The 51,088-nt window shown below is 34.2% G+C and carries 55 protein-coding genes and 1 riboswitch; of the genes, 6 read left to right on the forward strand and 49 right to left on the reverse strand.

What is annotated here, in order from left to right:
* Positions 1–238: 238 nt before the first annotated feature.
* Together BMZ04_RS22965 and BMZ04_RS19915 are read right to left on the reverse strand one after the other, a co-directional pair.
* Positions 239–373: a hypothetical protein gene (locus BMZ04_RS22965; protein ID WP_255368030.1), complete on the reverse strand. Its 135-nt coding sequence runs from the start codon at positions 371–373 to the stop codon at positions 239–241.
* Positions 374–1,222, reverse strand: a complete 849-nt coding sequence (locus tag BMZ04_RS19915; protein WP_255368031.1) for an MBL fold metallo-hydrolase — start codon at positions 1,220–1,222, stop codon at positions 374–376. It lies immediately after the preceding gene.
* A gap of 161 nt (positions 1,223–1,383) precedes the next feature.
* Between BMZ04_RS19915 and BMZ04_RS19920 the strand changes: the two genes are divergently transcribed.
* Positions 1,384–2,619 carry an MFS transporter gene (locus BMZ04_RS19920; RefSeq protein ID WP_177184519.1) on the forward strand — a complete coding sequence of 412 codons (1,236 nt, stop codon included), beginning with the start codon at positions 1,384–1,386 and terminating at the stop codon, positions 2,617–2,619.
* Positions 2,620–3,206: 587 nt separating this feature from the next.
* Here the strand turns inward: BMZ04_RS19920 and BMZ04_RS19925 are convergent.
* From BMZ04_RS19925 to BMZ04_RS19935, 3 genes are all read right to left on the reverse strand, one after another.
* Positions 3,207–3,833 carry a class I SAM-dependent methyltransferase gene (locus BMZ04_RS19925; RefSeq protein ID WP_093276608.1) on the reverse strand — a complete coding sequence of 209 codons (627 nt, stop codon included), beginning with the start codon at positions 3,831–3,833 and terminating at the stop codon, positions 3,207–3,209.
* A gap of 88 nt (positions 3,834–3,921) precedes the next feature.
* The gene (locus tag BMZ04_RS19930; protein WP_093276611.1) at positions 3,922–4,176 is read right to left on the reverse strand and encodes an alpha/beta hydrolase; all 255 of its coding nucleotides are present in this window, start codon (positions 4,174–4,176) and stop codon (positions 3,922–3,924) included.
* 93 nt (positions 4,177–4,269) lie between these two features.
* On the reverse strand, positions 4,270–5,418 hold the full coding sequence (locus BMZ04_RS19935) for an MFS transporter (protein WP_143128328.1): 1,149 nt from the start codon (positions 5,416–5,418) through the stop codon (positions 4,270–4,272).
* Positions 5,419–5,577: 159 nt separating this feature from the next.
* On the opposite strand from BMZ04_RS19935, the gene BMZ04_RS19940 reads away from it, so the two are divergent.
* Positions 5,578–6,468, forward strand: a complete 891-nt coding sequence (locus tag BMZ04_RS19940; protein ID WP_177184520.1) for a LysR family transcriptional regulator — start codon at positions 5,578–5,580, stop codon at positions 6,466–6,468.
* Positions 6,469–6,948: 480 nt separating this feature from the next.
* On the opposite strand, the gene BMZ04_RS19945 is transcribed toward BMZ04_RS19940, so the two are convergent.
* From BMZ04_RS19945 to BMZ04_RS19960, 4 genes are all read right to left on the reverse strand, one after another.
* Positions 6,949–7,677, reverse strand: coding sequence for an alpha/beta hydrolase (locus tag BMZ04_RS19945; RefSeq protein WP_255368032.1), 729 nt, complete (start codon positions 7,675–7,677; stop codon positions 6,949–6,951).
* A 219-nt stretch (positions 7,678–7,896) separates the two neighbouring features.
* Positions 7,897–8,238 carry a DMT family transporter gene (locus tag BMZ04_RS19950; protein ID WP_369802698.1) on the reverse strand — a complete coding sequence of 114 codons (342 nt, stop codon included), beginning with the start codon at positions 8,236–8,238 and terminating at the stop codon, positions 7,897–7,899.
* Positions 8,239–8,456: 218 nt separating this feature from the next.
* A complete protein-coding gene (locus BMZ04_RS19955; protein ID WP_093276627.1) occupies positions 8,457–9,395 on the reverse strand; it encodes a DMT family transporter in 939 nt (312 codons plus the stop codon).
* Between the two features lie 38 nt (positions 9,396–9,433).
* The gene (locus BMZ04_RS19960; RefSeq protein ID WP_093276631.1) at positions 9,434–10,459 is read right to left on the reverse strand and encodes a branched-chain amino acid aminotransferase; all 1,026 of its coding nucleotides are present in this window, start codon (positions 10,457–10,459) and stop codon (positions 9,434–9,436) included.
* 281 nt (positions 10,460–10,740) lie between these two features.
* On the opposite strand from BMZ04_RS19960, the gene BMZ04_RS19965 reads away from it, so the two are divergent.
* A complete protein-coding gene (locus BMZ04_RS19965; RefSeq protein ID WP_093276635.1) occupies positions 10,741–12,225 on the forward strand; it encodes a MocR-like pyridoxine biosynthesis transcription factor PdxR in 1,485 nt (494 codons plus the stop codon).
* 640 nt (positions 12,226–12,865) lie between these two features.
* Here the strand turns inward: BMZ04_RS19965 and BMZ04_RS19970 are convergent.
* The 13 genes from BMZ04_RS19970 to pyrH all read right to left on the reverse strand — a co-directional run bounded on the left by BMZ04_RS19970 (position 12,866) and on the right by pyrH (position 24,645).
* On the reverse strand, positions 12,866–13,669 hold the full coding sequence (locus BMZ04_RS19970; RefSeq protein WP_093276637.1) for an alpha/beta fold hydrolase: 804 nt from the start codon (positions 13,667–13,669) through the stop codon (positions 12,866–12,868).
* A gap of 290 nt (positions 13,670–13,959) precedes the next feature.
* Positions 13,960–14,616 carry a Type 1 glutamine amidotransferase-like domain-containing protein gene (locus BMZ04_RS19975; protein WP_093276641.1) on the reverse strand — a complete coding sequence of 219 codons (657 nt, stop codon included), beginning with the start codon at positions 14,614–14,616 and terminating at the stop codon, positions 13,960–13,962.
* A 195-nt stretch (positions 14,617–14,811) separates the two neighbouring features.
* Positions 14,812–15,228: a hypothetical protein gene (locus tag BMZ04_RS19980; protein ID WP_093276645.1), complete on the reverse strand. Its 417-nt coding sequence runs from the start codon at positions 15,226–15,228 to the stop codon at positions 14,812–14,814.
* Between the two features lie 153 nt (positions 15,229–15,381).
* Entirely contained in the window at positions 15,382–15,819 is a 438-nt protein-coding gene (locus BMZ04_RS19985; RefSeq protein WP_093276648.1) for a DUF4279 domain-containing protein, read from the reverse strand.
* A gap of 369 nt (positions 15,820–16,188) precedes the next feature.
* Entirely contained in the window at positions 16,189–16,578 is a 390-nt protein-coding gene (locus tag BMZ04_RS19990) for a hypothetical protein (RefSeq protein ID WP_093276655.1), read from the reverse strand.
* Between the two features lie 434 nt (positions 16,579–17,012).
* Entirely contained in the window at positions 17,013–18,269 is a 1,257-nt protein-coding gene (locus BMZ04_RS19995) for a nucleoside permease (RefSeq protein WP_093276660.1), read from the reverse strand.
* Between the two features lie 50 nt (positions 18,270–18,319).
* A complete protein-coding gene (locus BMZ04_RS20000) occupies positions 18,320–19,255 on the reverse strand; it encodes a nucleoside hydrolase (protein ID WP_093276665.1) in 936 nt (311 codons plus the stop codon).
* Between the two features lie 243 nt (positions 19,256–19,498).
* Positions 19,499–19,600, reverse strand: a riboswitch (purine riboswitch).
* Positions 19,601–20,217: 617 nt separating this feature from the next.
* On the reverse strand, positions 20,218–20,808 hold the full coding sequence (locus BMZ04_RS20005; RefSeq protein WP_093276669.1) for a hypothetical protein: 591 nt from the start codon (positions 20,806–20,808) through the stop codon (positions 20,218–20,220).
* 276 nt (positions 20,809–21,084) lie between these two features.
* Positions 21,085–21,387 (reverse strand): hypothetical protein, encoded by a 303-nt coding sequence (locus BMZ04_RS20010; protein WP_093276674.1) that lies wholly within the window; start codon positions 21,385–21,387, stop codon positions 21,085–21,087.
* A 144-nt stretch (positions 21,388–21,531) separates the two neighbouring features.
* Entirely contained in the window at positions 21,532–21,984 is a 453-nt protein-coding gene (locus BMZ04_RS20015; protein WP_093276678.1) for a hypothetical protein, read from the reverse strand.
* A 125-nt stretch (positions 21,985–22,109) separates the two neighbouring features.
* Complete coding sequence (locus tag BMZ04_RS20020) at positions 22,110–22,796, reverse strand: hypothetical protein (protein ID WP_093276683.1); 687 nt, start codon at positions 22,794–22,796, stop codon at positions 22,110–22,112.
* 156 nt (positions 22,797–22,952) lie between these two features.
* Positions 22,953–23,864: an aminoglycoside phosphotransferase family protein gene (locus BMZ04_RS20025; RefSeq protein ID WP_177184521.1), complete on the reverse strand. Its 912-nt coding sequence runs from the start codon at positions 23,862–23,864 to the stop codon at positions 22,953–22,955.
* Positions 23,865–23,904: 40 nt separating this feature from the next.
* Positions 23,905–24,645 carry a UMP kinase gene (gene pyrH / locus BMZ04_RS20030; protein ID WP_093276692.1) on the reverse strand — a complete coding sequence of 247 codons (741 nt, stop codon included), beginning with the start codon at positions 24,643–24,645 and terminating at the stop codon, positions 23,905–23,907.
* A gap of 555 nt (positions 24,646–25,200) precedes the next feature.
* On the opposite strand from pyrH, the gene BMZ04_RS20035 reads away from it, so the two are divergent.
* Positions 25,201–25,647, forward strand: a complete 447-nt coding sequence (locus BMZ04_RS20035; protein WP_093276700.1) for a helix-turn-helix domain-containing protein — start codon at positions 25,201–25,203, stop codon at positions 25,645–25,647.
* A 354-nt stretch (positions 25,648–26,001) separates the two neighbouring features.
* On the opposite strand, the gene BMZ04_RS20040 is transcribed toward BMZ04_RS20035, so the two are convergent.
* The 6 genes from BMZ04_RS20040 to BMZ04_RS20065 all read right to left on the reverse strand — a co-directional run bounded on the left by BMZ04_RS20040 (position 26,002) and on the right by BMZ04_RS20065 (position 31,177).
* Positions 26,002–26,634, reverse strand: a complete 633-nt coding sequence (locus BMZ04_RS20040) for a type 1 glutamine amidotransferase family protein (protein WP_093276704.1) — start codon at positions 26,632–26,634, stop codon at positions 26,002–26,004.
* Between the two features lie 75 nt (positions 26,635–26,709).
* The gene (locus tag BMZ04_RS20045; protein WP_093276709.1) at positions 26,710–27,672 is read right to left on the reverse strand and encodes a helix-turn-helix transcriptional regulator; all 963 of its coding nucleotides are present in this window, start codon (positions 27,670–27,672) and stop codon (positions 26,710–26,712) included.
* A gap of 568 nt (positions 27,673–28,240) precedes the next feature.
* Positions 28,241–28,987, reverse strand: coding sequence for a hypothetical protein (locus tag BMZ04_RS20050; protein WP_093276714.1), 747 nt, complete (start codon positions 28,985–28,987; stop codon positions 28,241–28,243).
* A gap of 156 nt (positions 28,988–29,143) precedes the next feature.
* Positions 29,144–29,473, reverse strand: coding sequence for a GrpB family protein (locus tag BMZ04_RS22970; protein ID WP_255368034.1), 330 nt, complete (start codon positions 29,471–29,473; stop codon positions 29,144–29,146).
* Between the two features lie 371 nt (positions 29,474–29,844).
* Positions 29,845–30,648 (reverse strand): alpha/beta fold hydrolase, encoded by an 804-nt coding sequence (locus BMZ04_RS20060; protein WP_093276719.1) that lies wholly within the window; start codon positions 30,646–30,648, stop codon positions 29,845–29,847.
* A gap of 184 nt (positions 30,649–30,832) precedes the next feature.
* Positions 30,833–31,177, reverse strand: coding sequence for a DUF6176 family protein (locus BMZ04_RS20065; protein ID WP_093276724.1), 345 nt, complete (start codon positions 31,175–31,177; stop codon positions 30,833–30,835).
* 148 nt (positions 31,178–31,325) lie between these two features.
* Between BMZ04_RS20065 and xerA the strand changes: the two genes are divergently transcribed.
* Positions 31,326–32,165 carry a site-specific tyrosine recombinase/integron integrase gene (gene xerA / locus BMZ04_RS20070; RefSeq protein ID WP_093276729.1) on the forward strand — a complete coding sequence of 280 codons (840 nt, stop codon included), beginning with the start codon at positions 31,326–31,328 and terminating at the stop codon, positions 32,163–32,165.
* Between the two features lie 93 nt (positions 32,166–32,258).
* Here xerA and BMZ04_RS22975 read toward each other — a convergent pair whose 3' ends face one another.
* From BMZ04_RS22975 to BMZ04_RS22980, 9 genes are all read right to left on the reverse strand, one after another.
* Positions 32,259–33,185 (reverse strand): hypothetical protein, encoded by a 927-nt coding sequence (locus BMZ04_RS22975; protein WP_255368035.1) that lies wholly within the window; start codon positions 33,183–33,185, stop codon positions 32,259–32,261.
* Positions 33,186–33,326: 141 nt separating this feature from the next.
* Positions 33,327–33,572: a hypothetical protein gene (locus BMZ04_RS20080; protein WP_093276733.1), complete on the reverse strand. Its 246-nt coding sequence runs from the start codon at positions 33,570–33,572 to the stop codon at positions 33,327–33,329.
* A 164-nt stretch (positions 33,573–33,736) separates the two neighbouring features.
* Positions 33,737–34,024: a hypothetical protein gene (locus tag BMZ04_RS20085; RefSeq protein ID WP_093276837.1), complete on the reverse strand. Its 288-nt coding sequence runs from the start codon at positions 34,022–34,024 to the stop codon at positions 33,737–33,739.
* Between the two features lie 1,310 nt (positions 34,025–35,334).
* Positions 35,335–35,547, reverse strand: coding sequence for a DUF896 domain-containing protein (locus BMZ04_RS20090; RefSeq protein ID WP_093276740.1), 213 nt, complete (start codon positions 35,545–35,547; stop codon positions 35,335–35,337).
* Positions 35,548–35,783: 236 nt separating this feature from the next.
* Entirely contained in the window at positions 35,784–37,103 is a 1,320-nt protein-coding gene (locus tag BMZ04_RS20095) for an NtaA/DmoA family FMN-dependent monooxygenase (RefSeq protein WP_093276744.1), read from the reverse strand.
* Between the two features lie 33 nt (positions 37,104–37,136).
* Positions 37,137–38,174, reverse strand: coding sequence for an LLM class flavin-dependent oxidoreductase (locus BMZ04_RS20100; protein WP_093276747.1), 1,038 nt, complete (start codon positions 38,172–38,174; stop codon positions 37,137–37,139).
* A gap of 120 nt (positions 38,175–38,294) precedes the next feature.
* Positions 38,295–38,711 carry a MarR family winged helix-turn-helix transcriptional regulator gene (locus BMZ04_RS20105; RefSeq protein ID WP_093276754.1) on the reverse strand — a complete coding sequence of 139 codons (417 nt, stop codon included), beginning with the start codon at positions 38,709–38,711 and terminating at the stop codon, positions 38,295–38,297.
* 965 nt (positions 38,712–39,676) lie between these two features.
* On the reverse strand, positions 39,677–39,844 hold the full coding sequence (locus tag BMZ04_RS22525; RefSeq protein WP_166462496.1) for a hypothetical protein: 168 nt from the start codon (positions 39,842–39,844) through the stop codon (positions 39,677–39,679).
* Between the two features lie 35 nt (positions 39,845–39,879).
* Positions 39,880–40,002, reverse strand: coding sequence for a hypothetical protein (locus BMZ04_RS22980; RefSeq protein ID WP_255368036.1), 123 nt, complete (start codon positions 40,000–40,002; stop codon positions 39,880–39,882).
* A gap of 546 nt (positions 40,003–40,548) precedes the next feature.
* Between BMZ04_RS22980 and BMZ04_RS20120 the strand changes: the two genes are divergently transcribed.
* The gene (locus BMZ04_RS20120; protein WP_143128330.1) at positions 40,549–41,043 is read left to right on the forward strand and encodes a transposase; all 495 of its coding nucleotides are present in this window, start codon (positions 40,549–40,551) and stop codon (positions 41,041–41,043) included.
* Positions 41,044–41,230: 187 nt separating this feature from the next.
* Here BMZ04_RS20120 and BMZ04_RS20125 read toward each other — a convergent pair whose 3' ends face one another.
* The 12 genes from BMZ04_RS20125 to BMZ04_RS20185 form a co-directional block, all read right to left on the reverse strand.
* The gene (locus BMZ04_RS20125; RefSeq protein ID WP_093276775.1) at positions 41,231–42,685 is read right to left on the reverse strand and encodes a beta propeller repeat protein; all 1,455 of its coding nucleotides are present in this window, start codon (positions 42,683–42,685) and stop codon (positions 41,231–41,233) included.
* Positions 42,686–42,991: 306 nt separating this feature from the next.
* Positions 42,992–43,408 carry an acyltransferase family protein gene (locus tag BMZ04_RS20130; protein WP_255368037.1) on the reverse strand — a complete coding sequence of 139 codons (417 nt, stop codon included), beginning with the start codon at positions 43,406–43,408 and terminating at the stop codon, positions 42,992–42,994.
* Between the two features lie 35 nt (positions 43,409–43,443).
* The gene (locus BMZ04_RS20135) at positions 43,444–44,151 is read right to left on the reverse strand and encodes an acyltransferase family protein (protein WP_093276785.1); all 708 of its coding nucleotides are present in this window, start codon (positions 44,149–44,151) and stop codon (positions 43,444–43,446) included.
* A 231-nt stretch (positions 44,152–44,382) separates the two neighbouring features.
* Positions 44,383–44,829 carry an NUDIX hydrolase gene (locus BMZ04_RS20140; RefSeq protein ID WP_093276788.1) on the reverse strand — a complete coding sequence of 149 codons (447 nt, stop codon included), beginning with the start codon at positions 44,827–44,829 and terminating at the stop codon, positions 44,383–44,385.
* 139 nt (positions 44,830–44,968) lie between these two features.
* Complete coding sequence (locus tag BMZ04_RS20145) at positions 44,969–45,343, reverse strand: hypothetical protein (protein WP_093276791.1); 375 nt, start codon at positions 45,341–45,343, stop codon at positions 44,969–44,971.
* Between the two features lie 144 nt (positions 45,344–45,487).
* Positions 45,488–45,787 carry a hypothetical protein gene (locus BMZ04_RS20150; RefSeq protein ID WP_093276794.1) on the reverse strand — a complete coding sequence of 100 codons (300 nt, stop codon included), beginning with the start codon at positions 45,785–45,787 and terminating at the stop codon, positions 45,488–45,490.
* A gap of 98 nt (positions 45,788–45,885) precedes the next feature.
* On the reverse strand, positions 45,886–46,785 hold the full coding sequence (locus BMZ04_RS20155) for a hypothetical protein (protein WP_093276797.1): 900 nt from the start codon (positions 46,783–46,785) through the stop codon (positions 45,886–45,888).
* 450 nt (positions 46,786–47,235) lie between these two features.
* Positions 47,236–47,790: a hypothetical protein gene (locus tag BMZ04_RS20165; RefSeq protein ID WP_255368038.1), complete on the reverse strand. Its 555-nt coding sequence runs from the start codon at positions 47,788–47,790 to the stop codon at positions 47,236–47,238.
* A gap of 58 nt (positions 47,791–47,848) precedes the next feature.
* Positions 47,849–48,541, reverse strand: coding sequence for a hypothetical protein (locus tag BMZ04_RS20170; protein ID WP_093276805.1), 693 nt, complete (start codon positions 48,539–48,541; stop codon positions 47,849–47,851).
* Positions 48,542–48,673: 132 nt separating this feature from the next.
* Positions 48,674–49,345, reverse strand: coding sequence for a hypothetical protein (locus BMZ04_RS20175; protein WP_093276809.1), 672 nt, complete (start codon positions 49,343–49,345; stop codon positions 48,674–48,676).
* A gap of 142 nt (positions 49,346–49,487) precedes the next feature.
* On the reverse strand, positions 49,488–50,141 hold the full coding sequence (locus tag BMZ04_RS20180; RefSeq protein WP_093276814.1) for an HAD family hydrolase: 654 nt from the start codon (positions 50,139–50,141) through the stop codon (positions 49,488–49,490).
* 202 nt (positions 50,142–50,343) lie between these two features.
* On the reverse strand, positions 50,344–50,628 hold the full coding sequence (locus BMZ04_RS20185) for a hypothetical protein (RefSeq protein WP_093276824.1): 285 nt from the start codon (positions 50,626–50,628) through the stop codon (positions 50,344–50,346).
* Between the last annotated feature and the right edge of the window lie 460 nt (positions 50,629–51,088).

The following is a 51,088-nucleotide window of genomic DNA, read 5'->3' on the forward strand; positions in this document are numbered from 1 at the left end:
CCTTTTTTTAAAAAAGCAATTTCTGAGTCTCTTTTGTTATGCCATTTTATAGATTTTAATCGTTTTTTAATTTTCATGGGAGTTTAATAAGAAAAGGAACGCTTATTCAACAATCGCGCCCTTTTATGGAATAACTATAAAATTATATCAAGGGGATTTAAGCTATTTAATGAAAGACATCACTTCTTCAAAAAGCGATTCCTACTCTTTTCCTAGCGTTAATAATTCGATGTAATGTTTATACGAGAAAATCTTGAGGTTTCCAATCTTTCGGCTTAATGTTTTTATTTACCCATTCTTTTTCTGGTGCTTTGAACGGAGTAAGGGCGACTAAATGATTATTGTGCCAGCTTGCTGCTCCTGAAGAAATCATTTAGTCAAGTAGGATCGGAATAAATTCTTCTGGCTGAAGTTGGAAAGAGTAACGTGCAAAATCTTGAAACCAGCCACATTGTAATAGGTAGTGATTAATTTCTTCCTTTGCTAATCCATTTTTCATGATTAATGTGAATGCAAAAATCCTCTTGCAAGCATGCCATGAAACCTTATCTGGACTTTTGACCCACTTATCGAACCGATTCCTTGCCGAATCTATAGAACTAAGTGGATCGTCTATTTGAGGTCCATGTCCAGAATAAGCCTTCCTGATTCGGAGCCTAGCCAATCGATCCAAACTTTCAATTGAGCGTTGTATAGAGGCTACACCTTCTCGGAAGTTATTTAACCATTCGATATCATTTTTATGAAATAAATCTCCGCAAATTAATATCTCTTTACCAGGTTCATAGAGAGAAATATGTCCTAACGTATGCCCAGGTGTGTGTAACACTTTTAATGTTCCGCTTCCCGTAGAAATCTCATCATTATCTGAAAGCTTTCTATCTACTCGAAAAGGTTCAACAGGTTGATCTAACCATTCAGAACTACAAGCTTCCGAATCACAAGAATTAATTAAATCGGCCTCCCATTTATGAGCAGCAATCGTAACCCCATAATTTTTTTGAAAATGAAAATTGCCACCAACATGGTCACTATGATAGTGCGTATTTACAATAAGGTGTAATTCTTCTGGTGAGACACCTGCTTCTCTAATTAATTGCTCAGTTTCCTCTGCATCACTTCCAAAGCCTGTATCAATTAGGATAGGAAACTCATCCTTAATAAGAATCATATTTGCACTTGGAAACTTCCTATCAAAAAAGATAATACTAGATTCTCCCATAAACTATTTCCCCCTTAAAATAAAAGTTGAGCGAGCGCTCAGTTAATATCATATTGCCGAAAATTCTGATACAATAAATAAAAATGAATATTATAAATTTTCTATAACCTGGAGGTGGATGTGATATAAAAAATATTCATAAAGGTTGGTTCATCTTAATTTTGATTACATTGTGTAATTTGGCATCTCTTGGTTTTGGACGCTTTTCCCTTGGTGCGATCCTTCCATTTATGAAAAATGGTCTAGAGTTAAATTACCAACAAACCGGATTTTTAGCGTCTTCTCTCTTTTTAGGCTACCTCATTGCTGTGTTAGTCGCAGGTCATTTTGTTCTACGATTCAATGCAAAAAAAGTAATTGTTTTTTCATTATTTCTTGTTTCAACAGGAATGGTCTTAACTGCCAGTGCTGATTCCTTTTATATCGCCTTTATCGGATGCTTCATTATCGGTGTAGCAACAGGTGGAATCTATGTTCCTTCTTTAGGTCTACTTGGTCAATGGTTTACTAATAAAAGTAAAGGAATGGCAATGGGGATAGCGATGGCTGGCTCTGGAATCGGAATGGTTTTTAGCGGAGTTACAGTTCCTGTATTAATTGCCCAAACGGGAATGAACGGGTGGAAAATTAGCTGGTACATCCTTGCTATTCTCGTTCTAATCATTACTGTTTCCAATCTCATATTTTTAAAGAATAAACCAGAAGATTTAGGGCTTAAAGCAATTTCAAAAGGACAGGATTCTATATTAATTCAAGAATTACGTAACGCAAATTTAGATACAAATGTATACCGTAGTAAAACAATGTGGTATCTAGGCTTCATCTATTCTACTTACGGTATCAGTTATTTAGTTTTTTCTACTTTTCTCGTAGACTATCTTATTGCTGATGTAGGGTTAACGAATTCATCAGCAGGTACTTTTTTTGCGATTGCGGGAATTACTAGTATTATTAGTGGCTTCATTTGGGGAAGTCTTTCTGATCGAATTGGACGTTTGGTTACTTTAATGATTGTATTCTTTATTCAAAGTATTCTTCTTCTCACTTTTAGTTTATCAAGTAACAGCACTCTCATCCTTTTGGCTACAGCTTTGTACGGTATCACGCTTTGGGCAGTTCCGACGATTATCAATGCCAGTGTAAGTGATTATATTCATCCGAAATTTATCACTATTGGAATGGGATTTGTAACCATATTTGTAGGCATCGGGCAATTAGTTTCCCCAGCAATTACTGGCTATCTGATTGAATACTCCAATTCCTATTTTACTGCATTCCTTTTTTCTAGTATCATCGCATTATTCGGTGCGCTCGGTTGTATAAGACTTTTACTTAATAGTCGGAAACGTGCGGAACTATCTGAGTTGGAAATGCCATTGAAGAGCATTGACACATAATTGTGTATAGAGATTCCGAGGTCAAAACGCAGATATTATAGGCTAAGGAATTTTCTGGATATAAAAATGCGATTTTCCCTATGCTAAGGTGAAATCGCTTCTTTAGTTCCTGTTTCATTAAAATTTGTTAGTTTAAGTAAAACTGTTTTCAACAATTTCAATATGCGTTAATCCACTCATCAGTATATTTGATGGTACTGCTATGTATATAGTACTCACACAATTTGTTTTTGTTTAATGGGTTTGCTTAGCAGATTCGCTTTTCAAAGAATAAAATGATATTTAATTCACCATAGTAATAAAAGAGTAATAAAAGCATTGGATCATTTTGAACTGCCCCGTAAAAGTTAGACACTAATCTAATTTTTTACGGGGCAGTTCACTTTTTGGAAAAACAGCTTTTTATACCAAAGGTGTTATTCCATTATATGGCCCGATTGTTGAACTAAAGTTAAACAGCACTCTTCCACTAACCTGCTGCTTTAGTTCAATAAGAAAAAGGCTTTACTCCTTCTTGAAGTAAAGCACCCGTTAGCTGAAGCAACTTCTCTTCTACTACACATTATAGTCAAACTGCATAATATCTCTTATGATTTTTTGAAATCTAGTCTAATGAATTTTTTACCGTTAGGAAGAGCATACTCTTTGGTTTTAATACAACTAAATTTTTCATTAGAAAATAGTTTAACTATTTTTTGGGCATCAGCATCATGTGAAATTGAGAGTAATGGATCAAAGGCTGATGTGTAGTCTGATTGACTTACAAAGCCGTTAGCTTGTTTTTTTTGAATAGTACAGGATACAATTTCTACTTGATTTCTGTTCTGATTTATTAGGGAAACAAATGTCGCACCCCCGACATACTCAATAATTAAATTTGCAATTAGTAAATCTGTTTTCGGTAATGTAAATGTGCTATCCCTAATATCACATTGCAATAGCTCAAGAGTATTACCCATATAGGAATATCTGTTTTGACAAACATCTAAGTAATCTTTATTTATGTCAAAACCATATATTTTTTTTGTTGTTGGTAAATCAATCTGGTCTAGTCCATTTCCACCAGCAACCCCAAGGATACCAACAATTTCATGTCCATAACTTTCTAATTGCTCTTTTGTTATTTGATTTAAAGTCTGTAATTGAAATACAGCATCAGACTTCATGTGGTTTTCATATGTTTCAAGGCTAATCTCTTGCCACGGATTGTTCAAAATTCCATCTCCTTGTAATATAAATTTTTACTTCGCAATATTCGCCAAATGAGAAATAAAATCTTCACTTCTTTTATTCTACTAATCGTTAGTTGAATAAGATAGAGACGCTTATTAAACAATCGCGCCAGATTGTTCCAGTCAATTGGATTAGTAGAAATAATTGTACAGGAGATAAACCATGACCGTCATAAACAGGGGCAAAACATGAGAAACCATTTTTATTTATGAATTTCCCTAGTTGTCTTACATCACGAGTATTACTCGTAAAAGAGTGTAATAATAAGACAGCTTTTTTCCCTCCTTTTAGAAAAAAGGGTTTGGGCTTAACTATTCTCTTCATCGTCTTCCCACCTTCAAATCTCATTTTTCATTTTTCATTTTTTTTAAACATAGATACCAGTTAATATAGTAATTTCATGAATTTTTTATTATTTTAATTATCCCTTAATTCCAAGTCTTGTTTTCCAAATTTACGTAAGAGAAACACCATAAGAATTAATAAACCACTTACTACAAAGATGAATCTTGACCAACCAAAGAATAAAAATAAATAACCACTTAGCCACCCAATAATGCTTGAGCCTAAATAATAGAAGATAGAATATACCGAATTCGCTTCTGTCTTATGGGTGGATGGAGCTTTGTTTGCAATCCAATTACTTGCTATGGTATTACTTGCAAAAATTCCAAATGCAAAAATAATTAGACCGGTAATTACTAACCAAAGAATATTTGTAGTAGTAAGAACTGCACCAGTTGCCATGATCAGTAAAGCAACTCGATATAATGATATAGCAAAGAACTTATCAAGTAACCTACCAAATATAAGTGAGCTAACCACACCTGATAATGTTGCTAAATATAATATCCCTATTACTGTTTGATTTAATGACAATGGAGGTTCCGTGAGTGGATAAGAAATATAGTTAAGTACTGAAGTATAAATGCCAATTGTAAAAAAGCATGAAGCATAGATACTACGAATCTTATTGTCTAAAAAACTAGCAATAAAACCATTCTTTAAATGAATTAACGAATAAGGTCTTTTCATAAAGTTAGTTGATCGAGGTAGCATTATCCAAAAAAGTAGGCTTGCTATTAGGCTAGCCCCTCCTATGATGACTGCTACAGTGTTTAAGTCAGAATGTTCGACCAGTAAACTACTGATTAATCTTGCTAAAACACCACCAAGTGCTGTTCCCGCAACATAAATTCCTACAACCTTACCAAACCTTTCTCTTTCCACTTCTTCTTTTAAATACGTAATAACCGAAGCTAAGAACCCCGATATACAAACTCCTATTAAAAACCTCATAAACAATAACCAATAAAAATGGTCTATAGCCATACTAAACATATTGAATAAAGAGGTCAGCAAAAGAGATAACACCATTGTATTTTTTCGCCCTAAATTATTGGAGATAAAAGGAGCTAATAAAAGGGCGAAAGCTAATGATATTGTAGTAATGGAAAGAACCAAACTAGCTGATGCAGGGGACTGATTAAACCTTTCAGAAAAAAGCATAATGAGTGGCTGCACCCAATATAGACTACTGTAAATAATAAATGCCCCTAAGATCATGGATGTTAATATACGATAAAACTTGTGTTTCTTACCGGTACACACTAAGTTATCACTCCTTAAAACGTTACTAATTATAATTTAACACTCAAAGTTCATACATTCTAATATATAATAAGTATAAAGTTAATGATTTTTTGTTATAAGGAGCCGATTAGAATGGAATGGCAATATATAAAATATTTTCTTACAGTAGCTGGATATGAGCATATGACAAAATCTGCAAAAGAACTTAATATAACTCAACCTGCGTTAAGCCGCTCTATCTCAAAACTTGAAGAAGAATTAGGCGTGGAATTATTTATTCGAGAAAACAAACGTATAAAGCTAAATCGCTATGGTCACATGTTCAAAGAACGAGCTTTAAAAATACAGACTGAAATGAGATTAGCGCAGAAAGAAATAGATGAAAGGCTTAATCCCGATTTTGGAGAAATATCTATTGGTTTTTTTCATACGCTCGGAATCGATAAGCTACCAAAGTTACTAGCAAATTTTAAAGAAAAATATCCTAAGACTACATTTAAACTGACACAAGCAAACAAAAAAAGCTTAATTAATATGATTTATGATGATAAAATTGATTTTTGTTTTACAACAATTACAGGTGATGAAGTAAAGAAAAATTATTCCTGTCATCATTTATGGGATGAGAAGCTTTATTTAACAGTTTCAAAGCAACACAAGTTTGCCTCAAGACAATTAATTGAAATAGATGAGCTTGTTGATGAAGAATTTGTTGTTTTGAAAGAAGGATATGGACTTAGAACAATTACGGATAAAATATTTAAGCAAGCGTCGCTAACACCAAAAGTTAGTTTTGAAGGAGAAGAAATTGACACTATAGCAGGGTTAGTTTCAGCCAATTTAGGGATATCCTTTTTACCAAAACTACAAGGAAACCAGATTGTAGAACAAATTGAAATTACAGATCCAGTATGCCAAAGAACAATAGGAATTATTTGGAACGAAAACGCATTGATTTCTCCTATTACAAAGAAATTCTTTGAGCATGTCATTAATTATTTCAGTAGAAATGAGAGTAACTAAATTGGATTGTTCAATAAATAAAATTTTCAATACTTTGAGATTTATACTCTATGGAAATAAGAGTGGTTTATAAAAATTTGACCCTTTTTAATAAGCCTCTTATTCAACTATCCGTTAGTTTAAGTGTAAAATTTCACAATGTATCACAGAAATCTTCTTGATGTTTTGAACTCAAACAAGACCATCGAAATGATGGTCTGTTTAACTAAAGCAACCGTTAGTTGAGGAAGGAAAAAGAGAACCTTATTAAACAATCGCACCCTTTAATTGAATAACTAAAGCATGACCTCTGTCCTAAAATCACTTAGTTTCTCTTTCACCACGCTACCTGTTAGCCATCCATGAATCAAAAATTCACCACCACAGAGAATGAAAGATAATTACGATCGTTCATCGAAGTTGAAGAGTACAGAGATAGTAAAGTAGTTTAAATTATTACGATTTCCTTCCAACAAATGAATTATAGCAAGGGTATTTAATTTATTTAATAAAAGACATTACTTCTTCAAAAAGTGATTCCTTATCTTTTCCTAGAGTCATTAAATGTGTGGAGTTTGGAAAAGCCTTTATTTTCTTGTCATTTGAAGATACATTTTCAAATACAAAACCTGCACTCTTTTCATATAAGGAGTCGTCCTTATTACCATAATAGATTTCCACTGGTGCTGTAATGTGAGAAACATTATCCATTGTATGATGAATAAACTCCTGGAACGTCTTAAATGAATGTAGAGGCATTTCTTGAAAAGGCAACAATTCCTTTGCAATCATTTCAGATGTTTTTCCTTCTAGCTGCTTATATGCTTTTGCATAATCAATAAGTCGCTGTTTTAACCGTTCTGGCGTACGATCTTTTGGGACGGACATAACAATAAGTCGTTCAATCTGCTCTTCCTGTGCTAATTTTAACGAGAAAATCCCACCTACTGATAATCCAATAAGAGAAATCTTTTTATACCCGCGTTGTTGTAGAAAATAGTACGCCTCTTGTATATTTTTCCACCAATCATTTATAGTAGTATTTAGTAGAGCTTCTGGTTTTATCCCATGTCCCTTATATAATGGGACATAACACGTACAACCAATATGCTGGTTTAGATATTCTGCTAATTTTTTCATATCACGTGTATGACTTGTGTAAGAATGTAATAATAATATCGCTGTTTCATTCCCCTCTAGAAAAAGTTCTTTCGCTGGTCGAATAATCATTTCATCACCCCTAAATTTTCTATTATTAGTTATCTTATACTAAATTGTAAAGCAACAATAATATTAGATTGCCAATTGACACTAATAGGAATGGCCTCTAAAGCTCCTTGTTCATAAGGTTGCTGTAATTTTTGTACTGCTTGAATCATAGTAACTAAATACTCCCTTAACAATGAATTTATTATGTAAAACAAAAACGATTTGTTTTTCCACTCGTCTTTATGCTTTATTAAATAAATAAATTGCCACAAACATTAATGCAAGTGCAATGAGTTTAGTATTATTCAACGGATATGTAGCCCCACCAAAAAGTCCAAAATGGTCAATAATTGCACCAGCTACAATTTGACCGATGACAACCGCCATAAATGTTGAGGCAACACCTATCAGATTTACAGAAAAAATATTAATGACAATAAATAATGCCCCTAATATTCCTCCTATTAATTGCCATTTAGGAACACTTAATACATATAGAAAATTACCTTTTCCGAAAAAGAACGCCAAAAAGAATAACGCAAGCGCCCCAACTGTGAAGGAAACAGTAGCTCCCTCTAACACGCCAACTTTCTTACTAAAGATAGCATTTATTTGACTTTGTATAGCAAGAGCCGAACACCAATCAGCGCAAAAAAGCAATTAGGAATTTGATCATCAATATATCCTCCAATTGTAAATACATACAAATACCTAATGAAAATTAGACTATCGAAGCTAAGTGAGCATCTACCTTTGAGAAACAAGAACATCAAATTGCTAATCCTAGGAAAGAGAATAGTTTATTCAACACTCTTTTCTGTATTAATAATCTGTTTATGCTTTTTCGCCCAGAGTTTTTCGATATAACCTGTCCCAAATAGAATTCCAGCCACAATAAACACAAATCCAATTAATTGTGTTGCTGTTATTGTTTCATTTAAGAAAAGTGCGGAGAATACAAGACCAAAAAACGGAACAAAGTTATTAAATATGACTGTTTGTCCTGCACCTATCTGCTTAATAGCTTCATTAAAAACGATATACCCCACACCTGTTGCCACTATCCCTGACACGATAAATAAGAAGTAAGTAAATAAAGAGGCTGAAGTCATTGCTTTGATTCCCTCAGGTTCTGTTATAAAACTAATAATCAACAAACCAATCGAGCCTACCAGGAACATTAATGTTGTTACCTGTTTGGAATCAAGTGTTGCTGTTGCTTTTTTTACAAAAATAAAACTAATGGCTTGGACAAACATGGCAATAAATAAATACAATTCACCTTGAGATAATTGCATGCTTCCGAATGAACCGCCCTGAATAAAAAAGACACCAGTTAATGCAAGAATAAAACCTGTCATTCGAAATTTCGTTAATTGTTCATTTAAAAAGAGGACGGCAAGTATTGCTGTTGTAAGCGGTACTAATGCAAGAATTAAAGAAGCATTCGAAGCATCAATCATTGTTAAGCCTACTGCTATAAGCAAGTGATGTAGAATTACACCAAAAACACACCCAAGTAGTGTATAAATCCATTCCCTTTTCGATAAACGACGAAATGATTTTCCAAGAACGATTATAATTAATGCTGTAATCCCCGCCATCATAATTCGAAATGCCGTCATTGTTTGTGGAGGTAAATCTTCCACCAATACTTTAATTATTACAATATTAAGTCCCCAAATAGCCGTGACTAAAAATACTAAACTGTAAGTTAGTAATAATCGTTTTTGATTCACAAGCACCCCTCCAATTTTCTTTTTCTCTGTGAATTAGATTATTCAATCACCTTAATCCAACCTTCAGGGGCTTTGTTGTGACCTAACAGAATCCCGGTAAATGTATTGTATAATTTTTTAGTGATTGGTCCCATTTCAATCATTCCACTAGGGAAGCATATTTCATTTCCATGATCATTTATTTTACCTACAGGTGAAATAGTGGCCGCTGTTCCACACAAACCACATTCGGCAAAATCTTTCACTTCCTCAAAGTATACTTCTCTTTCCTCTACTTCTAGTCCAAGATATTCTTTCGCAATTACCATCAGTGAACGACGAGTAATGGAAGGAAGAATGGTTTCTGATTTAGGTGTAACAACTTTATTGTCCTTTGTAACAAATATGAAATTGGCTCCGTTTGTTTCTTCTACCTTCGTCCTAGTTGCAGAATCTAAATACATATTTTCATCAAATCCATTTTCCTTTGCTGTTACGAGAGAGTGAAGACTCATGGCATAGTTAAGTCCTAACTTAGCATTTCCGGTTCCATGAGGAGCTGCACGGTCAAAATCACTTACACAAAGGGTAAGGGGCTTTGGTCCATTCTTGAAATAAGGACCAACTGGTGTAGTGAATATTCTGAACTGAAATTCTTCAGCAGGTTTAACTCCAATAACTGGGCTGATTCCAAACAGATAAGGACGAATGTATAATGAACCACCAGAGCCATAGGGCGGTACGTATGCAGCATTTGCTTTTACTGTCTGGATAACAGCATCGACAAACTGATCCTTTGGAAATGGAGCCATATGTATTCTCTTCGCAGAATCTTCTAACCGCTGTGCATTTAGATCAGGTCGAAAAATAACAATTTTTCCGTCCTTTGTTGTATATGCTTTCATCCCTTCAAAGCAAGTCTGAGCATACTGAAGCACACCCGCACATTCGTTTAAAACGATGGTTTGATCCTCTGTTAGGACTCCTTCTTCCCATTTTCCATCCTTAAAATTAGCAACATATCGTTTATCTGTCTTTCTATAGGAAAATCCCATGTTTCCCCAATCTGGATGTATCTTTTCCATTTATTACGTCAATCTCCCTCCAAGTGTTATGTTATGTTCAACTTTAAGTGCTATTTTACTTTAATGCATATATAACACTCAACGCATTTCTATAACACTTAACTTTTTACATTCATCTATAGAAATTTCCGTATTAAGATTTACTTATCAGCATTTTTTGCCTTATAGAAGAATAACAGGATTAAAATAAATTCAAGTGTTAAAATAATATTTATTATCATCTACTATATGAAATGGAACTATAACACTAAATAAATGTATAACACTTAGGGGGATTTATGGTGCAAATTGATATTCAAAGAAATATAGGAGTATTACTGTCTGTACAAATTTATCAATCCATTGTTGATCGTATCCGTTCAGGACTTTTGGAAGAAGGATTGAAGATGCCTTCCGTACGCAACCTTTCCAAACAATTGGAAGTAAGTTTGGTTACAGTTGTTAAGGCGTATAATCAATTAGAACAAGATGGTTTTGTTACTTCTATCCAAGGTAAAGGTACTTTTGTGAAATCAAAAGTAAAAGAGAAAAAGCGAGAAAAAGAAGCAATTCCTTCATATGATTGGCAATTATCGCTTCAAGATTATTTACCCAGATCCCAGTTTGCTCGTTATCATATTGCACCTCAAAAAATTCATCTTTCATCATCAATGATAGATCCCAAACTTCTTCCAAATAGATATTTTCAGCATGAGGTTCAACAGGTTCTTTCAGAAAATCCAGAAATATTATCTATATATGGAAATATTCAAGGTGATAGTCAACTACGGAGTGAAATGTCTACATATTTAGAAAGATCAGGGGTTCTCTCTACACCAGAAAACATCTTAGTTACAAGTGGTCTACAACAAAGTATAGATCTTATTGCTCGTACCTTTGTTGGACCTGGAGATGTGGTGATAATGGAAGCACCTACCTACCCAGGGGCGATTGATATTTTTCGTGGAAGAGGTGCTACCATACTCACAGTGCCTGTCGATAAAGATGGAATGCGAATAGATATACTCCAAAATGTGTGTGAAAAACATAAACCAAAAGTTATTTTTACGATTCCTACATTTCATAATCCAACAGGTGTTGTTATGTCTCTAAAACGACGTAAGCAGTTACTTGATATAGCCAGGAGTATCCATTGTATTATTGTAGAGGACGATCCATGTAGCGAGATTTATTTTGATAAAAAACCACCTGTCACCCTTAAAAGTATGGATCAGTTCGGGAATGTGATTTATTTGAGAGGATTAAGCAAAACTATTGCACCGAGTTGTAGAATAGGAATACTAACAGCTTCTGGCTCTATTTTCAACCGTTTATTAGCAGCAAAGGCAAATGCTGATTTAGGAAGTCCTTTACTCACACAAAAGGCAATTCTTCCCTTAATTAACTCTAAAAGAATGATAGACCACACAAAGAAGTTGCGGACGGCTCTAAAAATTCGAAGAGATTTAGTTCTTAATTTACTTACAAGTCTTTCTCCTGAGGGTGTATCTTGGACGATACCAGAGGGAGGATTAAATTTATGGATCAGTTTACCATCTTGGATAGATAGTCACTTTCTTTTATCAGAAGCAAAAAAACAACAGATTTCATTTTTACCGGGAACAGCATGTTTTACGTCCGGGCAAGAAAATAATCATTTGCGAATTAGTTACTCTTATATAAATGAGGAATTATTAACTCATGGAATTACAACATTATGTAATATACTTCATGCTATAATTTCATCTGAAAAGATAAGTGAAACACCCAATACACCATATTTTTAGGATAAAGCATTCATTGAGGGTCATTTTAATTGTTACATGACCATTTCTTATTACAATGTCAAGAATCGGACACTTTAAATGTAGGAATAGGCCGGGACATAGTGATTTATCAATGTTCCAGCCCATTTTTGATGACTTTTTGTCAGATTCTAATTAGATGATTTGAAATGACTTTTTCTTTAGTAGATTGAATCCATTCAGCCATAGCTCGTACTAGATAGTTGAAGATTCATTAATACTACCAAGTTAAATCATTTAAGAATGTAAGAATAATGTTTCACAAATAAACCGATATTCGTTACAAGAAACACCAAATTATTTTTGTAAAATTAAAAAAGTATATTTTGTATGGACTTTCCACCACATAATATACTTTTCAAATGCTTCGTTTAAGTTTATTGCAGAAGCCTGCCCCTAGTTGAATAAAAGATATATTCAACACATTACATCGAAATACCTTCCAACTGAAAAAGGTATGTAAAACAACAGTGTTCACATTCTCTTTCTTGGCGATATCTAAATTTATTGCATTTCTTATTGAACTAAACTGCTTACTTTAGTTCAATAAGAAAAAAAGGCTTTACTCCTTCTTGAAGTAAAGCACCCGTTAGTGCAACAGGAAACTCAAATTTATGAAAAGCTATACCAGTCGAAAATTTTCCGACTCAAGTCTGTTTAACCAGTTATGAACTAATGCGTTAAATACATCGGTTTGTTCGATTTGTAGGTTGTGACCAGCCATATCAAGCACTGTAAAAGTTGCCCTTGGGTAATCTTCAATTAGTCGCCACGCATCGTGGTATCCGACTACATTGTCCTGACGCCCTGTGATAATTAGCGTGGGATACTCAAGTTTAGATGAAATATCGAAGGTAAAGCCATATCCATTTTGACGAATGTGGTTTAAGAATTCATAATTTGTATGTTTAGAAGGAAGTAAAATTTCATCTCGAAATCTTTCCCATTCAGTTTGCCCTTGCACTACCCCCATGGAGCAAAATTTTTCAGCATCTTCTGGAGACAAATGTGATATCAGGTTGCTGTCTCTTTTTAGAACAGTCTGCTGTGGTACTACCCTTTCATCGAATTCAGGTATAGTCAATGGTGCCATAAGCAGTAATCCACGAACTGTGTCCTGTCGTGAACGGACTATACCTCTTGCAATGTACCCTCCATATGAATTACCACAAATAATAAACAGTTGACCAGGGATAATCTCGTCCAAAAGACGTAATATCGCTTCTAAAATATCATCAGAGTTCTGAATAGATGGTTGTGACTCGGAAAGCCCCATACCTGGTAAGTCTATGTATATTCTCTTCCAACCGCTTCGTTTTTCGAATAACGGTTCCATTGCATGTAACATCACTTGATGGTCAAGTGTCCAACCATGCAACATAACGATAGGATATCCTTCTCCAATTATTTTATGGTAAATCGACATGTATTTGTTTCCCCTTTCCCTGTAAACCAGATGTATTGACATGGACAATTAATACTCCCATACATATACTACAATTTTAACAAACTTCCTTGTTCAACTAAACTGCTGCGTTAGTTCAATAAGAAAAAGCTACCCTAAGGCAGCCACTTGTTTAACTAAAGCACCCGTTAGTTGAAGTAGAAAAAATAGACGCATATTCAACACTCGCGCCAGTTCTCCTTCACTAAATTTAAAATAGAGACGGTGCATAAAGAAATTAATTCAATTAAGCCATTAGCGATTCGCTACAACTAGAGCGTCTCATCCAATTTCTGAATCTTTGAGTTGGAAATTAAATAAACATTGCCAAAAACGTCGATTTTGTCTCCTTTTACACGTACAGCGCAATCTTTGTTCGACGCATAAATATTTATTTCTTCCGATAGGGGAGATAGTTCGCTTTGAACCAGTGCAATGTTATTTTCAAGATCAAAATGAGACAGGACGGAAAAATTGTCAAGACCGATTCCGTCGTAAACAGAGCTCATTTCAACTTCATATCCAAAGTTTTTCGAGCATAACCATTTAGCGGACATGTTGATTGCTCCAGCGCTTGCTCCCATCACAACGGCGCTGCTTTTTTTAATCGAATCCGATAATTCATATTCCATCAAAAAACCATTTTGATTAAGAATATTGCCACCCAACAAGAAAATGACGGAAGCATTTTGAATTATCGTTTGGGCATCTTCCTTATGTACGCGGTAATTAATTAAATGATACTCATCAAACATAATGCCAGCCTGATCGAGCCACGAGCGTTCAGTAGCACCATCATCTTCATAAATAGATGGATTCGAGCTAATCATAGCAAGCGATTTTCTATCAGTTATATCCTCCTGTAACACCCTGCCCAGATTCTCTGGAAAAAAATTGTTAAACCAACCTAAATAATAGTGAGTTTTCATAAGTACCCCCTCAGCAAAGTGTAAATAACATTTATTCCTTGCGTCACTCATTCTGTTTTCTTGTCACTCTCAATATGCCCGATTGTTAAACACAATTTAAACAACACTCTTCAACTATCCTGCCTCTTTAGTTCAATAAGAGAAAAGCCTTGCTCCTTCTGGAATTAAAGCACCCGTTAGTTTAAGTAGAATACTTCACAAACTTTGGTTATTCCCACTAAACTTGTCATTCCTTTTGATTTTAAGGGCTTTAGCGAATACATAACCAGTTAATCCTAGTGAAGCACTAATAACATAGCATTTATAATTATCTTTTTGTAAGTCTTGTTCGAGTTCATTCGTGTTACCGTACCAAATCGGCCAAGCATATAATTTAAAGTTCTCAAATTGTTCTCTGTTCTCTACAAAAAATGTATTCAAATCAGCTTCATGAATATCAAACAATATACTTCCCGCCATTACATGATGGAAATCATGTGCTAAATAATTTTCGAATGTAACAGTTACAATTTCATCTGTCACTGTTTCGATATCTAAAATTAATTTATTTTCTAGAAAACTTACTGAGTACCCAATTATCACACCATCGTGGATAGATATTGTAATGCCCATCACCCCCATAAATTGCTGCGTTGTTTGAATAAGAAATAATAATTGCCAATAGCAACCCCATGATATTTTACTAAAGCGCCTGTTAGTTGAAGAAGAATTGACTCTCTTTGTAATCCTTTATCTTGTGTGGACATGTAGTTCATAAAAGATCGGTTATTCATCTGGTTCATTAAAAGAAAACACATACATATCAACGTCTAAAATAGCATTTATTTCTGCAGCAAACTTACTAAATTCGGGATAAATCACTAATCCTGGAGAATATCCATCGTAAATCTGTATAACTAACTCTAGACGTACATCTAAAATTAGTTCTTCTTTTAATTGATTAATCGTATCTGTCTTTGATTGGAATACTTCTAAAAGCGGACGTAATACATCTTCTGTATCTATTGATTCTTTAGTTTCTATTTCAAAACGCCAACCAGTATATGACCGTAATAACTGATTTATTGGATGGTTAGGCGTAGATCGTTCTCCTACTTTCCAAGTTTTCGTAGGTTGCACGCCCAGTCTTACTGTAACGACATCTAATGGGAAATCGTCATTTCCGCTAAATAGAATATATGCATATAACGATGTTTTGCCCATGTAAACCTCCTGCCCTTAGTTTAACTAATCGACTATCGAAATACTTTCAATTCTTCTTCAACTAACCTGCTGCTTTACTTTCATACGTTCAAAACGATTAAAGGTTCCAAAAGGGCTTTACTTCCTCTTAAAGTAAAGCACCCGTTAGCCATCCATGCAGCACAAAAAAATGCTGCACCACAGAGAATGAAAATGGTTAGGAAGTGTCAATACTGATACTGACCTTAATCCAGTCAACCGTAATCCATAGACTTATTTTTGCTCTCCTCTTTTTTTTTAACGATTAAGTAGGGGTCTTCTTAAGTATTGTCATTTTTCATTTCTTGAAGAACTAATTTTCATGGGAGTTGAAGAAGAAAGAACTATATTTTATGAACTTGAACTTAATGTTATAGTTTCAGACTCTTCACCTTCTAAAGTAAATATTATCTTAGACGAAGATGGGGTTTTAGTATCAAATGTGATAACATCTCCACTATAATAAATCCCTTGTTCATCTAATTTTATATCGCCTATACCCCAACCCAAGAAGTCAGTACTTTCTACATTGAAATTAGATATAATTAGCTGTTCAGGGTTTTCACCTTTATAGGTAATCTTTATACTCTGAATCTCTTCTCCCCAAAAGTTATATTTAGTAACTAGTTCGCCATTCCAATTTTTACCTTCACCTTTAAATATAAGACCACTATTGTTTTGACAAGACGCTAACATAAACATTAAACAGATGATAAAAACACACATAGAAATTTTCTTCAATGCAAGCTACCTCCCCTTTTTGTTAACTATTCGGCATCCTTCCAAAAACTCCTTCTTGTTCAACTAAACTGCAGCGTTAGTTTAAGTGTAACGTTTCACATTGGTTCGCTGAAATCTACTTGATGTTTTGGACGTAAAACAAGACCATCGAAATGATGGTCTTGTTTAGCTAAAGCACCCGTTAGTTTAATAAGAAAAGTGAAGAATATTCAGGTGCTTATCCGTTGTACATCAATGTTTATCCGCTAAATTTAGAAAAAGTATTGACGTATAATGGAGCCCAATCACCGCCTCTTTTCATAAGCTTGTCCTGTGTTTACATAAGACCTCTTTCCAAGCTACTAAAATTCAAAAAAGCAGCATTTCCCCAAAGAGGGGGAAATTGGCTGCTAATTTTATCGTTCATATCCTAACTTGACTCTAAATCATACAGATCAAGTAGCTTTATTTACATGGTTCGCTGTATCCTGGTTGTGTTTGTATTTAAAAGTTATCGCAAAAACGATTCCAAGAACGATGGTATAGGCAGCAAAAACTAACCAGATATTCTGCCAGTCTTTTATGCCGTCAACCGTTAAATAATCCACTATTTTTCCACTAATCACAGCACCTAAATAAGCTCCCAGTCCGTTCACCATTGTCATGAATAAGCCCTGTGCACTCCCACGAATTCGGTGATCCACTTCTTTATCTACAAACATCGATCCAGAAATATTAAAGAAGTCAAACGCTGCACCGTACGCTATCATGGATAATAGTAATAAGATGAACCCTAATCCGTTTGGGTCTCCAAAAGCTAATAAACCAAATCGCAACGTCCAAGCCGCCATACTCAATAGCATGACCGTTTTAATCCCAAATTTACGTAAGAAAAATGGTATGGCAAGAATAAAGACTACTTCTGAAAATTGTCCAATTGATAATAAAATCGCTGGGTATTTCACAGCAAGACTTTCTTTATAATCAGAATTTATCGCAAAATCATGAAGGAATGGATCTGCAAATGCCAAATTAATTTGCAGTGCAGCACCTATCAGCATTGCAAACACGAAAAAGATGGCCATTTTCTTTTGTTTAAATAGGACAAAAGCGTCGAGTCCTAAGTGGCTTATCCACGACTTCTCCCTCTTAACAGTTGCTGTTGGACAATCAGGCAGCACAACTGAAAATAGTGCCAGTAAGATGGCAGCCCCTGATGCAATGTATAACTGGATATTGCTTAACTCAAATCCACCAACACTAATGAGCCACATGGCAAGAATAAAACTAACGGTTCCATATACACGAACGGACGGGAATTCTTTAGTTGTATCGAGTCCTTCTTTTTCTAAACCAATATAGGAAATGGTATAAGATAATGAAATTGTCGGTATGAAAACCATAGCGTTAAAAAACATTACCCAAAACATAACGGTTGGGTCTGAAGCTTGTGCTGCTATAAATAAGCAAATCGCACCAAGAAAATGAAAAATTCCATACAATCTATTCGCTTTCATCCATCGGTCAGCGATTATCCCTATAAGGCTTGGCATTATAAGAGAGGCAAGTCCAGATGCGCCATAAACGGCTCCAACTTGTGAGCCAGAAAAATGTAATGTATTGATCATATACGAGCCAAGTGTAATTAGCCAACATCCCCAAATGAAAAACTGGAGAAAGATCATAATTTTAAGTCGGGATTTAATTGTCATTTTTTTCCTCTTCCTAAGTTGTTAATGTCTAAGCTGTACTTTTCTAGTCATCAAGCTTTTTTAGCTAATTCAGTCATATAATCGAAGAATGCATCGCGATTCACATCGTAGACTACATTCACTGGACGTCCATCAGCTGTTTCAACTGTACGACCTTGGCTTGGACCTTCTGTGTGAACAATGCTGTTAATCGTTTGTACTTTTACAAGATCACGATTACCAACAAACGCGGTTGTTAACACATCCCACAAATAGTATGTAGAGTTCGTAGAAAAATGAACAAGTGGTGGTACCATCGCATAACATTGTCCTAGAAAATCAACACCCAGGTATTTGCGTTCTTTAGCCCAACGCTCACGTACATCTAAAGTTAGCGGTACTTGGTTTGTACTTTCAAGCGCTACTAAATCAATTTCTATGTTGGTATCCCATACACGAGCGGCTGCTTCAGGATCCCAAAACACGTTCCATTCCGCTGTTCCATCATGTTCAGGTTCATGTACGTTCCCTGCTTCACGGAATGTACCACCCATCCAAACAAGTCTTTCAATTTTCTCTTCAATTTCAGGAGCTTCATCTAATGCACGAGCAAGATCTGTAAGCGGGCCTGTAAATAATAAAGTTGTTTTTTCTTCAGTTGCTAGAACAGTATCTATTAAATGAAGATGTGCTGGTTTTTCAGCCACTGGTGTTACAACTTTTCCAGATTCATTTAAAATCGGTAGGGCATCAACATAAAACGCATGCATACGCCAATCTTTTGGAAAAGGGTTTTTTGGGCGTGAATTTGACTCAGCTACGTCAAGGCCGCCGTTTCCAAAGCGATCAATAATTTTTCTGCTCGCAAACACGGCAGGTTCTAAATAACAATCTGCTGGAATGACTGAAACACCTGTGAGCTCAACCGTGTCCATTTTTAGTAATAAAAATAGCGAAATAAGATCGTCAACTCCGCCATCGTGATTAAAATAAATTTTCTTTTTCATTATTTTCTCGATCCCTTCATGGTGAATTATTATAAATTGCTTGGGGTTCATCCAACTGTTTTTTTGTTGGAATACTTGAATAACGTCGCACTTTGTTCCGTACTAAGAGCCATCGAAATTTGCCTGACGTGCCGCTTCGCATGATAGCTTATAAAAAACATCTTAAAATATAGAAAACGCTCCGATAGCTACCGGAGCGTTGACTAGGGCATGGTAAATACAAAAGGAAGAATTAATCCTTCTTCCATTTAACACTTACCTCGTAGTCAAACCCTTTACGGCGGCTTGGTAGAAACTCTTGGGCCTTATCCCCAATATTATACGACATAATTCGACATTCAATTCGCATTTATAATAGCAATAATTTAGGGTTTCGTCAACTAAATAACGAACATTTTTCATTAATTCCTATAGTTCATTCGTATTTTTAAACATTTACAATGTTATTCTCCCCTTACCGCTTTCACACTTTTGCAATTGGTGGGCTGACCTAAATCCCTCAACTGCTATATTCAGCACAATTTTAAATCTCGAAATTGTCAGGATCTGATCCGTCGCGAAGATTTTGATTTAACCCATAATCCGAACCAAGGTGGACGTTCATTAATATTTCAGAAATTGAAGTTCTACTCTATTGATTTAGAAAACAGAAACCCCTGCTCAATTCTTCAATAAAAAATGAGTTGTCAAAACAACTCACAGTTCTTCAACTCTTGCAACCTGTTGCCTTAATAAATTCTTAACAATCAATCTTTTTGAGTTCTTACTCCTCCTGTCCCTCAACAATTTGGTCCAATTGTTGAACAAAGCTAAAACATGTTTGTTAAACTAACCTGCACCGTTAGCTCAATAAGCAACTACTTATTGATCTTCAACTCTTGCCCCCTTTAATTGAAGAAGAAAGGAGACGTTTATTTCCACAATATGCTCCTATTCTGGAATGCCATTTAGTAATTAAATACCTAATCCTCCCAATAAAAAATTGCATCCAACACTAAATACTCTTTAGGTTTACGATAGATTGTTGGGATTTTCGTTTGAAATGACAATGGTTGTTTTAATTTTTCAGCTTCTAATAGTTCATAATCAAACTCTTTTAACACCTGTTTCAATTGTTCTGTAATTATTTGAAGTTTCTCATTTAAAACTAATCGATTTGATCCATCAAGTATAGTACCATATCCCCCACCAACTACTTCGTTTGTATCAATACAAATTTTTTTATATCTGTCATCTTCGCCCATGATTGCTACAGGTGCTAAGCGACAAATATCAATAATAATTCCATTTGTCTTAATCTCTTGAAATCCGTACTTTTCTTCAACAACTGTAACATCTTCTTTTCGGTGACAAAAAAATTCAACAAAGGAAGCGTATCCACTTCCAAAATGATTCCACTCTGCTTCACATACTAAATTAGGGATACGGTTTATTCTATAAAATAACTGTTTGATATGTGCTTCAATTTCTTGCTCATTATTTGTATCATAGGGAAACTTGTCCCCAACAATTCTTCCTTCAATTAAGGCTTGTAATTGTTCATTAGAAAACATACATGAAACACCTCTCCAGTTTTCTTCACCATGATCTTACATTCAGTTCTCTATTAATACTGCCCTTAATTTAAATACGTTTAGGGTGAATAAGCGTTTCAAATTTTAACCAATTAACACTACTTAGAATTTATAAAAAGTTAACTTTCCTTATTGAAGAAACCTGCATCGTTAGTTTTAGTGTAACATTTCACACTGTATCACCGAAATCTTCTTGATGTTTTGGACGTAAAAATAGACCATCGAAATGATGGTCATGTTTAACTAAAGCACCCGTTAGTTGAAGAAGAAACTCAGAACTGGCGGTAAGAATAACAGACTAATTGAAGTGAAAATAAGTATTTGAGAAACTAATTTCGGTAGTTTTTCTCTACCTTTTCCTTTATACCATCCGCTAAATTGCAATTTATTTCTATATAGTACAAACATCAGAATAAGAATAGCGGAAAAACCCATCCAACCATAGTTTTCAGTATCAGTGCCAATTTCTAAATATAAATTTTCAAAAATATAACCCAAAATGCTACCAACAATAGCAAATATGAAGATAATTCGTATTAACTCTAATAAGACTCTCATGCTACTCTCCTACCTTTTATCATTTTAATAAATTTTACCATATATTTCACAACTGCTAGTTTAGTTCAATAAAAAAGGCTTTACTCCTTCTGTAAGTAAAGCACCCGTTAGTTGAAGAAAAATTACTACTTATTTTCGGTTAGCTTATAAGTTGTTCATTCTGATAATCTCTCCTATATTATAGCCTATCCAAGCCCCGATAAATGGGAAAGCAGCGATAGAAAAGTCCAAGCTTACAGAGTTAAAATCCTTAACAAACAATAAAATTGTAATAAGAACACTTATAACACTGATGATGACAGTCTCAGTTATATTTCTTCGCTTCCAACGTTTCTCTCCCAAACGATTTCTGTCAAATACCTGCACACGTCTACTTGTCTTTGTACCAATAGGTTTTCCTGTCATTAGGGTGTATAACGTGATAGCTACTATTATCCATAAAAGCACACAAAATACTCCAAAGAGGAGGGAGGAATTTCCCTTCTCAGAGAAATAACCAAACAGCACGAATAACAGCAACATTACGATATTGTATTGGACTAATTGCTTCTTTTTTAAATGTTTAACTTCTTGTATATCCCATTGTGTTTCATCCATTTTATCCTTCCTTTCAATTTGATAACTTCTTTAACTCTACTGCTGCGTTAGTTCAATAAGAAAAAAGAGTTGCCTAAGCAACCCATGATCTTTCGCTAAAGCACCCGTTAGTTGAATAAGAACAATTAAAGTATTATTGTCACTAAAGCAAAAAATACAACTACAGAAAACGGAATAATATATACACATTGCTTTTTTCTTTTAGGAACAAGAAGTAAAATAATAATTATCATTAAAGCATATAATATTTCAGTTCCAAGCATATAAAAATAGTTTCCCTTACTTATAAGAACATTTTCGTATTGCATGAATTTTTCATAATAGTTTACCGTAGAAAGATAGATTTTAAATCCTTCAAATGCAATTACGGAAATTGGTAACGCTGTAATAATACTGGAAATTAAGTGATTAGCATGAGAAAACCACATTATATAGGCTGGAATCGTTGATAGTAATGCAAGGAGGCACCAAAAAATAATATATTTTAATGGAAAAAGTTCAAGAACTAATATTGTATATATGTAGTACGAAAGTAGTAATGAAATAAGGAATATAAAAACACGTGCTGCGGCTAATTTAGGCGTGTAAGAATATACAGCTATCAAAGTAGAGATAAATATCCAAATTCCCCAGTTACTTCCGATGTAGCCTAAAATTGAAACTTCATTAGGAATTATAGGTGAATCAAGTATTTTAGCAACGAAACCCAATATCAATCCCAAAATGGATGAAAATAAAACAGAATATGCTATTTGCTTTTTGCCTACTCTAATATTAGTACGTATTTTATCAGATTTTAAAAATACACTCATAATTAACCTCGATTATTTTTTTATTTTTTTTTTTTACAATGGATTGTTTAACACAAGTTAAACATCACTCTTAAACTAAACTGCCCCTTTAGTTTAAGAAGAAAAAATGCTTTGCTCCTTCTTGAAGTAAAGCACTCCGTTAGTTGAATAAGAAGGCTATAAAGTGTTGTTTATTTTTTGACTTAAAATATGAACTCGCTTGAGATAGTAATCCCTTTTAGCAGAATCATTTATTAAGGTGGTGAACAATATGGATAACATTAAAGCAGTATCTAGTCGATAAATTGACTGTATAACTTCATCCGTATTTTCGATAATCTTTACATTGTCGTATCCTTTTAGAAATTCTTCCTCAATCAACTCTTGAGATTCAGAAATTCTCATTAACTCCATAATCAGATTACCAATGAATGCATTATCCCAATCTATAATCCCTTTAATAACCCCATTTCCCCCTATTATATTTGGTGGTCTAACATCAAGATGCAGTAAACAGTCCTTTGTTTGTGCTGTATTCAGAATTGCTTCCATTTCCTCCGAATCAGGAATAATGATACTATTATTTATCAGTTTACATAGTAAATGAACACGTTCTGTTATTCTATTAGAAATGATATTACTTAATGTTCGTTCATTCTGATGAATAATTGATAAATCATCGAACGGTACCTTATGTATTTTAGAAGTAAGTTGTCCAACATCATAGGAAGGTATCTCCTGAGCATCTCCCGATATAAAATCAGTTACTAAAAAGTTAATTTCTTTACCTAAATAAAGCTTATGAACTTTTGGTACTGGGATATTGTATTTCTGACAATGTTCGGAGATAGTTGCTTCTTTTTTTAATGAAATAATGCTACTTAAACTTATTTCATTCGAGTTTTCTTCTGTTCTCCAAGGAGTTCTGATAGCAAGCATTCCTAAATTTTTTTCTTTAATCAAAAAAACAGCGTTATTAACTCCATTACCTATGAATTTTATTTCACCAATATTCCATAACAAAACGTTGTTTAAAACATTAGCAATACTAATTCTTAAAGTTTCAAATTTATTATTTGTTAAACTCATATACCAAACCCCTTTTAATAAGTTATACATCTTTCAAATCTCATTCTTCCATTAACAATGTTTCTTCTTTACTAATTAAAGTTCCGATTTGTTCTCCTGAGGATAATCTTGCCATAACCCCTGTCATATTAAAATTAAAAATATGGACTGGTAAATCAAAGTCTCTAGCAAGCAAAAGTGCTGACTGGTCCATAACTTTAATATTATTCTGAATAACATCGTTGTAATTTAATTGTTTATACATTTTAGCTTTTTTATCAACATTTGGGTCTGAAGTGTAAACCCCGTTTACACCTTGCTTGGCAACAAATAGTGCATTACAATCCATTTCAACAGCACGCTGAACGCTAGGATAATCTGTTGTAACGAAAGGTTGACCGTTTCCTCCCCCAAAAATCACTATATAGCCTTTATCTAAATGTTGCATAGCCTTTAATCGTATATAAGGTTCTGCTACCGAAGGAGCTGGAACAGATGTCATCACTCGTATTTCTTTTTCAGTCTTGGCTTTTAAAACACCTCTAAGCATCAAACTATTAATAATAGTCCCTAACGTTCCTATATTATCAGCCTCTACTCTGTCTATGCCCCAATGACTGGCTAGGTTACCTCTAAAAATATTTCCACCTCCGACAACTACTGAAACCTCAACACCAATTTTTGTTAATGAAATTATCTCGTTAGTTATGTGTTCTAAATTATCAACTCCAAAACTTTCACCGTCTTTGCTTGCTAAAGCACCACCGCTTAATTTTATTAAGACTCTTTTATACTTTGCCATTTTTTTAATTCCTCCCCAAAATAAAAGAGTCAAAGTTAAAAACTTTGACTCCAAATAGTAAATAAAATTGTAAATAGAAAAAAGGAGCGAGTTGGAAACTGCCTGCATTAGAAATCATTTTCTTCACTCCTTGTAAAAAGACAAATTTTTTTAATTTTATAACAATAATGAAGTTTTTTCAAGGAATTAATAAATCCTTCTACTTCTACTAAACTGCCCTTTTAGTTCAATAAGAAAAAAGGCTTTACTCCTTCTTGAAGTAAAGCACCCGTTAGCTTAAGTACATTATTTCACAAACTCTAGATTTCCTTTCAGTTCTTACAGGAATGCTGCTCTTAGCGAAATAACAAAAAGGACTCTTATAATTAAGAAAACCCCATAAAAGACACTGATAAGAGCTTTTTTTATAGCTATTGGTTTTTTAATACTTTTTTCATTTACTTTATCGTTTAATCAATCGTTTTTAAGGGGAAACTAACAGTTTACACCCTTGCAACTATGCGGTTCTTTAGTTTTTTAGTGCAAATATATATACTGAGGATAGGAGTTGATCATATGTATTTTCCTTCAAAAATAAAAGAAGAACGTCAAAAGCATAATATGTCACAACAACAGCTTGGAGAAAAACTTAATATTAGTAGACAATCTATTTCCAAATGGGAACGTGGAGAAAGTTACCCTAGTATTGAATTGCTAATTAAGATAAGTGACATATTTGATATTACTCTTGACAAATTAGTAAAGGAAGATAATTCATTGAAAGAGAAAATCATAAAAGATAGCCAAAAATTAGCCTTTCCAAGATGGAAATTGTTTTTTGATATTCTTCTAATAATTGGATTTTTTATCATACTAGCTAAGATATCCATTGTAATAGGTAATAAGTTATTTGATTTAAATATTGTGTTCTTACAGGATTCTCTGTTATTTCAAATTGGACCGTTTTTTATGTCTATCATTGGAGCGATTGGCAGCGAATCTCTAGCCAAAAAATACAAATAATCATTTTGGATTTAGATTTATACACTAATTACATAGGAAAGTCCCCTCAAGCTATCTGAAGGGACTTTTTTTCATTATATATCTTCTTCAACAAAACTAGGGTTATATCAAGAGTAAAGTGAAAAAAACATTATGACAGCAACCTCTTTGCTTTGACTACGTGTCTTCAAAGTCGGCATAATTAAATTACTTATTTTATGAAAAACAGGTAAAAAGAATGAAAGATCAAGTTGCATTTATACTGCTTTTTAAGGTCTTTATTTTAAGTTATATACAAAAACCATGCTTTAGACATCGTCTAAAGCATGGTAATTATTTAAACTAATATTAAACTGCTAAGTTGATTTTTTTAGCTCATCTACTTATTGAGTCCATTAACTGGAAAAAATATTCGGGTTTTTGAGTCTTATTTAGGTTATACCATGAATGCAATGTATCTGGTGCAAATACATCTAATTTTTTCATTACTTCCATCGCAAATTCCAAAGGAGCTACTCCTGATGCAGTAACCAAATTCTCGCCAGATACTACAGGTTCCATCTCATAAAATTTTTCTCCTTTATAATTAGGACAGACCATTTTAATATACTCTAAGTCATTGCTTGTATGCTTTCTAGAATCTAGGTATCCAACATTCGCTAGTCCCTCAGTTGCACCACAAATTGCAGCAACAATAGTGCCAAGCTTTAAAGCCTCGCCAATTTTTTTCAAAATAGGTTGATGAATATCTTCTCCCCAAGTATTCCCTCCAGGTAAAATTATAAGATCCGTACTCTCAAAAGTACACTCATCAAGGGAAATATCTGGTTTTATGCTCAGTCCTCCCATTGTAGTAATAATTTCTTTATTAGCTCCTACTGTAATTACTTTTAAAGGTGCTAAATCTTTTTTGAAATATCTTCCTGAGTTTAGTTCCGCAATTAAATATCCATATTCCCAGTCCGACATTGTATTAAATACATAAAGAAAAACTTTTTTTGTTTGCATCCAATAACACTCCAATCACATTTAATATAGTCAAAGATAACATAACTTCCCTGACACCTAGCGTCAGGGAAGTTATCAAATTTGATGAAATTTTATTAATTCCGACAAAACTTCAATCATTCTTTTCTTAAGACTGATTGGCTCAATAACTCGAATAGATTTACCGTACGGTAAAAGTAAATAAGGTACATATGTATGTATCATATCTTTCTCAAGAAGAAATACTGCTTGATTTGAAGTCCACTCTTGTAAATAATTTCCTAAAAACCAATGTTGGCAAATATCACTCAATGCCCATTTATCTCCATTAATAACCAAAGAAATAATCCCTTCCTTATCTTCTATAGTTGGAACAAGGTTTTTCATAAAAAAGTCACGCGCTGAAAAATTTTCTGGTCGGTTAAACTTATTTTCGGTTAACATTAGACTTTCCATTCGATCTACTCTAAAACTACGGATATCATTCCTAAGATGACAAAATCCAATCACATACCACTTATTATTCCAATAAATAATTCTGTACGGATCCACCAATCTATACTTTGATTGCCCTTCAGCACTTTTATGGTATAGAACTTTTACAGAGTATCCGTCAGCTACGGCCTGCTCCAACTCCTTCAAAAAAGGTTCCATAGCGAGGGAACTTAATCGACTTATTACTTCAAGACTAGTTAAATGTTGATTTATCTTTGTTTCCTGCTCTTGATTCGAATATTTTCTTAGCTTTGATATAGCCCTATTTAGTGCTTCACCTCCATAATACCCGGCTTCTTCTGCAAAAATAGCAGCGTGAAATAGCGAGGTTTGCTCCTCAAAATCAAAAAAAAGAGGAGCTTCAATAAAATTGTTCAATAAAGTGTATCCACCGTTATGTCCTGCGTCTGAAATTATAGGTACTCCACTTATTGAAAGTGTATCAATATAACGATACACAGTCCTTATATTCATCTCTAACTTTTCTGAAATTTGTTTCGCAGTAATTTTTTCACCTGAACTAAGCATCCATAGAATCGCTAGTACATTGTCAATTTTAGCCATAGAATCCACCTCTATATGGAAATAAATTTATTTTAAAATAATACTAAAAACATTACCTATTCATTGAATTTCTATTTAAAAGTAAGAAAACCGAAAAAGTTAAAACAACTCGCCATTAATTGGAAAGACTAGAAAGCATTATTCCACGTATATCCTTACTGTCTAGGTATTTCTAATAATTCCTGAAGTGAGTTGTACCCTTAGACAGACTCGGGATTAAAGGTTGCAATAATGCCTAATACAATAAATATTGCAGTAATTATTAAAACAGTATATAAAGTTACTTTTACTTCTATTGACATTTAGACCATTCCTTTTTCCTTTAATTATGGCCGCTTACTCAAATATTGTTGCTAATAAAATAATTCCCCTTACAATAACTGCTTCTACAACCTTCTAAAATACCTGCTTCTTCAACTAAACTGCCGCGTTAGTTCAATTAGAAAAGTGCTTCACTTCTTCTTGAAGTAAAGCACCCGTTAGTTTAATAAGAGAGATTAACTTTGGTAGCAAATTTCATTTTGGGCTTTCATTAACAAACTTTGATTCCCAAGATAGCTGTAAATAACTATCGAATTGAGCCTGAAAATTCAACCTGTTTACTATTTAACTTCTTCACCCATTCACTATCATCCCAAATATTAGGGTTGTCAATTGTTAGATTTTCTCCACGTACCATGAAATCATAACTATCTTTTGCACCCGTATACCAATCAACAATAACTAACTTGCCGTTTACATTCCGTACGAGAAATTCAGTAGGTTCACCATAACTACCTACTGTCTTTTTAATTTCCGCAGGTAATTTTAAATGGAGAAGACCCCCGTCTACGTCATCAGTATACTCCACTTCCCGAGTGCCAACATCAACACTCTTCACCAAATCACCAAGATTGTGCGTTAAGTGCAAGTCAAATTGGTATTGAATCTTCTTTTTCGTATACTGTTTAAGGTTTTCGTTATCGATAAATGACCCCAATTCAATATCCGAGCCGTTCCAGACCGCTTTATAATAGTCAGTCAGCACTCTCACACACATTTCATAAGCCGTTTCAGAATCCTGAATTGATAGTCCCCGTTCATTTTTAGCTACATATTCAGGGGAATCCTGTAATACATTCCGTTCAGTGCTGAGCGTAATTTCTTTGTTAATAGTACTAACTTCGATGCTTTCCTCCGAGACTACAGTTTCAGGTTTTTCGTCAATTAATTTTTCTGTATTTTGTTCACTTTCTTTGTTATCCATTGTTGTACTACAACCACTTAAAGTAATAAGGAGACAAAAACTTAACAATACCTTCAGTCGTGCTTTCATAAAACACTCTCCATTTTTTTATGAATTAGACGAAGTATATATAATAATGTTACATATTTAACTAAACTGCCCCATTAGTTCAATAAGAAAAAAGGCTTTACTCCTTCTTGAAGTAAAGCAACCGTTAGCTTAAGTACAATTGTTCACAATCTTATGTCACAGTTTATTAAATTCAGAAGTGTTCATTAATTTTTGGAAAAACTCATTTTTAGCTTCCCTATACTCAACCATTTCTTTCCCTTCAAACTCTCTTTTTAACTCATCATATTCCATCCTGTAAGTATCATTTAGTAATAAAACATCTCGAAATTTCCAAAAGAAATCATATTCAGAATCTATGACAGTTAATTGAACTCCCAAAGGAGGAACGGTTGAATCGTCTTTAAAAGCCCTGAACCAGTCCGTTTTTACACTACCTTCATTAAGTTCATATAATGCTGAGAGTGTCTGAACTGCCTTTGGGAATTGTTCAAAATCAACACGCACTTGTATATCTAAATCACCCTATGTAAGGCTATTAGGGACAGCCGTACTTCCAACGTGCTGAACATCAGCTTCGGGCATACGTTCTTTAATTATCTTTTTGTGTACTAAGAAAGTTTTCTCTGACTTTTCATAAAAGAGACTGTTTTCAAAAAAAATTAACTTGTTCCATATTACCCTCCCCATAAGAAATTCTTTACGGTTAATTTTACCATCTTCTTCAACTAAACTGCCCCTTTAGTTTAAGTGTAACATTTCACAATGCATATCTGAGATCAACTTAATGTTTTAGACATAAAAATAGACCATCGAAATGATGGCCATATTTAGCTAAAGCACCCGTTAGTGCAAAAAGAACCCAAATTTATGAACAGTTATACCAGTCTGAAATTTTCCAACTCAAGTCTGTTTAACCAGTTATGAACTAATGCGTTAAATACATCGGTTTGTTCGATTTGTAGGTTGTGACCAGCCATATCAAGCACTGCAAAAGTTGCTCTTGGGTAATCTTCAATTAGCCGCCACGCATCTTGGTATCCGACTACATTGTCCTGACGCCCTGTGATAATTAGCGTGGGATACTCAAGTTTAGATGAAATATCGAAGGTAAAGCCATATCCATTTTGACGAATGTTGTTTAAGAATTCATAATTTGTTTGTTTAGAAGGAAGTAAAATTTCATTTCGAAACCTCTCCCATTCAGTTTGACCTTGCACTACCCCCATGGAGCAAAATTCATCAGCATCCTCTGGTGACAAATGTGATATCAAGTTGCTGTCTCTTTTTAGAACGGTCTGCTGTGGTACTATCCTTTCATCGAATTCAGGTATAGTCATTGGTGCCATCAGTAGTAATCCACGAACTGTGTCCTGCCGTGAACGGACTATGCCTCTGGCAATGTACCCACCATATGAATTACCACAAATAATAAACGGTTGACCAGGGATAATCTCGTCCAAAAGACGCAATATCGCTTCTAAAATATCATCAGAGTTTTGAATAGATGGTTGTGACTTGGAATGCCCCATACCTGGTAAGTCTATGTATATTCTCTTCCAACCGCTTCGTTTCTCGAATAACGGTTCCATTGCATGTAACATCACTTGATGGTCAAGTGTCCAACCATGCAACATAACGATGGGATATCCTTCTCCAATTACTTTATGATAAATCGACATGTATTTGTTTCCCCTTTCCCTGTATACCAGATGTATCGACTGGACATTTAATCCTCCCATACATATATTACAATTTTAACAAATTTCATTGTTCAACTAAACTGCCCCGTTAGTTCAATAAGAAAAAGCTACCTTCACAGGCAGCCACTTGTTCAACTAAAGTACTCGTTAGTTTAACAAATGCTTACTTCATAGAAACTCTTACTTTTTCAGGAATCATCACTACTTCAGTTTGTAAATTTACGGGTTTAAAGGTTTCATCAATACATTCATCCCAATATTCAATGTGTTTTATATCAATCCAATGTTCTGATTCATCGACATCAATTCCGCCTGTCCCTTGCACAGCATACCAATACAAATATTCTTCTCCATTTAATACTTCTCGAAAAATTGTTTCTATGTACATTTTCTCGCCTTCAAGGGTAACTAATACATCTTCCATATGTTCATTCAAGAAAGCTAACCACTCATTTACTTTTTCTGTTTTACCTTGTTTCACTCGATATCGCGTACATTCAATATTCACTGTTAATCATTCCTTCCATATTTTATTAGAACTAACATTATCTCTTTCTTAAACTAACCTACCGCGTTAGTAAAAATACGTCCTATGTCTATAATTCTATTAAATTGGCAATAATCCTTTTAATATTACTATTTTAGGGGGAATCAAATTGTTACTGTCAAAAGCATGGGCTTCGTTTGAAGCTGACAAGCGAATAGAGGGCTTTTCGCCACAAACGTTGAAGGCCTACCTGTTACAGTCTTTGCTACTAATTGATTACTTTAAGGATGTAGAGATGGAATTACTGGATACAAATAAACTGAAAGAATATCTCGCTAAATCCGGCAAGCATTTAAAACCGGCCAGTCTTGCACACCGTATCCGCTTTATGAAATCATTTTTTCGTTGGTCCCATGAAGAAGGCTACTTGAGTAAGAAACCAACTTCCAAAATTAAAGAACCCAAAGTAGGGAAGCGAATACCCAAGTATTTAACCGAACGGGAGATTGAACACCTTCGTGAATCCTGTCATTCTCCAATGGAAAAAGCGATTTTTGAATTCATGTTTTCTACCGGTTGTCGAATTGGAGAAGTAGTCGCGTTAGAAAAGAACCATATTAATTGGTCCAATCAATCTGCAATTGTTAGAGGAAAAGGCGACAAGGAAAGGGAGGTTTATTTTAATACACGTTGCGACATATGGCTTAAACGCTACATAGAAAGCCGTAATGATCATAACTCTGCTATTTTTGTAATAGCCAGACAGCCACACAAAATGAGTGTCGCCCAAATGCGATACATCATCAAGCGTATTTCCAATCGTGCGGAAATTAATAAAGAGATTCACCCACACCAACTTCGACATAGCTACGCAACTCATTTGTTGAATAATGGAGCTCCTATTGAAGTCATACAAAGTCTTATGGGGCATGAAAAAAGTGAAACCACCAAGATCTATGCTCAGTTAAGCGGAAGGTTAAGAAAAGAGTACTATCAGAAGTACTTTTAAATGAAAAAGGAGCAACGTCCTTTAAGACGTTGCTCCTTTTGACTAAAGCACCCGTTACTTTAAGTATAATTCTTCACAAATTTATTTACTTTGTCATTTTTCATGGTTAATTTCTCCCATTATTTCTTTAGAACCATCATCTTTAATAATCGTTATTTCTACATCCTTAGTCGGACTAATTGCATACCAAAACCTTTTTTCACCTTCAACACTAATAATTTTTGATGGTTCATTACCAACATATACTTCGGATATTGATTTATCACTTATTGCACCAGAGTATATATAAGGTGGTTGGTTCATTGAAGACCAGTTCACTGGTGAGTTCCATTCTGCCCCTCTCGTTTGAATCCATTGCCATTGATTATCCACTATTTCAAGATAAGCAATAAGTATTTTTTCTTCACCATCACTATTTTCTCTGAAAACAACTATTGCATCATCCGCGTGTACTACATTAAATTCCTTTTGAACAGGTTCATATGAATATTCAACTTCCCCCATATGCATTTCATACATCTTTTCATGAAAAAAACTCTCAAATGTTTGTTCTTGTGGTGAACCAACCATTAAAATGTTGCCTACAAATTGAGCCATCCCTTTATCAGAGTGAAGGTCAAATACAATCACAAATTCCCCTTCTTCTGTTGGAAAATGGAATGAACGGTCATCGTTTATTTCTAATTCTATCTCTTTATTGTTGTTCCATACTGAAACATTTAATTCTTCAATTGCGAAATCTTGACTGTCAAAATCATAATCAACTTTTTGTCCAGATTTAAAGTGTACTGGTTTTTGTTCTCTTGCAAAAGAAAGAATATCTTCGGTTTCTTTTTTATAATATTTATCAGAATTCCAATCAATATTCACTTCTTCTAATTCTATTGATTGCACATTCTCGCTTTCTATTACAGTAGAAATTGTTACAGAAGGTGGAGTGAAATCATATTCCTCTCCGATGCACCCTGTTAATGTGAAAGCCAAAAACAATCCCATAGTTAATTTCAAAAAACCACTCATTTCGCACCCCCTATTTTTATTATTACGAAAACATATCTTATTAAGTTTCACTTTTTATTGAACTAAACTGCCCCGTTAGTTCAATAAGAAAAAATGCTTTACCCTTCTTGAAGTAAAGCACCCGTTAGTTGAACAAAATTCCTATATTTCTGAGATAGGACTAATAGTGATATTCACGTCATCAATATCATCTTCGTTAGATACCATTCCAAATATCCTGCAATTTCCGCATTTTTTACATTCAAACATATATCTTACTTCCTCGTTATACTCACAAGAGTTTTCTTCCCTTTCAAATTCAGTTTTAAGAGTTCTTTTAAACCATTGATTATCGGAACATATATCACATTTTAATTCTTTACCCCATATTTTTACTGCATATAGCATTAAAAAGACACCTCACTTTTTAACCAATTACTTATAAATTCAACCAAATTAGGATTATCTCCTTCTTTCACTAACCTGCCGTGTTCGTTCAATAAGAAAAAACTACCCTTACAGGCAGCCATTTGTTTTACTAAAGCACCCGTTAGTTGAAGAAGCAGTTACTTTTACCACTCTCTCCACTCTTCGGTAATGTCTTCATCGGATTCTAAACCAGCTATATTTGCTGTTTCAATAATATATTCACACAGATCTTCTCTCTCCATTGTCTCAATAAAATAATCGTATTTGTCATTTAATTCATTTAAACTGATTACAACGTCTTTAACAAATTTCATTATTTCTTTCTTTTTCGGCTTAACTTCAAGTTTCATTAGGTTAGTAATGTAAGAATCAAGAACTTTGATAGTAGCTTCAATATTTTCTGGATTGAATATATCATCACCATCAGCCATTCTCTTTGTCCATTCATTTGTAGGTTTAGTTAAGTCTTGAAGATTCCTTTTCCCACTAGAAATCTGGTTAGTATTAAGTTTCTTTTTCGTATAATAAACACAATCAATTCCGTCACAAACTGTTAAATTTTCATCTAATATATTCGTTTCAGGAAACACCAGACTCTTCAGTTTGGTTAATTTTGGGACAAAGCTAAGGGAAGGTATATCACCACAGGATATAATTTTGAGATATTCAAGTTCCTGTAAATTCTGGATTGGAGAAAAGTTCTCTATGCTTTTACAATTCTCAAAAAACAATTCAGTTAGTGGAGCCTTTAATTCTTCCAACGCTGTTATATCAGCTAATGTTCTTAGGTAGTACAATCCCAGACTCTTTAAATTTACTATTCCTTCAATACCATCAAGTGTGTGGAGGCTTGATTGTGTAATATTAAGTTCATTTAAATTTTTCAAGTTTTTAAATTCATTAAGATTCTTTGATTTTGGTTTATAACCCCACAATGAAACCTTTTTTAACTTATTTAACTCATTAATCCCTACAGTTTTTTTCGGTAATGTACCATATAGTTCCTCTAGATTCTTTAACTCGTTTATTCTGAATTCATTTTTTGTGGTTGTTTCATTAATTGCCAATACCCTTAATCCTTTTAAGCCATAAATACCACTAAGGTCTTTTACAAAATGATTAAGTATCGACAATTTTTCGATAGATGGACACTCCTTTAAGAAAGTTAAATCATCACAATCAAAGTCATCTACATCTACTTTCGTTACATTAAACCCATTTATATATTTAACACTCTCGTTAATAGCACTAGAATCCTTTATGATTACTGTATCTACATCTGAATCCCTTCTTACACGAACATTTCCTATTTTTAATATTGTCATAAATACCTCCATACTTAACAAATTCTCTAATCTAGAATAGCTTATATATTATCCTTCTTAAACTAACCTGCTGCTTTAGTTCAATAAGAAAAAAGGCTTTACTCCTTCTTGAAGTAAAGCACCCGTTAGCCATCCATGCAGCACAAAAAAATGCTGGACCACAGAGAATGAAAATGGTTAGGAAGTGTCAATACTGATACTGACCTTAATCCAGTCAACCGTAATCCATAGACTTATTTTTGCTCTCCTCTTTTTTTTTAACGATTAAGTAGGGGTCTTCTTAAGTATTGTCATTTTTCATTTCTTGAAGAACTAATTTTCATGGGAGTTTAATAAGAAAAGAGACACTTATTCAACAAATCACGCCCAATAATTCAAAACGTTTCAACTAATACTATTAGATCTATAATATCTTTTTAATTCTTTTCTATACGAACTTTTAGAGGTGTCACATCATTACCAAGTGAATCAACCACAGTCACATTAGAAATGGTGCTGAGAACTTGTCCACGAATTTCGCGCAAATATTCTTTACGTAACGCTTGCTGTTCAATCCGTTCACTATTTGTAAAACCTTCTTTACGCTGTTTTTTCGCTAATTCATTAATACGTCCTAAACTTTTAATCATCTTTGTTCCTCTCTTTTGCTTAAATTAAAGTGTACACTTGAAAAATTTGGTTTGAAACAGATACTCTTAATTGTCTGATTTCCCTAAGCCTTATTTTTACCAAGTTCTAATATCGTAGGGATATTTATATTGTCCATTATTAAAGGCTTCAAAGATTTAAGGGCAATATTGTTTGTGCAGATAAATCTTCCTGTTTCTTAAACTGTATTTAACCTAAAAAATTCAGTCCCGTAAGACTACTCCATGCCCCCATATTGGTAAGGTACACCCATATGTTCCCTCAGCGTAGTACCTTCGTAATCTTCATGAAACAATCCACGTTCTTGTAAAATCGGAATAACTTGGTCAACGAAATCAGAAATACCATCAAAGCTTACATCTGGTTGAATGGCAAAACCATCACACGCGCCTTTCACGAACCATTCTTCCATAAAATCAGCAACTTCTTCCGCTGTACCTACAATCACAGGGTGGTAGTTGATAGCGCCGTGTGCCAAAACATCGCGAATGGGAATACCCGTCTTCACGAGTTCCAATGCGTAAGCAGAACGTGGATCTTGTGGGTTTGTATAAGCATGTTGAAGCATTGCCTTTGGAACCGACTGATCGATTTGATTGTAGGATAAAGGAAGGCCAATCATTGACCCTAAATATTGTACTTTTCCTCTTAAATCGGTATTTCGATCGAGTCGTCTGCGGCGTTCTAACGCTTCTTCTTTCGTAGGTGCAATGGACGGGATAATCCCCGGGATCACTTTTATCTCGTCCGGGCTGCGTCCGAATTGTTTGGCACCTGCCCGGAAGATTTCCCTGTATACACGCGCGGACTCACTATCATATGGGTTTGTGTACAATCCCGAGCCATAGGCACCAAGAATTTTTAAGGTTTCCTCTGATCCTCCAGCTGTAAAAATAACGGGTTGCCCTTGTTTTGAAGGTGGAATTGGCAAAGGGCCTTGGGATTGAAAATGCTCTCCCGCTATATTTACGGGTTGGATCTTGTCCATCTCCGCAAACTTCCCATTTTCAGCATCCAGTAGTATCGCATCTTCTCCCCAGCTCCCCCACAAAGCCTGGACAATTTGAATAAATTCATGTGCCTTTTCGTATCTTTCTTTACGGCTAGGTATCTTGTCCCCATAATTTAACGCTGCCACTGGATGAGAAGTCGTTACAAAGTTTACACCAATCCGACCATTACTGATAACATCTAATGCTTTAAGCTGACGGGCTACATTATACGGATAGTTGAAAGTCGTAGATATAGTCGAAACGAAACCAATTCGTTCCGTTTCTCTTGCCATTGCTGTCATGGTAATAATGGGTTCTATTGGAGACGGAGGTGGTTGATTACTGAGATCGTTAGTTAATGCCGGCGTATCAGCGAAAAAGATCATTTGTATTTTTCCGCGTTCCGCGATTTTCGCAAACTCCACAAGCTTATCCATATTCATATAAGCAGCAGGATCTGCATTAGGCATGCGCCAAGCGCCTGGTTCTATACCATAACCTGAACCCACTTGCATCGCTAATAGCATTTTTGGTTTGTTTTCCATCCTATCTAACTCCCTTAACTTTTAATATTGTTATTATCCTTTTAAATTAAATTCTTCCGCTAGCAAACGATAAGCTTTGTGACTAGCTGCTTTGTCAGAGTAGAATTCCATAATCATCACTTCATCTGCCATTGTTTCTTTTGCTAAATGTCTTATTTTCTTTGCAACCGTTTGAATACTCCCGATAATAAAACGATCTTTATTTTGAACTCTTGCAGCGTTTTCATTTACTGAGTAAACGTGCTTACAGGCTTCTTCCAATGACGGGAAAGGTGAATGGATATCACCTGTATGTAATCGAGCCCAATATAATTCAACTGGTCCTGCTAAATAGTTTGCTTCTTCGTCTGTTTCAGCTGTAATTAATATTGTTGATAAAATACTTTTTGGTTCTGACATTAAAGCCGAAGGTTTAAAATTATTTCGATAAGCACGTAAAACAGGAATCGCTAAATGCGGTGCCAGATGGGATGCAAAAACAAAACCAAGACCTTCATTTATCGCAAACTTTACTCCCCCAGTACTTGAGCCTAACATATAAATATCTGGTATTAATGAACGATCCGTACCATCCGGAATTGGAATGATCTTACTAAACGGGTGATCGGCAGAAAAATTCCTTTGGAAGAACGATAACAATTCATTAAATTGTTCCGGAAAGTCATAAGACGATACAGCTTCTCTAGAACGTCTTAACGCATAAGCAGTTAAATTGTCCGTTCCAGTTGCTCTACCGATTCCCAAATCAATTCTGGCTGGATGTAGTGCCTCCAATAATGAAAAGTTTTCCACAACTTTTAATGGACTGTGATTCGGTAGCATAATGCCACCTGCACCTACTCTAATACACTTTGTATTAGCAGCAGCATGTGCAATCATTAACTCTGGAGTCGTACTGACTTGGTTTGCTGTATTATGATGCTCTGCAAACCAATAGCGTGTATAGCCTAATTCATCTGCAAGTTGAATACGTTCTGTGGAATCTTTCAATGTCTGGCTCGGATCATTTCCTTGTAATCTTGTACCAATATCCAAAATAGAAAGTTTAATATCCTTATTGTTAATCGACATATCTCACAAGCTCCTTATAATTTGAATTTAAATGCAGATTTAGTTAGTCTACTAAATATTTGTATAAAAAAACTATCCCGCTATTTACTTAGGTTGCTAAGTAAATAATTAAATGGAGATTTATCGAAGATTTTTCTCCATTTGCTGTAAGAACTTATTTAAGAGTTCACGATTCTCCGCTGTTAGTCCTTTTAGTAATTTATCTTGCTGCTTGCGCCAAATTTGCGTAATAGGCTCACGTACCGCTAGACCTTTTTCCGTTAAATAAACACGACTCACCCGGCCATCCACTGGGTCTTTCTTACGATAAACAAAGCCCTTTTTCTCCAGTGTCTTGACCATATTTGTTACGGTAGAAGGCTCGCAATTCAAAAGTTCCGTTAATTGCATCTGTGTTATGTCATCTGCTGTCCATAATTTGCATAATAAATTATCTTGACCGACATGAAGATCTAGTTCTCGTAACGCTTCTGAGTATTGTCGACGCATCTGAGAGGATATTTTATCAATGTGTTCACGTATTTCATTATCGACCATAAGCAAACCTCACTTTCAATAAATATTTAGCAGGCTAAGTAAATACTAGCATAATGTTAATTATAAAGCGAATATAAAAAGCTCCATGTTTCATTGTACTTTCATCTTCAACTAACCTGCTTCGTTAGTTCAATAAGAAAAAGGCTTTCTCCTCCTTGAAGTAAAGCACCCGTTTGTTGAAAATGATTCAATTAAGATGATATTTATACGAAAGTAAAACCAATTAAAAAAATTATTGCCGTCACACTAAAGAATGACCAATTAACAATTCGTCTTTCTTTTACTGTAAGAAGTTTGGTTTCCATAAATCTTAAACTACTTAGGATAAAAATAAGTCCAAACATTATGAGTCCACGCCCTATGACATCATCTATGATTAAAATGTACCTTACACCAGCAATCATTATTAAAAAAGTACCTATATATCCAATGAAAATATATAAGTAATGGTTCTTTTCCCTATCCACCAACTCCACTCCCTCTCAATTGCAAACCCTTCTTTAAGTATGCCTTATTAAACTAACCTTTGTTAGTATAAGTGTAACATTTCACAATGCATATCTGAGAACAACTTAATCTCGAAAGACTCAAGGGGATATCTCCAATTCCAGCAATAATCGTGTTAGAACGCGGGTACCTCTCACTTAATTATCGATATTTCTAATCAAAAAGATCTCTAGTGCGTACTCACACGCGCTAGAGATCTATTCTTAGTTATGAATAGGTAATTGACTACTATCTATATAAATCGAACAAATGAATATCTAAACGAACTAAGTGCAGGAGCCTTAACAGGGGTAGCCAAAGTCATCAGACCAGCGGTGAAGCTGCTTGGCTTATGGCGAGGGGCGTCCCTAGCGCCGTAGCGAATTCAATGGGATTCTTTATCCCGCATTAACTGGCAGTAATACCCCCACTGATTAAAGGTTCACTTTATGTCAACTTATCGTTACCAATTCTGAAGGTTATTTTGAATTTACGCGTGTAAAATAACTCAAGACTCTTTTCAAAAAAGATTTTTGGATTTTCTTTTTTCTAGATAGGTAGTTATGTCCTAATTTATATTGTCTTGCTTCCTTTTCCAAGTCAGCCATCCGTTGCTTTGCATATTCTATATCGTTAATCGTAAACATTATTTTTCTCCTTAAGGAGAAGTCCAATTATATTGTTAAGGTGTGGCTAGCACCATTCTTGTTAGCCACTTTTCACCTAAATAGTGTGTTGGCGACTCCAATTTATTTTTACCTACAAATTTATTAATCTGCTTACCACTCATTTTTGGTATCATCATTTTTTTTCCTCCTTCATTTATTATTTTTCCGATTAAACCAATAGCATCATTTTAGTCAACTGGGGTTTTTCTTTCCCCAACCGGTGCTATCCACTTTCGAGAGATTCCTTTTTTAATAACTTTCTTCGCTGTTTCATGATCATCATCACCAGCACTCCTTTTCTTGTTATTTTGTTTATATATGCAACACGCAATGCGTGAAAACACCAAAGTTTCTAAAAATGCACACAAAAGAGCACACGCTTCTTTACATAAGCGTGTGCTCATAGAAAAAGAACGGCATAACATGCCGTCCGTATTAATTATTTACAAAAAAATAATTAGCGGTTGGGCACGAAATCATTATACGATTATTTTTTGAAGTTCTAAATGTAGTCATTTTCCGTACCTCCATTTCTAATTTGAATATCTAACTACTATAGGATATCATTACTTATTTCTGAATGTCAACACCTTTCTGAATATTATGTATTATTTTTAGGATATCAGCGTCCAAAGTTAAGTAGCTTCCGCAATGGAAAAAAACGTATAGATCCTTTGAATGATATGTTAGTACGTCGATTATTATTACTTTGTTCTAAACCAAAGTTTTTAGAAGAAATCGGATTAAAGTCGATCAGTCATTCGTCAATTGGCCGGCGATTATCAGAGCTGAAAACGTCCCATTTAGGAGATTTTCTCGGCCGTTTGGCTGCACATTACCGGCGTTTAAAAGGGGATGCTAAAGGGTTGAATGCCAACGTTGGTCTCCTTCGAATCATTGATGGTACCTATATCAAGTTGCCTAATAACGCCGCAAATTGGACGGCAATCTCAAAAGATTCCTGTGGAATCAAGCTACATGTCCGAATTGTCGTCGCTTCGCCCGATAGTGTCTTTCCGGAAAAGATGATTCCATCTACGGGAAACGTAGCTGATTCTGACGCAGTCAATCACATTATCGACGCAGACGGCGCACTGTATGTAATGGACCGAGGGTATGCCCATAAAACAAAATCGGCGGTTGGTTGGAGAGGAATATACAGTTTCTCGTTCGAGTAAGAAAGAATCACTCTCCACTAGTATACTTTTTCAACACAATTGATTAATATCCCTTATTGAACTAAACTGCTGCGTTAGTTCAATAAGAAAAAGCTACCCTTAAAGGCAGCCCCTTGTTCTGCTAAGGCACCCGTTGTTTAAGTGAAATGTTTCACAATATTTTTTCATGGATATACAATTGAAATTTTTATCGACTTTGCTGAACCTTCATTTCTTCCCATGAATAATTTGGCACAGTTGCAATCCACAACATATCTCCCATCCTATCCATATCAGAAACGATAGTATCGTTCGCTTCAAACACTTTTTCAGATTTGCTTTCGTCTTCCGTACTGATGGAATAGATAGCTTCACTTCTATTGGTGTATCCGAATAATTTCTCTCCTTTTTTAATAAATTGAACTATCTCTTCATCCACGGTGATTTTTCTCCAATTTACCTCTTGAAGATTTCGCGTCCAAATTCCACTCTCTGTGGTAATGAATAGCCTATTATTAATCACTTTCATATTCCACGGTACATCCTTACTATTCGGCATGGTGATTTCGTTCCATCCATCATTTATCTTTTGTAAAAGCTTTCTTTCTTCTGTGAGTCCTAACAAATCACCATTATCCGATATTTGAATCACATAAAATGGGTTAGGAACAATAGCTTTTTCCCAACTTTCCCCTTGATCGCTTGTATAATAAATAGTTCCATTTGATAGCACAGCTATATGATTGTTGATGGAATAATCGACGTTCTCAATCGGGTGGTCTAATGAAAGAATTTTCCTTCCTTTACTTTTGGATGTAATACCTGCCCATATTTCTTTTTCCGTAACCGCATATAATTGATCATTCCTATCAAACCAAGCTTGTGTCACATAATTATCAGCTCGTAGTTCTGTCCATTTTTTTCCGCCGTTCTCGCTCCATTCAATAAAAGGTTGATTACTTGTACTAAATTGAGTTGGCTTTTTGTCTCCCCATATGACTAGTTTTTTGTTTCCAGCGACAACCCCCATTATTGCCACCCCTTTTTTAGATAGCTTTTCGGAATCAATACGTTTGGATATTAATCCTCCACCGTATGGTAATTTATGAATGGCACTGACTATATCTCCGTTTCTGGCATTGAATGAAATTCGAGTAAATCGTTTATCTCGATCATTTCCAATCACTGTTAAAATTGGTGTACCCTCGATGTTATCCAATGTAAAATGATATCCTGTTGCCCAACCTTTTCCTTGTTTTAGATCATATTTATCCTTTGCTAGTTGAAGAACATCAGAGCTATCCAATTTGATCTCATCGTAGGGTATTGTAGGAACCTGAGATTGCTTAATCGGTCTAAATAAGGTAATTTTCTTTTCTGAGATACCAATTAGTAAATGCTCATCTGTACCTTCAGCCATAAATTGCACAAACCAATTAAAGCGTTTCCCTGCTTCCCCTCTCGAGCCCCCCATCGTTTCATCCACACTGTTTACACTGGTAAGTATTGCGTTTACATTCCATTCTTTTGCTCTCTCGAATCCAATGTCAATCGCTTCTTTTAGCGTAATTTCACCATCTGAAGCGATTGTTTCACGACCAATCAAATTTACAAAAACTAAAAAAATAACTAATAAACAAGAGATTTTTTTTATGAAATTCAAAATTACCACCATCCCATAACTAAATAAGCACATTAATCACAGGATTAATGTGCTTATTTAGGATGGGGTAAATACTTCGTTATATTCCCTCTTAGATCCAATTTAACAAACAAAATACTCCTTTTATCAGAGAATCCTTCTTAAACTAAACTACCCCTTTAGTTCAATAAGAAAAATGGCTTTACTCCTTCTTGAAGTAAAGCACCCGTTAGTTGAACAAGAACCATTATTTATATGACACATCATTATCCTACTATTAAGACAAAAGTAATGCTGGCTTTTCCATTTATCTAAAAATTATTTCCTTTACATCATTTTTTTGAGGTATGGAATCTTTCGCCATACAAAATGACTTAGCAAAAAACTTAGAATGATTCCTAAAAATGCCGTTATAAGAAATTTAGCCATGACCGGTATTGGTAGGTCATTCAATGTATATTGAAGGAAGACAACTACTGGCACATGGATGAAATAAACAACAAATACATTGTTTGATAACATCTTTGACCAACGATTAGTGCCGTTAATTTTTTCTCTAAATAAAATTAGAAGACCGATTACAAGCGAAATACACAATAACGTCTCAATTAATGATCGAGCCAACGAACCGAAGTTTGGCCCCCCTTTTAAAAGAAAAGGATCTACCGTATTTCCTCCAGAATACAAAATGGTTACTATTAATATTCCAATAATAAGCCAGATGTATCCTACTCTTGCACTCAAAGTTAAAAACCATTTGCGATGAAAGGCCATAATGCCTAAACAAAAAAACTCACATACTGTGGTACATGTGCAAATTCTGTTTGAATAAATCCTAAAAAAGCTGTCCAATGATCAATAGGAAACCATATCCTTGTAATAAAAGTCACTAAACTAACGACCAACCACAGGGAGAGAATCTGATAAACCTTAATGTTTCCATCAAATTTTTTTGTGGTTTTCTTAGATGTAAAGAAGGTCCAGACTGAAAACACAACCGCATACACAAGTAAATGCTCTAAAAACCATAAATGGCCAAATTGCATATCAGGCCATGATGGCCCGGACCAGTTCGAGGGTTCATTACCAAGTCCAAAAAATATATTAACATAGTAAGAAAAAAATGAGATGGGTTCATAATCTCTGAAATTAATGTAATATAAATACATCAGAATAGGAATTATCACGAGAAATCCAAGTAGTAATGGAATACCAATTCTAATAAGCCGTTCTTTTAAAAACCGTTTCGGCCCTTTTCTCGAGATTGATTGAGGGAGAAAATAGGCTGATAAAAAGAAAAACATACTCATAAAAAATGCTGCATTTACAGAGAAAAATCTGCCCAACCAGTTGATAGATTCATCATCCAAAAAAAACCACCAACCACCTGGTCCATAGGCTTGTCCAGCATGGTGAGCTACTACAAGCATAATTAAAGCTATTTTTAGATTATCGATGAAATATAAACGATCGCTCTCTTTATTCACCTATAAACCCCTTTCCCATTAAAAGTTACACTGAGATAATAGCAATGTATTTTTCACCACTACAGGAAAATAATTTTATTTTTTAATCATAGCTATTTCGCATTATCATACTTATATGATATAGATAATAAGTTAATTACTTTTTCCACTAAACCTGCCCCGGAACAAGCAAAAAGAGCCTTTTAAGCAATTCCGATTTTCAAGTATAGCACCCGTTAGTTTAATAAGTAATCACTCATAAGTCTTTTCTCTTTTGATATGTTTAATAAAATTGTTGCCCGAAACAATAATATCCAATATTCCCTCTGGATAAAATTGTCTTTCGCTTAATTGAGAAATTGTACGCCAAACAAGCTTGATTTTTGGAGTTTCTTTATGCAAAAGATAATTCATTGCATTATTATTACTTGAACACCAATGGATTAAGGTGCAATCATGCCTTCTCTTCCCATCATACTGAATAATACTTTCACTAATACAAGCAAGTTGGCCAATGTTCAAAGCTAAATCAAATTCTTCAATTAGCTCCCTTTTAATAGCTTCACCTGCTGTTTCGCCGAATTCTATACTTCCACCCGGAAGACGGTAAAAACTTTCATCAAAATCACATTGCACAAGAATTTCTGTCTTATCTTCATTAACGATAATCCCTTCAGCCCTTAACAAAGGCACATTCACATAACCAGCTCCTTGATTGTTGTATATTAACCTTCTACCTTTCTATTCAAAAACCCTTCTTCAACTAAACTGCTGCGTTAGTTCAATAAGAAGTCGGATATTCCTAAAATGTAAACTAGTTTTTTCCACAATCACAAGATTATTTATCTTTTTTTTGAGTAAAATTAATTTTAGCAACATCACTAATAATCGGGAGGTTAGGCTCTTCTGCCACTTGCACCTGACTATCAACCCATATTTCAACATTTTGGTCTTTTTCAAAATTTGCAGCTGAATAATACTTTGTATCCAACTGAATAATTCCCTCGCCATCATCATTCAGCCCAAAACCATTTCCCTGGATTAACAGTTGAGCTTTATTTTCATCAACTTTTACTATTATTCCTTTAATATCTGCCGAACGATTATATTCACTATTAACCTTTGGATTTGCAGGGTCTTCAACAGATTGTTGATTACAAGCAGATAATAATAACACTAAAATAAAGGCAAATAATAACTTAATAATTTTCATATTATACCCCCTCGTATATTTTAGACGTCAAATAGTCATTTAGTTTCCTTATTCAACTAACCTGCCGCGTTAGTTCAATAAGAAAAGAGTTGCCTAAGCAACCCCATGATCTTTAACTAAGCACCCGTAGTGAAATAAGCGACATTAAAATAAATCACCCAGACTTACTATTATTCCAATAATTGAAAGGGCGAACACTAACAATATCAATAAAATTATAATAGGGGCTATCTTCTTCAAAAAGCCTTCTTCTTTGTTTTTAAACGCCAAATAGCTAAGTATCAGACTAAGAACACCTGCGAAAATAGAGGTGAAAAATAATATTTTTAGAAGTACAACCATCGAAGCTTCAGGCTCTTGTGGTGCAATTGCATAAGAAGTAAAAATAGTTATTGCACAAATAATACTTAATATGGCAGACCACTTGCTATATTTTTTGTTCATTGTGTTCCCCTACCTTTAAACCGTCGTCATCTCTATATTAGAACCGACAGATTTCAAGTTGTTTTGGTTACTTATTTATTCATTTAACACTTCAATCGTTAAACTAATATTACTGGCTCCAATACCCAGTCTTTTGAACCGTATTTTTCATCATCAGATCCTCTAACATCTTTGGAAATTTTATTTTCTATAATTAAATCACGGAACTTCTTACTGAATAAGGTCTTTTTGTATACATATCTGCCGTCGTGGGTCCATTCGGCTGGTAGGTATATATCCGAATCCATATCTTTTAAGTCTTCTTTATCGTAATGAAATGGTCCATATCTAGTACGTTTGATACCGCAAATGCATGGTTCTGGTTCTGTAGCAAAATAAAAGTATACCATTTGAGAACTCCAATTAGGGAGAGTGTGTTTCGGTATAATTTGATATGCTTGTTGACTACCCGATTCAGGTCCTTTATGCACCACAGGATTTAAATCATATCCTTTAAGGTTCCATTTGTTCATTAAGTCTACCATTTTCTCAGAAACTACCCAAAAGGGTCCTACATTTACCATATATCTATCTTTGATTTTGGATGTATCTATTACTAACGGAGAAAGTTGATCTCTCTGAATAAGTCCGCAGACTTCACAAAATGTTTCCTTATGAAACTTTGTTCCTTTATCTTCTAAAAATGCACTTTGAGAATTGCCTGTGGAGTCCAAAACAAATAATGGAGACTCCCTATATTCATCATCTGAACAAATGAAACTAATTTTTTCACCGATAAAATCAATTTTCAATTGTTTTTCTAAGTATTCATAAATCACTTTAACAGTGTCATAGTTTATACTTTTATCAAGAGGAACCTTAATATTAAAGGTAACTTCAGATGTCCTACTACCCACTTCGGGGAATTCTACAAAAATATTATAATTATTAAATATCTTAATGACTTCACTTCGAAGTTTCGAGTCAGTAAAAAATGACATTCCCAGTTCGGTTTTCAATACACTAACCTCCTATGTAACTTTGAAGCACCCCGTTAGCGAAATAAGACAAGATGGATACTCATTAATCGCTGTTAATCTTATCATCCACATTATTTCTTTTAGGTTTGACAAGCCAAATTACGAATAGAAAAAACAGTCCAAAGCAGATTCTATATAACGTATTTAAAACTCTACTACTTTCTTCAAATAAATCTGTTGATAAAATAAAACTTAAACAAAATCCAATAATAAAAATAACGAAATAGCGAAATTTCATTTCTACACCCCTATTAATTAAAAGTTCTTCTTAATCTAACCCGCTGCATTAGTTCAATAAGAAAAAAGGCTTTACTCCTTCTTGAAGTAAAGCACCCGTTAGCTTAATAAGGAACAATAACTTATAAATCAGGTTTAATGTATTCTCCTGTTGAAGCATTAAAGCCCGCTGCTTTCATTTCTGTCCTATCACTATTCCAACCTACCACTAAGATCATGGTAATTAATGTTGGTCTCTCGATTTTTTATAAGCATAAAATTATAACCTTTCGCCCAGTCTCTACCAGGATAAACATTGCCCATTTTCAGTGCTTTTTTAAGCAACTCTGGTGAATCATATTTAATATCTTCTAAGACAATAAAATCCTTTTTGGGATAAGGCGAGTTACCATCCACTGTTAAATCTTTTTTTTCTTCAATTTCCCCTTTATAAATGGTTACCAAAAAATTCTTATGAGTATCTGGTACTCCAAAATTAATATTCCAATATTTTCTTTTCCCGTTGCTTCCAATTGACTTCTCAGCCTTATCATCTAAATCTATATTTATCGCATCTAGTAATTGTGCATTTTCATCCCATTCCAAAGCAGCAGGATATGCTAATTCAATCGCTTGTTTTATTGATAATTCTTGTTGTTCATCGACTTTAAATGTACCTTCAGCTGATTCTATTGAACCAACAGATATTTTCTCAACAGCCCCAATTGAAATTATCAAAAGTAAGACAACAAAAACTATTTTTTCCATTTTCTTATACCCCTTTTAGGGGTATTCTTTCCAAACCTTGTTCAACTATACTGCTTCGTTAGTTAATAAATCTTAAATCGGGTGAAGTTTGAAATTCAATTGATTTCGCTTGATACATTTTATCACGATATTCATAAACAATTACAAATTGACCAACAAAGCCAGCTGGAGAAATTTGACCAGAGATTGTAGCAATAAGTTGATGATCTTTTACTTCATATTTAGTTACACCGCCAAAAGCAATATCCTCAAATAAGTTTGTAGGTTTTATTTTTAAAGGGGTTATATCAACTTTATACACTTTATCACCTATTTTTATTTCGGCTTTTTCAGTCGATAACTTGGTTTTTACGTTTTTATAAATAATTGCTAAAGGGTTATCAACTAGTACGTCAATCAATCCGTTTGTATATCCATAAACATAAATTTCTTGCTGTAATAAACCAGTGCCATAGCCTTGGTTCAGAATGATGATTAACTCTTTCTTTTTATCTTTGTTAATGTCTTCGTAGTATATTTGCGGGGAATAAGTAATATTATTAGCAACGTTTATCCAAAAAGGTCTTGAGTAAACCTCCCCCTTGAAATCAAGTTTGAAATCATAATATAAATCATTCATTTTTTTAGCGTATAAGGTTATATTCTCTTTTCTTGACTTTGCAACGATATCATATCCTTCAATTTCTGCCCTTGGGTTATTAGGGACAATAACAAGAAGAAATGCCATTATAAAAGTAATGTATCTTTTCATTAGTTCAACACCTCATTTTAGTGTTCCCTAAAATGTTTGCTTATTCAACTAAACTGCCGCTTTAGTTGAACAAGAATAAAGGCTGTCTACTGACAGCGTTGTTCTGCTAAAGCACCCGTTAGTTGAAGAAGGTTAGACATTAAAATTACTCGTTTCAATAAGTATTCCTTCCTTATCAAGCCTTTTGTAATTGTAAGGAATATGGCTTAATTTCTCGTATTTTTCATTCCAAATTATATTTACGAAAGAAGAGGGTTCTTTTAAAAAATGGGTAGGAGACGCGTTTTCGTAACGAAAACATTCATTCGGGTATGTTTTTTCGAACCCAAATAATTTCAGTACATCTTCTTCGAATGCAATTCCACCGATTTTAAACTCATAACTGGAATACAATTCTTTAAGAAAACTTGTAAAGCCTGTAAATTCCTCTTTCATTATTCCAACTTGGTCACATTCTGGTTCATCATTTTCATCTCCATAAAACCAAAAATTAACCATTAGTGCATTTGGAGAAACCACTTCTAATTGTAATGTCGCCTTACGTTTCCTTAATATATAGACATATAATCTTAATTTTAATGAGTGCAATTTAATGGTTTGCGGATTTTCTTCATCATAGGGATAACCTCTATTAAAAAAATCAATAATTTCATCAACGTTTTCGTCAACAATTTCAATTTTATTTGTAACCTTTGATAAATTATTAATAATATCCTGTACTGTTTTCGTTTTCTTTTCTTTAAGTTCCAATAAGAAACTAACTTCGAGGAAAGGACCTCCTTGCAACCATTGGGACCACTCCATCTATAATTCCTCCTAAATCATTTAATAAATATACATTCTATTTTCTTATTGAACTAACCTGCTCCGTTAGTTCAATAAGAAAAGTGAGCTGTATTATCAGCCCTACATTTTACTAAAGCACCCGTTAGTTGAAGAAGTTATTTTACATTTTAGGTAATATTGTTGTTAGTTCAATTAAGTCATCTATTACCAAATCAGCCTGTGCGAGTTCATCTTCTTGTGCAAAATCAAAATTACATCCAATTGCAATTAAACCATTATCTTTAGCTGCATTTATATCAGATAGACGGTCTCCGACTACTGCTGCTTTTTTTATACCATATTTTTTTAGAATTGATTTAACTAAACCTCCTTTATCCAACGTTTGTATTTGTTGAATACTAAATGTTTCAGTCACCCAATTATTTAAATCATAATAACTCACTATTGCGTTTAAGTATTCCGTTAAACCATTACTCGCTATGTAAATTGAACAATTATTCTCTTTTAAATAAGTAAAAACTTCCTTTACATTGGGATATAAAGCACCTTTCCCACTTCTTATGTTTTCAACTAATCTTTCCAGAAAATAAGCATCGGTTTGTTCTCTGTCTTCCTTGGAATGATTAGGCAACAAAGCTTCCCATACTTTTGGTAAAGGTACACCCATAATTTCACGATATTTATCAATAGGGGTTACTGTATCCCATTTATTTAATGACCGCAAATGGTTAAAAGTATCATCAAGTGATAATTCTAAAATTTTATCTGTTTGAAATAGAGTTCCATCCATATCAAAAATCAGTGATTGTAACATTGCTTTCTCTCCCTTTTTCCATATCTGAATAGCCTCTAAATTTTAACATAGCGACAGGGTAGTCTGATCAATTCTTATTGAACTAACCTGCCGCGTTAGTTCAATAAGAAAAAAGCTTTACCCCTTCTTAAAGTAAAGCACCCGTTAGTTATATATAAAGACCAACACAATAATTGCATATAAATAAAGTGACAATAAGTAATTATTTCTTACCTTTTAGTTCTAAAAGTATAGGTGCTATATTTAGTAAGATAGAAACAATTGTCAAAAACCATAATGCCCTTTCCATACCAGGTACTACATCCAATAAAGCTGCCCAATCTTCCACTTTTACCCACTGAGATACAAGACTGTATTCTGAACAAAGTGTTAAGGCTGTAAATGATAACCCTATCGCCATAGCAAGCTTATAATCCTTTCCTGCTTTATACATATAAAGATTTATAAAAGTTGCTACTATTGCAATAACCCCAAATATTATCCACATAACTATACCTCCCCCTTAAATTCTTTTATTATCTACGATAGGCAATAATTCCTTCTTCCACTAAACACTCCCTTTACTATAAAACGTTTGAAACGAATTGATGTTCCAATTTTAAATAAACTCCCCTCTTAAAAATGTCAAAAATCGATTTTTTCTTGTTCAACTAAACTGCCGCTTTAGTTTAAGAAGAAAAAGGCTTTACTCCTTCTTGAAGTAAAGCACCCGTTAGTTGAATAAAATATTTTTCAGACATCGTACATTTTCTATATCTAAGCTGCCTAACCCTTTGTTTTCGTTACTACTAATAATTGAAGCTGTCCTACTTTTTTCGAATCATGCTACCAATATTACTCCCAAAACCAATCTTTTTCATCCTAACCTCCCCTTTTCCAAAATTTGATCATAGCTATGATGGTACTATTTCTCTATAATCTATTTTTAGAACAATATTGGTTTTAGA

It is taken from the genome of Psychrobacillus sp. OK032 (assembly GCF_900111345.1).
GTDB lineage: Bacteria > Bacillota > Bacilli > Bacillales_A > Planococcaceae > Psychrobacillus.

What these genes read in the sequence shown, in the direction of transcription:
- BMZ04_RS22965 (WP_255368030.1), bottom strand. Translation starts at nt 373, where the DNA reads ATGATTTCTTCAGGAGCAGCAAGCTGGCACAATAATCATTTAGTCGCC.
- BMZ04_RS19915 (WP_255368031.1), bottom strand. Translation starts at nt 1,222, where the DNA reads ATGGGAGAATCTAGTATTATCTTTTTTGATAGGAAGTTTCCAAGTGCA.
- BMZ04_RS19930 (WP_093276611.1), bottom strand. Translation starts at nt 4,176, where the DNA reads ATGAAGAGAATAGTTAAGCCCAAACCCTTTTTTCTAAAAGGAGGGAAA.
- BMZ04_RS19935 (WP_143128328.1), bottom strand. Translation starts at nt 5,418, where the DNA reads ATGATCTTAGGGGCATTTATTATTTACAGTAGTCTATATTGGGTGCAG.
- BMZ04_RS19940 (WP_177184520.1), top strand. Translation starts at nt 5,578, where the DNA reads ATGGAATGGCAATATATAAAATATTTTCTTACAGTAGCTGGATATGAG.
- BMZ04_RS19945 (WP_255368032.1), bottom strand. Translation starts at nt 7,677, where the DNA reads ATGATTATTCGACCAGCGAAAGAACTTTTTCTAGAGGGGAATGAAACA.
- BMZ04_RS19960 (WP_093276631.1), bottom strand. Translation starts at nt 10,459, where the DNA reads ATGGAAAAGATACATCCAGATTGGGGAAACATGGGATTTTCCTATAGA.
- BMZ04_RS19970 (WP_093276637.1), bottom strand. Translation starts at nt 13,669, where the DNA reads ATGTCGATTTACCATAAAATAATTGGAGAAGGATATCCTATCGTTATG.
- BMZ04_RS19975 (WP_093276641.1), bottom strand. Translation starts at nt 14,616, where the DNA reads ATGAAAACTCACTATTATTTAGGTTGGTTTAACAATTTTTTTCCAGAG.
- BMZ04_RS19980 (WP_093276645.1), bottom strand. Translation starts at nt 15,228, where the DNA reads ATGGGCATTACAATATCTATCCACGATGGTGTGATAATTGGGTACTCA.
- BMZ04_RS19985 (WP_093276648.1), bottom strand. Translation starts at nt 15,819, where the DNA reads ATGGGCAAAACATCGTTATATGCATATATTCTATTTAGCGGAAATGAC.
- BMZ04_RS19995 (WP_093276660.1), bottom strand. Translation starts at nt 18,269, where the DNA reads ATGACAATTAAATCCCGACTTAAAATTATGATCTTTCTCCAGTTTTTC.
- BMZ04_RS20000 (WP_093276665.1), bottom strand. Translation starts at nt 19,255, where the DNA reads ATGAAAAAGAAAATTTATTTTAATCACGATGGCGGAGTTGACGATCTT.
- BMZ04_RS20005 (WP_093276669.1), bottom strand. Translation starts at nt 20,808, where the DNA reads ATGTTTTCTAATGAACAATTACAAGCCTTAATTGAAGGAAGAATTGTT.
- BMZ04_RS20010 (WP_093276674.1), bottom strand. Translation starts at nt 21,387, where the DNA reads ATGAGAGTCTTATTAGAGTTAATACGAATTATCTTCATATTTGCTATT.
- BMZ04_RS20015 (WP_093276678.1), bottom strand. Translation starts at nt 21,984, where the DNA reads ATGGATGAAACACAATGGGATATACAAGAAGTTAAACATTTAAAAAAG.
- BMZ04_RS20020 (WP_093276683.1), bottom strand. Translation starts at nt 22,796, where the DNA reads ATGAGTGTATTTTTAAAATCTGATAAAATACGTACTAATATTAGAGTA.
- BMZ04_RS20025 (WP_177184521.1), bottom strand. Translation starts at nt 23,864, where the DNA reads ATGAGTTTAACAAATAATAAATTTGAAACTTTAAGAATTAGTATTGCT.
- pyrH (WP_093276692.1), bottom strand. Translation starts at nt 24,645, where the DNA reads ATGGCAAAGTATAAAAGAGTCTTAATAAAATTAAGCGGTGGTGCTTTA.
- BMZ04_RS20035 (WP_093276700.1), top strand. Translation starts at nt 25,201, where the DNA reads ATGTATTTTCCTTCAAAAATAAAAGAAGAACGTCAAAAGCATAATATG.
- BMZ04_RS20040 (WP_093276704.1), bottom strand. Translation starts at nt 26,634, where the DNA reads ATGCAAACAAAAAAAGTTTTTCTTTATGTATTTAATACAATGTCGGAC.
- BMZ04_RS20045 (WP_093276709.1), bottom strand. Translation starts at nt 27,672, where the DNA reads ATGGCTAAAATTGACAATGTACTAGCGATTCTATGGATGCTTAGTTCA.
- BMZ04_RS20050 (WP_093276714.1), bottom strand. Translation starts at nt 28,987, where the DNA reads ATGAAAGCACGACTGAAGGTATTGTTAAGTTTTTGTCTCCTTATTACT.
- BMZ04_RS20060 (WP_093276719.1), bottom strand. Translation starts at nt 30,648, where the DNA reads ATGTCGATTTATCATAAAGTAATTGGAGAAGGATATCCCATCGTTATG.
- BMZ04_RS22975 (WP_255368035.1), bottom strand. Translation starts at nt 33,185, where the DNA reads ATGAGTGGTTTTTTGAAATTAACTATGGGATTGTTTTTGGCTTTCACA.
- BMZ04_RS20080 (WP_093276733.1), bottom strand. Translation starts at nt 33,572, where the DNA reads ATGCTATATGCAGTAAAAATATGGGGTAAAGAATTAAAATGTGATATA.
- BMZ04_RS20085 (WP_093276837.1), bottom strand. Translation starts at nt 34,024, where the DNA reads ATGGCTGATGGTGATGATATATTCAATCCAGAAAATATTGAAGCTACT.
- BMZ04_RS20090 (WP_093276740.1), bottom strand. Translation starts at nt 35,547, where the DNA reads ATGATTAAAAGTTTAGGACGTATTAATGAATTAGCGAAAAAACAGCGT.
- BMZ04_RS20095 (WP_093276744.1), bottom strand. Translation starts at nt 37,103, where the DNA reads ATGGAAAACAAACCAAAAATGCTATTAGCGATGCAAGTGGGTTCAGGT.
- BMZ04_RS20100 (WP_093276747.1), bottom strand. Translation starts at nt 38,174, where the DNA reads ATGTCGATTAACAATAAGGATATTAAACTTTCTATTTTGGATATTGGT.
- BMZ04_RS20105 (WP_093276754.1), bottom strand. Translation starts at nt 38,711, where the DNA reads ATGGTCGATAATGAAATACGTGAACACATTGATAAAATATCCTCTCAG.
- BMZ04_RS22525 (WP_166462496.1), bottom strand. Translation starts at nt 39,844, where the DNA reads ATGTTTACGATTAACGATATAGAATATGCAAAGCAACGGATGGCTGAC.
- BMZ04_RS22980 (WP_255368036.1), bottom strand. Translation starts at nt 40,002, where the DNA reads ATGATGATACCAAAAATGAGTGGTAAGCAGATTAATAAATTTGTAGGT.
- BMZ04_RS20120 (WP_143128330.1), top strand. Translation starts at nt 40,549, where the DNA reads ATGTTAGTACGTCGATTATTATTACTTTGTTCTAAACCAAAGTTTTTA.
- BMZ04_RS20145 (WP_093276791.1), bottom strand. Translation starts at nt 45,343, where the DNA reads ATGAAAATTATTAAGTTATTATTTGCCTTTATTTTAGTGTTATTATTA.
- BMZ04_RS20150 (WP_093276794.1), bottom strand. Translation starts at nt 45,787, where the DNA reads ATGAACAAAAAATATAGCAAGTGGTCTGCCATATTAAGTATTATTTGT.
- BMZ04_RS20165 (WP_255368038.1), bottom strand. Translation starts at nt 47,790, where the DNA reads ATGGAAAAAATAGTTTTTGTTGTCTTACTTTTGATAATTTCAATTGGG.
- BMZ04_RS20170 (WP_093276805.1), bottom strand. Translation starts at nt 48,541, where the DNA reads ATGAAAAGATACATTACTTTTATAATGGCATTTCTTCTTGTTATTGTC.
- BMZ04_RS20175 (WP_093276809.1), bottom strand. Translation starts at nt 49,345, where the DNA reads ATGGAGTGGTCCCAATGGTTGCAAGGAGGTCCTTTCCTCGAAGTTAGT.
- BMZ04_RS20180 (WP_093276814.1), bottom strand. Translation starts at nt 50,141, where the DNA reads ATGTTACAATCACTGATTTTTGATATGGATGGAACTCTATTTCAAACA.
- BMZ04_RS20185 (WP_093276824.1), bottom strand. Translation starts at nt 50,628, where the DNA reads ATGTGGATAATATTTGGGGTTATTGCAATAGTAGCAACTTTTATAAAT.